This is a genomic window from Nesterenkonia sp. E16_10 (assembly GCF_017347085.1).
Classification (GTDB): domain Bacteria; phylum Actinomycetota; class Actinomycetes; order Actinomycetales; family Micrococcaceae; genus Nesterenkonia.
On record NZ_JADPSA010000048.1, the window covers coordinates 1 to 57,258 of the forward strand.

At 66.5% G+C, this 57,258-nt stretch carries 53 protein-coding genes (1 of these 53 only partly in view); 30 read left to right on the plus strand and 23 right to left on the minus strand.

Annotation, left to right across the window (positions count from 1 at the left end):
• Positions 1-508 precede the first annotated feature (508 nt).
• Complete coding sequence (locus I2487_RS14230) at positions 509-1,285, minus strand: TetR/AcrR family transcriptional regulator (RefSeq protein WP_207170460.1); 777 nt, start codon at positions 1,283-1,285, stop codon at positions 509-511.
• Between the two features lie 62 nt (positions 1,286-1,347).
• Between I2487_RS14230 and I2487_RS14235 the strand changes: the two genes are divergently transcribed.
• Both I2487_RS14235 and I2487_RS14240 read left to right on the plus strand, forming a co-directional pair.
• On the plus strand, positions 1,348-2,256 hold the full coding sequence (locus I2487_RS14235; protein ID WP_207170459.1) for an ABC transporter ATP-binding protein: 909 nt from the start codon (positions 1,348-1,350) through the stop codon (positions 2,254-2,256).
• On the plus strand, positions 2,253-3,116 hold the full coding sequence (locus tag I2487_RS14240) for an ABC transporter permease (RefSeq protein ID WP_345941447.1): 864 nt from the start codon (positions 2,253-2,255) through the stop codon (positions 3,114-3,116). The genes I2487_RS14235 and I2487_RS14240 overlap by 4 nt, the downstream gene beginning before the upstream one ends.
• Positions 3,117-3,420: 304 nt before the next feature.
• Here I2487_RS14240 and I2487_RS15900 read toward each other — a convergent pair whose 3' ends face one another.
• Together I2487_RS15900 and I2487_RS14250 are read right to left on the minus strand one after the other, a co-directional pair.
• Positions 3,421-3,849, minus strand: a complete 429-nt coding sequence (locus I2487_RS15900; protein WP_207170458.1) for a HEPN domain-containing protein — start codon at positions 3,847-3,849, stop codon at positions 3,421-3,423.
• Between the two features lie 95 nt (positions 3,850-3,944).
• Complete coding sequence (locus I2487_RS14250; RefSeq protein WP_207170457.1) at positions 3,945-4,895, minus strand: DUF262 domain-containing protein; 951 nt, start codon at positions 4,893-4,895, stop codon at positions 3,945-3,947.
• A gap of 150 nt (positions 4,896-5,045) precedes the next feature.
• Here I2487_RS14250 and I2487_RS14255 point away from each other — a divergent pair, with 150 nt between their 5' ends.
• The 7 genes from I2487_RS14255 (at position 5,046) to I2487_RS14285 (ending at position 11,196) form a co-directional block, all read left to right on the plus strand.
• Positions 5,046-5,309 (plus strand): transposase, encoded by a 264-nt coding sequence (locus I2487_RS14255; protein WP_207170456.1) that lies wholly within the window; start codon positions 5,046-5,048, stop codon positions 5,307-5,309.
• Positions 5,310-5,435: 126 nt separating this feature from the next.
• Positions 5,436-5,573, plus strand: coding sequence for an IS3 family transposase (locus I2487_RS15905; RefSeq protein WP_518523733.1), 138 nt, complete (start codon positions 5,436-5,438; stop codon positions 5,571-5,573).
• An 889-nt stretch (positions 5,574-6,462) separates the two neighbouring features.
• Positions 6,463-7,491, plus strand: coding sequence for a nucleotidyltransferase family protein (locus tag I2487_RS14270; RefSeq protein ID WP_207170454.1), 1,029 nt, complete (start codon positions 6,463-6,465; stop codon positions 7,489-7,491).
• Positions 7,492-7,619: 128 nt separating this feature from the next.
• The gene (locus I2487_RS15910) at positions 7,620-7,943 is read left to right on the plus strand and encodes a type II CBASS E2 protein (RefSeq protein ID WP_518523730.1); all 324 of its coding nucleotides are present in this window, start codon (positions 7,620-7,622) and stop codon (positions 7,941-7,943) included.
• Between the two features lie 853 nt (positions 7,944-8,796).
• Complete coding sequence (locus tag I2487_RS14275) at positions 8,797-9,531, plus strand: alpha/beta fold hydrolase (protein ID WP_345941448.1); 735 nt, start codon at positions 8,797-8,799, stop codon at positions 9,529-9,531.
• Between the two features lie 319 nt (positions 9,532-9,850).
• Positions 9,851-10,618 (plus strand): hypothetical protein, encoded by a 768-nt coding sequence (locus tag I2487_RS14280; protein ID WP_207170452.1) that lies wholly within the window; start codon positions 9,851-9,853, stop codon positions 10,616-10,618.
• Positions 10,615-11,196, plus strand: coding sequence for a sigma-70 family RNA polymerase sigma factor (locus tag I2487_RS14285; RefSeq protein WP_207170451.1), 582 nt, complete (start codon positions 10,615-10,617; stop codon positions 11,194-11,196). The genes I2487_RS14280 and I2487_RS14285 overlap by 4 nt, the downstream gene beginning before the upstream one ends.
• A 42-nt stretch (positions 11,197-11,238) precedes the next feature.
• On the opposite strand, the gene I2487_RS14290 is transcribed toward I2487_RS14285, so the two are convergent.
• Both I2487_RS14290 and I2487_RS14295 read right to left on the minus strand, forming a co-directional pair.
• Positions 11,239-12,558: a carboxylesterase family protein gene (locus I2487_RS14290; protein WP_207170450.1), complete on the minus strand. Its 1,320-nt coding sequence runs from the start codon at positions 12,556-12,558 to the stop codon at positions 11,239-11,241.
• A gap of 20 nt (positions 12,559-12,578) precedes the next feature.
• The gene (locus I2487_RS14295) at positions 12,579-12,926 is read right to left on the minus strand and encodes a hypothetical protein (RefSeq protein WP_207170449.1); all 348 of its coding nucleotides are present in this window, start codon (positions 12,924-12,926) and stop codon (positions 12,579-12,581) included.
• Between the two features lie 65 nt (positions 12,927-12,991).
• On the opposite strand from I2487_RS14295, the gene I2487_RS14300 reads away from it, so the two are divergent.
• A complete protein-coding gene (locus tag I2487_RS14300) occupies positions 12,992-13,990 on the plus strand; it encodes a CPBP family intramembrane glutamic endopeptidase (RefSeq protein ID WP_207170448.1) in 999 nt (332 codons plus the stop codon).
• Here I2487_RS14300 and I2487_RS14305 read toward each other — a convergent pair.
• The 4 genes from I2487_RS14305 to I2487_RS14320 form a co-directional block, all read right to left on the minus strand.
• Entirely contained in the window at positions 13,951-15,534 is a 1,584-nt protein-coding gene (locus I2487_RS14305) for a sulfatase-like hydrolase/transferase (protein WP_207170447.1), read from the minus strand. The genes I2487_RS14300 and I2487_RS14305 overlap by 40 nt on opposite strands.
• A gap of 260 nt (positions 15,535-15,794) precedes the next feature.
• Positions 15,795-17,903, minus strand: coding sequence for a phenylacetic acid degradation bifunctional protein PaaZ (gene paaZ, locus I2487_RS14310; protein ID WP_207170446.1), 2,109 nt, complete (start codon positions 17,901-17,903; stop codon positions 15,795-15,797).
• Between the two features lie 150 nt (positions 17,904-18,053).
• A complete protein-coding gene (locus I2487_RS14315) occupies positions 18,054-19,070 on the minus strand; it encodes an MDR family oxidoreductase (protein WP_207170445.1) in 1,017 nt (338 codons plus the stop codon).
• Positions 19,067-19,564 carry an Lrp/AsnC family transcriptional regulator gene (locus I2487_RS14320; RefSeq protein ID WP_207170444.1) on the minus strand — a complete coding sequence of 166 codons (498 nt, stop codon included), beginning with the start codon at positions 19,562-19,564 and terminating at the stop codon, positions 19,067-19,069. The genes I2487_RS14315 and I2487_RS14320 overlap by 4 nt, the downstream gene beginning before the upstream one ends.
• A 183-nt stretch (positions 19,565-19,747) precedes the next feature.
• Here I2487_RS14320 and pdhA point away from each other — a divergent pair, with 183 nt between their 5' ends.
• From pdhA to I2487_RS14340, 4 genes are all read left to right on the plus strand, one after another.
• Positions 19,748-20,932: a pyruvate dehydrogenase (acetyl-transferring) E1 component subunit alpha gene (gene pdhA / locus I2487_RS14325; RefSeq protein ID WP_207170443.1), complete on the plus strand. Its 1,185-nt coding sequence runs from the start codon at positions 19,748-19,750 to the stop codon at positions 20,930-20,932.
• A 3-nt stretch (positions 20,933-20,935) separates the two neighbouring features.
• Positions 20,936-22,015 (plus strand): alpha-ketoacid dehydrogenase subunit beta, encoded by a 1,080-nt coding sequence (locus tag I2487_RS14330; RefSeq protein ID WP_207170442.1) that lies wholly within the window; start codon positions 20,936-20,938, stop codon positions 22,013-22,015.
• 1 nt (position 22,016) lies between these two features.
• Positions 22,017-23,576: a dihydrolipoamide acetyltransferase family protein gene (locus tag I2487_RS14335; RefSeq protein ID WP_207170441.1), complete on the plus strand. Its 1,560-nt coding sequence runs from the start codon at positions 22,017-22,019 to the stop codon at positions 23,574-23,576.
• Positions 23,577-23,743: 167 nt separating this feature from the next.
• Positions 23,744-24,688, plus strand: coding sequence for an urea carboxylase-associated family protein (locus I2487_RS14340; RefSeq protein ID WP_207170440.1), 945 nt, complete (start codon positions 23,744-23,746; stop codon positions 24,686-24,688).
• A gap of 151 nt (positions 24,689-24,839) precedes the next feature.
• On the opposite strand, the gene glpK is transcribed toward I2487_RS14340, so the two are convergent.
• The 3 genes from glpK to I2487_RS14355 form a co-directional block, all read right to left on the minus strand.
• On the minus strand, positions 24,840-26,354 hold the full coding sequence (gene glpK, locus I2487_RS14345; RefSeq protein ID WP_207170439.1) for a glycerol kinase GlpK: 1,515 nt from the start codon (positions 26,352-26,354) through the stop codon (positions 24,840-24,842).
• 78 nt (positions 26,355-26,432) lie between these two features.
• Positions 26,433-27,179, minus strand: coding sequence for an MIP/aquaporin family protein (locus tag I2487_RS14350; RefSeq protein ID WP_207170438.1), 747 nt, complete (start codon positions 27,177-27,179; stop codon positions 26,433-26,435).
• Between the two features lie 130 nt (positions 27,180-27,309).
• Entirely contained in the window at positions 27,310-29,058 is a 1,749-nt protein-coding gene (locus I2487_RS14355) for a glycerol-3-phosphate dehydrogenase/oxidase (RefSeq protein WP_207170437.1), read from the minus strand.
• A 229-nt stretch (positions 29,059-29,287) separates the two neighbouring features.
• On the opposite strand from I2487_RS14355, the gene I2487_RS14360 reads away from it, so the two are divergent.
• Positions 29,288-30,205 (plus strand): sugar-binding transcriptional regulator, encoded by a 918-nt coding sequence (locus tag I2487_RS14360; RefSeq protein WP_207170461.1) that lies wholly within the window; start codon positions 29,288-29,290, stop codon positions 30,203-30,205.
• 24 nt (positions 30,206-30,229) lie between these two features.
• On the opposite strand, the gene I2487_RS14365 is transcribed toward I2487_RS14360, so the two are convergent.
• Genes I2487_RS14365 through I2487_RS14375 form a run of 3 tightly spaced genes read right to left on the minus strand, consistent with a single transcriptional unit; the run spans position 30,230 to position 33,145 of the window.
• A complete protein-coding gene (locus tag I2487_RS14365; protein ID WP_207170436.1) occupies positions 30,230-31,111 on the minus strand; it encodes a 3-hydroxyacyl-CoA dehydrogenase family protein in 882 nt (293 codons plus the stop codon).
• Positions 31,108-31,935: an enoyl-CoA hydratase/isomerase family protein gene (locus I2487_RS14370; RefSeq protein ID WP_207170435.1), complete on the minus strand. Its 828-nt coding sequence runs from the start codon at positions 31,933-31,935 to the stop codon at positions 31,108-31,110. Before I2487_RS14370 ends, I2487_RS14365 begins: the two co-directional genes overlap by 4 nt.
• 4 nt (positions 31,936-31,939) lie before the next feature.
• Positions 31,940-33,145 (minus strand): acetyl-CoA C-acyltransferase, encoded by a 1,206-nt coding sequence (locus I2487_RS14375; protein WP_207170434.1) that lies wholly within the window; start codon positions 33,143-33,145, stop codon positions 31,940-31,942.
• A 122-nt stretch (positions 33,146-33,267) separates the two neighbouring features.
• Here I2487_RS14375 and I2487_RS14380 point away from each other — a divergent pair, with 122 nt between their 5' ends.
• Entirely contained in the window at positions 33,268-33,906 is a 639-nt protein-coding gene (locus I2487_RS14380) for an HD domain-containing protein (RefSeq protein ID WP_207170433.1), read from the plus strand.
• A gap of 77 nt (positions 33,907-33,983) precedes the next feature.
• On the opposite strand, the gene I2487_RS14385 is transcribed toward I2487_RS14380, so the two are convergent.
• The 4 genes from I2487_RS14385 to I2487_RS14400 form a co-directional block, all read right to left on the minus strand.
• The gene (locus I2487_RS14385; RefSeq protein ID WP_207170432.1) at positions 33,984-34,775 is read right to left on the minus strand and encodes an ABC transporter ATP-binding protein; all 792 of its coding nucleotides are present in this window, start codon (positions 34,773-34,775) and stop codon (positions 33,984-33,986) included.
• Position 34,776: 1 nt separating this feature from the next.
• Entirely contained in the window at positions 34,777-35,727 is a 951-nt protein-coding gene (locus I2487_RS14390) for an ABC transporter permease (RefSeq protein WP_207170431.1), read from the minus strand.
• 199 nt (positions 35,728-35,926) lie between these two features.
• Positions 35,927-37,012 (minus strand): ABC transporter substrate-binding protein, encoded by a 1,086-nt coding sequence (locus tag I2487_RS14395; RefSeq protein ID WP_207170430.1) that lies wholly within the window; start codon positions 37,010-37,012, stop codon positions 35,927-35,929.
• 201 nt (positions 37,013-37,213) lie between these two features.
• On the minus strand, positions 37,214-38,578 hold the full coding sequence (locus I2487_RS14400; protein WP_207170429.1) for an MFS transporter: 1,365 nt from the start codon (positions 38,576-38,578) through the stop codon (positions 37,214-37,216).
• A 220-nt stretch (positions 38,579-38,798) separates the two neighbouring features.
• On the opposite strand from I2487_RS14400, the gene I2487_RS14405 reads away from it, so the two are divergent.
• The 10 genes from I2487_RS14405 (at position 38,799) to I2487_RS14450 (ending at position 49,952) form a co-directional block, all read left to right on the plus strand.
• Positions 38,799-39,839: an acyltransferase family protein gene (locus tag I2487_RS14405; RefSeq protein ID WP_207170428.1), complete on the plus strand. Its 1,041-nt coding sequence runs from the start codon at positions 38,799-38,801 to the stop codon at positions 39,837-39,839.
• Between the two features lie 22 nt (positions 39,840-39,861).
• Positions 39,862-42,675, plus strand: a complete 2,814-nt coding sequence (locus I2487_RS14410; protein ID WP_207173071.1) for a DNA polymerase III subunit gamma and tau — start codon at positions 39,862-39,864, stop codon at positions 42,673-42,675.
• Between the two features lie 48 nt (positions 42,676-42,723).
• Positions 42,724-43,320, plus strand: coding sequence for a recombination mediator RecR (gene recR / locus I2487_RS14415; RefSeq protein WP_207170421.1), 597 nt, complete (start codon positions 42,724-42,726; stop codon positions 43,318-43,320).
• Positions 43,321-43,668: 348 nt separating this feature from the next.
• Positions 43,669-44,538 (plus strand): transporter substrate-binding domain-containing protein, encoded by an 870-nt coding sequence (locus I2487_RS14420; protein ID WP_207170420.1) that lies wholly within the window; start codon positions 43,669-43,671, stop codon positions 44,536-44,538.
• 86 nt (positions 44,539-44,624) lie between these two features.
• Positions 44,625-45,479 carry an amino acid ABC transporter permease gene (locus I2487_RS14425; RefSeq protein ID WP_207170419.1) on the plus strand — a complete coding sequence of 285 codons (855 nt, stop codon included), beginning with the start codon at positions 44,625-44,627 and terminating at the stop codon, positions 45,477-45,479.
• Between the two features lie 41 nt (positions 45,480-45,520).
• Positions 45,521-46,198 (plus strand): amino acid ABC transporter permease, encoded by a 678-nt coding sequence (locus I2487_RS14430; protein ID WP_207170426.1) that lies wholly within the window; start codon positions 45,521-45,523, stop codon positions 46,196-46,198.
• Positions 46,182-47,018 carry an ectoine/hydroxyectoine ABC transporter ATP-binding protein EhuA gene (gene ehuA, locus I2487_RS14435; protein ID WP_218624184.1) on the plus strand — a complete coding sequence of 279 codons (837 nt, stop codon included), beginning with the start codon at positions 46,182-46,184 and terminating at the stop codon, positions 47,016-47,018. Before I2487_RS14430 ends, ehuA begins: the two co-directional genes overlap by 17 nt.
• Positions 47,019-47,080: 62 nt before the next feature.
• Positions 47,081-48,364 (plus strand): aspartate kinase, encoded by a 1,284-nt coding sequence (locus I2487_RS14440; RefSeq protein ID WP_207170418.1) that lies wholly within the window; start codon positions 47,081-47,083, stop codon positions 48,362-48,364.
• Between the two features lie 8 nt (positions 48,365-48,372).
• Complete coding sequence (locus I2487_RS14445) at positions 48,373-48,960, plus strand: GNAT family N-acetyltransferase (protein ID WP_207170417.1); 588 nt, start codon at positions 48,373-48,375, stop codon at positions 48,958-48,960.
• A gap of 128 nt (positions 48,961-49,088) precedes the next feature.
• Positions 49,089-49,952 (plus strand): 3-methyladenine DNA glycosylase, encoded by an 864-nt coding sequence (locus I2487_RS14450; RefSeq protein WP_207170416.1) that lies wholly within the window; start codon positions 49,089-49,091, stop codon positions 49,950-49,952.
• A gap of 68 nt (positions 49,953-50,020) precedes the next feature.
• Here I2487_RS14450 and I2487_RS14455 read toward each other — a convergent pair whose 3' ends face one another.
• The 3 genes from I2487_RS14455 to I2487_RS14465 all read right to left on the minus strand — a co-directional run bounded on the left by I2487_RS14455 (position 50,021) and on the right by I2487_RS14465 (position 52,097).
• Positions 50,021-50,770, minus strand: coding sequence for an NADPH-dependent F420 reductase (locus I2487_RS14455; protein ID WP_518523731.1), 750 nt, complete (start codon positions 50,768-50,770; stop codon positions 50,021-50,023).
• A 19-nt stretch (positions 50,771-50,789) separates the two neighbouring features.
• A complete protein-coding gene (locus tag I2487_RS14460; protein ID WP_207170414.1) occupies positions 50,790-51,569 on the minus strand; it encodes an SDR family oxidoreductase in 780 nt (259 codons plus the stop codon).
• Between the two features lie 75 nt (positions 51,570-51,644).
• Entirely contained in the window at positions 51,645-52,097 is a 453-nt protein-coding gene (locus I2487_RS14465; RefSeq protein ID WP_207170413.1) for a YchJ family protein, read from the minus strand.
• A gap of 368 nt (positions 52,098-52,465) precedes the next feature.
• Here I2487_RS14465 and purS point away from each other — a divergent pair, with 368 nt between their 5' ends.
• From purS to I2487_RS14485, 4 genes are all read left to right on the plus strand, one after another.
• Complete coding sequence (gene purS, locus I2487_RS14470) at positions 52,466-52,726, plus strand: phosphoribosylformylglycinamidine synthase subunit PurS (RefSeq protein ID WP_207170412.1); 261 nt, start codon at positions 52,466-52,468, stop codon at positions 52,724-52,726.
• Positions 52,723-53,502, plus strand: a complete 780-nt coding sequence (purQ, locus tag I2487_RS14475; RefSeq protein ID WP_207170411.1) for a phosphoribosylformylglycinamidine synthase subunit PurQ — start codon at positions 52,723-52,725, stop codon at positions 53,500-53,502. Before purS ends, purQ begins: the two co-directional genes overlap by 4 nt.
• 11 nt (positions 53,503-53,513) lie before the next feature.
• Positions 53,514-55,874, plus strand: coding sequence for a phosphoribosylformylglycinamidine synthase subunit PurL (gene purL / locus I2487_RS14480; RefSeq protein WP_207170410.1), 2,361 nt, complete (start codon positions 53,514-53,516; stop codon positions 55,872-55,874).
• Between the two features lie 92 nt (positions 55,875-55,966).
• The gene (locus I2487_RS14485) at positions 55,967-56,341 is read left to right on the plus strand and encodes a response regulator transcription factor (protein ID WP_207170409.1); all 375 of its coding nucleotides are present in this window, start codon (positions 55,967-55,969) and stop codon (positions 56,339-56,341) included.
• A 19-nt stretch (positions 56,342-56,360) separates the two neighbouring features.
• Here I2487_RS14485 and I2487_RS14490 read toward each other — a convergent pair whose 3' ends face one another.
• A protein-coding gene (locus tag I2487_RS14490) for an XrtP-associated glycosyltransferase (protein WP_207170408.1) crosses the window boundary here: on the minus strand, positions 56,361-57,258 show its end. The gene runs 956 nt beyond the window's last position; the window shows 898 of its 1,854 coding nt (coding positions 957-1,854); the start codon falls outside the window, past its right edge; it ends in the stop codon at positions 56,361-56,363.

Consider the following 57,258-nt stretch of genomic DNA (forward strand, 5'->3'; position numbering starts at 1 on the left):
GTCCAGAACACCTGGAGAAGATCCGGTCTCACAAAGATCGAGTAGCCCGTCATATCAACACCCATCTACTAAGTGTTGCAATCACCGCAAGAACCCAAGGATGCCGTAGCGGGCACCAATAGGAATGTCTCTCGTTCCTGGCGCTGAGATCGAGTGCTTGCACCAGGAATGCGTAAACCCCGCGGCCGGAGTGTGAGGGGACACTGTTTCCGGACGCGGGGTTTACTGAATCACTCGCACCTTCAATAGGTAGTCACAACACTAGAGAGCCTTCTTGGACAAGCAGTGTTCGTGGCCTGGGAGCTCCCTGAAGCTAGCAAGCGGGCGGCACTGGGCTGTGAGAAGGACCCTCAGCGGGCGCTCCCATACGGCTTGGGCTGTCCCGTTTTCCTAGGAGTTCGGATTTCCTGGGTTCCGTATGCCCTGAGCAGGAGGAGAACCCGTCCTCAGCGGTGGCGACCTGTGAACCCGCACAAGACGTGCCACCGAAGATAGACGGGGGCCGGGGTTAGGCTACGTCGCTGCCGTTGCGTTCCAATACCTCCAGGCCGGAAATGATGAGATCGAGGCCGAAGATGAAGTCGGCGTCAACTCCTTCTTCTTCGTCACGAGGATCCGGCGTGGGCGGGCGAACGTTCGGCACGTAATTGCCGGCCGCCAGAAGTGCGGCGACATTGGGGAACCGCGTCTCTGTGATCGCTTCGCCAAGCATCTCCAGGCCGTGGGCCGTCACAGCGAAGTCTGTTTCGTCCGCGAGTGACTGCTCCAATTCCACCATAGTCGCCACATGCTGGGAGACCACCAGAATGACGCCAACTTTGGTGTCGTCCTTCAGGTTCAGCCCCTCCAGTGCACCGAGCCCAATGTCTGCGCCGCGTACCGAGTTCGGCATGAGCACGGAGGTCTGCCCCCGAGGGATCCCCAGCACCCATGGGTGCGCCCGGTAAGCCGCTCGGATAAGCTCAGCCCACTGCCTCAACGCCTGCTTCCAATTCGCTGACAGTGTGATCTTGTCTGGAAGTTGAATCGCGGCGTCCTGCATTAGCCGGAGCAGTTCGTCTTTGCTCGAGAGATACCGGTAGAGCGACATGGTGGTGAAGCTGAGCGATTCAGCCACAGCCTGCATGGTGACCGCGCTCAGTCCCTTGGCATCAGCGATGTCCATTGCGGCGGCCACGATGCGCGCATGACTCAGCCCGCGATTCGGTCCACGTTGTGGCACCTCTTGCATGCCCCAAGCAATCGTAACCGCACGTGGTAATCCAGTATCCGTGATGTCAGCCATGATCCGAATTCTCTCACCAGGGGTCTGTGTAACTCATACACAGTGTGTGTAATACTCTGTGTATGAGTTACACAGACAGCCCGCTTCTCGAGATCTCAGGACTCTCAAAGAGCTATGGCAAGCATGATGTGCTGAAGAACCTCAACTTGACCCTCCCGCCCGGGATACACGCCCTACTCGGACCAAACGGGGCAGGCAAGACCACACTGATCAACGTCCTGTCCACGTTGATTCCCCATGACTCCGGAGAGATACGCGTACTGGGACTGGACACGCGACGTGACAAGAAGCGGATCCAGGGGCTGATCTCGTTGACCGGGCAGTACGCCGCCGTGGATGGACAGCTCTCTGGGATGGAAAACATGCTCATGATGGGCCGGCTTTTTGGGCTTTCCCGGCGGGATGCAGTGCGCCGCTCCCAGGCCCTTCTTGAAAGGTTCGATCTCACTGCTGCAATGAATAAGCGTGTATCGACCTACTCAGGGGGCATGCGGCGCAAACTTGACATCGCCGCCAGTCTGATTGCAGACCCGCTGCTGATCTTCCTGGACGAGCCCACCACCGGATTGGACACCCGAAGCCGTCAGGCGCTCTGGGACGAGATTCAGGCACTCGCGGCCCATGGCACCTCAATCTTCCTCACCACGCAGTACTTGGAGGAGGCCGATGTCCTCGCGGATCGAATCATGGTCCTTCATGACGGGCGAATCGTGGCCGAAGGCACCGCCTCCCAGTTAAAGGAACGCATCGGTGGTTCCACCATCCAGGTCCATGATCAGGCAGGTCGCGTCATCAAGGAAATCTCCACCTCCGGTGAGGCAACCGACGTCGCCCACCACATATCCGCCATCGCACAACACCAACCAGAGGTCGCGGTCACCGTCCGTCGCCCCACGCTCGATGAGGTCTTCCTGGAGCTCACCGGTGCCCCGGCATCCCAGGAGTCCGACACAGAAGGAGCCCAGACGTGAGCACCTCAACGCAAGAATCTCCTGAGGCGCGCTCAGTGCCGGGCGTAACCGCATCCAGAGCATCACAGCCCGCACGAGCCAGTTTTCTTACCAGCCTGGCCGTCTCCTCCCTACGCAGTCTGAAGCACTCCTTCCGCGACCTTGAGTCACTGCTCATGGCGATTCTGTTGCCATTGATGCTGATGTTGGTTTTCGTTTTCATACTCGGCGGGGCCATGGACGTCAGTGACGCTGCCAACGCGTCGGAGACGCGGAACGCTTATCTCTCATATGTGCTGCCCGCCATCGCACTGACCACGGCAGGCTTCGGAGCTTCCTACACCGCCGTGGTCGTCAGCAATGACATGACCACCGGGTTCATGAATCGGTTACGCACAATGCCCTTCCCCTCAATCACTGTGCTGCTGGGGCACACCGTTTCCTCGATGGCACGCAATTTGCTGGCCACAGCGGTGGTGGTTGCCTCGGCGTTCGCCCTGGGTTTCCGCACTGACTCCTCGGCCCTCGAACTAGTGGCCGCTGTCGGTCTGATCGCTTTATGGATCCTGGTGATCACGGTGGTTTTCGCCACACTCGGGATGGTGGCCGGGTCTGCTGAATCGGCGAGTGGGTACGGCTTCATTCTGTTGTTCTTGCCGTATGTATCCTCTGGATTCGCGCCTGTGGAATCCATGCCGGGGTGGCTCCAGGGGTTCGCCCAACATCAGCCGATGACTCCGATCATCGACGCATCACGTGCCTTGCTGAACGGTGATCCCGTTGGTAGCTCCTGGTGGATCGGGACCATATGGTGCGCTGGGTTCTTCGCCATCGCTATCTGGCTGATCGCGGTCATCTTCCCGCGCAGGGTTGCACGCTGACTCTCCTGCAACGCGAATAGCTTTGCATGGGGTCCCGCCCAGGGAAGCGACACGACCGGGATCCTGTCAGGGTGCAGACTATTGATCTCGTCATGCCATTGGGGTCTGCCGCATTAGTAGGTGACATCTTGACCCGAGCCTCCTGGTGTAAACGCAGTGCGTCGCTCTGGGGTGTACCCAGACGCCACAGCCGAGAGGATTGCTGGGCTCTTCGAGGACTTGTGGCGTGAAGTCACCGCGCATTCTAAAGCCCCACAATCACACTCAGGTTTAGACCCTGCAACACGCAAGCGTCCCCGTGGCCCTAGGCCACAGTCGACACCCGAGAGTAGAAGTCTCTGCTTGGGTCGAAACGTCTTACGAGCCAACCCCCAACCTCTTCGTCCGCTGCAGCCCAACGAAGGGCGTCATTGGGTCCAACAGAGCCCCCGTCTCCATGAGCTATCTTGTGCCTGGCGTTTACGAGAGCACCCAGATCACTCGACCTAATCCGAGGGCCGGAGTCATCCTGGAGAAAGTCTCTAAGCTCTAACCCCCACTCTGGGGAGAAGGTTTGGACGAAATCAATTAGCTGCTTAGCTCGCACGCCTTGTCCAGACCGGAGACCTGAAAGAAGCCGATTACGCACAAGGTCGAGGGCCACACGGTTAACGAATAGATCTGCCACGTCGTCCCTAACCGCTTCGACATATCCAGCAGCTCTCACCACTGTGTATCGAGACATCGCAACCACGAGCGCCCCCTCTTTCGGGGAACTGCCTCAGAGTGTCGCTGTTAATTCCGGCAGATCCTGTTTACGGCTGCGAACAGTAGCTGGCGGCCAGGTGCTCACGCTTTAGGCGCCGTCGCCGCTCGATCCAGGCGCAGCATGACGAAATCTCTATCCGCTGTGGAGCGTGTGGTTGCAGTGACAAATTCAGGATCTGAACCGAGTGCCCGGATCGATGCTTCAAGGTCGTTCGTCAGGTTGCCGGCAGCAATTGCCCGCATGACACCCACAAAGATTGCCTCTTTCCGAGCTGCATTTATCTGCGACGCACCGTGGCTACGAAGTATCGACGGACCAAGCGCTCGAAGCTCCTCGGCGGCTGTTTCAAAGGTCTCACTTGCCTCGAGCACGGTCGCGTCTGGTTGGCGAAAAGCGCTGGCGAACTTGTTGAGGAAGGACTTCAAAGGCCTAGCGTAATCGTCGGCTTGCATGAAAAGCGCAATGATTCGAAGGGTGAGTTCCTGGTCGTGAAGCCGAGCGCTGCGCTTACCGTACAGTTCACGCCAACCAGGGTTCGAGTTCATCCGTTCAAGAAGCCCAATGATAGGGCCAGCAGATAGAGCAACTCGTATCTCGTGAGCAGTCAGCTGCGTGCCACCCGAGTTGAGGCGCTCAAAGACCTGGTAGATCGCCTCGTTCATCTCGGGCGAGCCATCTGTCGCCACGATAGTGGCATTCAGGTACGAATCGTCCAGTCGGAACTGGAGCGCTTCCCCGAGTGTCTTGTAGGTATGACCCATAAATTGCTCGCTGACGTTCCTAAGAGCGAACTCCCTTTTTGCGTGCACGCCCTCATAGAACTTCTGTAGCGTCAGAAGGCGTTGCTGTCCGTCGAGGACCAATAAGCGATTGTGGCTCGTTTGCTTCACCAGGAAGATGCCGAGGATGGGGAACCCGAGAAGTAGGGACTCGATGAACCGATCCATTTGCGCCTTGGTCCACACAAATCCGCGCTGGAAACCGTCCGTGTCGATTCGGGAGACTTCTTTCCCGTAAGTGGGCACCAGCATGGACCCGCGATTGAACCGCCCTGGGTTTGATGGAGACTCTGGTCTGTCCCGGGTTCCAAGGAGCAGCCATTTCTTGGATTCTGTATGTCCTGAGCTCAGGAGGAACAGATGGGACGAAGAGGCTACCCGACTGAATTTCGACGCAGAGTGTTGGACCTGCTCAACACGGGCCGCAGCGTCGCGGGCATCGCGCACGACCTTCAGATCAGTGACCAGACGGTCTACGCCTGGCGCCGACAAGACCGGATCGACCGTGGAGAGATCACGGGTATGACCACCGCGGAGAAGGCCGAACTGCGCGTGGCGAAGAATCGAATCGCTGCATTGGAGATGCAGCTGGCCGTCGCAACGAAGGCGGTGGAGGTGTTTAAAGCCGAGACCGACGCAAACGGCGGCACTCGGCGGTCGAGCTGATCTCCGCTCAGGGGCTGCCAGTGCGTCTCGCGTGTCGAACCCTGGGGTTTCAGAGTCGGGCATTACGACCGGCGAGACAGGGCCCCTTCGGAACGAGCAATCCGACACCAGTGGCTCACCGGTGTCATCGCCCAGGTCTATGCGGCTTCTCACGGCCGCTACGGAGTGCGACGAGTCCACGCTGAGCTCACCATGGGGCGGGGTATCAGTGTCGGGCATCTACAAGTGGGCTTGTTGATGCGCCGGGCCGGTCTCGCCGGCTGACGGGTCGGCGTAAATGGAGACACATCCTGCCCGATCAGATTGCCACCAAACCCAGGACAGACCAGAGTCTCCAAGAATCCCAGGGCGGTTCAAAGAACTAAAGCCCTCCCCTTCAAAGCCGAAGCATCTCCTTGCTACGCATAAGGCTGGGACCCATACACAGACGGAGTTGGCTGAACTCTCTGACGTGTCACGTGCGACGGTCTATCGGGAGATTCAGCGGGCGCAACCGGAAGGTTAGCCCGCTGGCGTCTCGATAAAAGAGGAGCAATGTCGTCGCAATTGGTAGTTGCGCAACCTTAAATAGACAGATTGACACGCCGAGACACGCGGCGTTTCGAGAAACTTCTTCTTGGGAGCATCGAACTCCACAGCTGTGGAGGAACGCCCGGGAGGGGTGACGCTTCCGCGCCATTCCGGGGGGTTTCACGGTCCACAGGTCCTGTGGACAGCCGGTGGAGAACTACACCTATGCAACTACAACATCTAGTGGCTACTGATATCTCCGGACCCAACATGTAGTATTGACATATCGTTTCGGCGAGGTTAGACAGTTCCGGTCCGCACCCACTGCAATGGGTACGGACCGGGAACCCCCTGAGGGGCTATTGGCTGATTTGTCTCCAGCAACCGATAGCTTACCGAAGTTTCCAGCGGCCGCCTGGGTCGTGACTTCTTCCTCGGGCCAACCCCTGAGGAAGGAGAAGCCATGGCGACCATCCGTCGCACCCAGACGTCCCGTCGGGGACCTATCAAGGTCAAAATTGTGACCACCACGACCACTCGGCGCGTGCGCACCCGATGACATGCAGCTGGTCGGCACCTACTGGTGTCGACCAGCACACCACCACATGTTGCCGTCCAGGCCGCTATCGACCGGAGGTAGGAAATGGAAACCGTAAGTGAGTTTCTCGACGATGTTCGGGATCAGATCGAAGCAGACGACGCCGCGCTAAAAGAAGCACGAGAGCGGCTCGCGTTCGTACGCTCAAAAGCGGAGAGCTTCTACGGGGCCCTCCGCTCCTACCAGAGCGGATCACTTGCCGCACACACGATGAATGAGCCCGTCACCGACGGTGACGGCGGCTTGGTCCTCAACCGAAATTACTATCCAGGGCTCGGACCAGAAGGTAACAAAACCGAAGCCCCTGAAGAGATCGTCGATGAGCTCCTCGACCATTTAAGGCCGCTGGTTCGTGAGAAGTACCCCGAAGCGAAGATGCACACTTCTAAACGTGGTCCGAAGATCTATTTTCACGCACCGCTCGACGACGGGACAGACCCGACTGTGGACTTGGTGCTCGCTCTCACTCGCAAGGAGGGTGAGGGCATCTGGATCCCAAACCTGGAGGCAGATACCTGGGAGCCGTCGGACCCGGTGCAGCACATCGCCCTGTTCAACGGCGAGGCTCCCAGTTTTCGGTCGACGCGGCGAAAGATCATGCGGCTCGCGAAGGCGTGGAATAAGCAGTACCTGAGTCCAGGGGCATCCTCATTCGAGATGTGCGTCTGGGGGTATGAGTTCGTAGAACCAGGGATGGGCATCTCCAAAGGTTTGCATGCACTTTTTGAGAACGCGGCAGCCCGACTCGAAGCAGGGAAACCCACCCCCGACCCAGCCGGTGTCTCCGAGAACCTCAAGCTACTCATCGAGCCGACCAAGATGGCGGTTCGACTGCGAAAAGCTGCCAAGCACCTGCAAGATGCGCTGGATGCAACCGACGATGCTGGCGTCCGTGCTGGCGTGAGCGAAGTGTTCTGGAAGTACGTCAGCTCACCCGAGACATCGGAGCTCTCGACAATGGCGACCTCACTGAAAGCCCGCACACCCGTCGCTGCGACCGCTCTGGGAATTCCAGTCGCTGGAAGCACGGCCGGCGCGAGTGCCGCCCGTGCTTATGGAGACTCCAGCCAGTGAGTGCTGCAGGGTGGAACCCTCCCCCCTGGTTCGACATCCCGGCTCACAGAGTTGGTTTCCTCCGTGAGTTGCGAGATTTGGATGATGTGCGCACGGGGAAGCGTGCCGGTCACCGCAGTGGATTCGTCATGACAATTCCTTTGAGACCGAAAGGTGTTCCTGCGCGACGAGTGATCGTTCAGTTCTTGCCACGTTCGCCGAAGGTGCCTCGGGTCTACGTTGACGGTCCTACTGAGTCACCCCATCGCTATGCCGACGGATCCCTCTGCATGTGGCATCCCAGAGATCCCATCAATCAACGATGGACGCTCGCAGATGGGGCAGCTGATCTCGTTATAAGGATCGGGGTTCACCTCATCAAGGAACAGTGGTTTCGCCAAACCGGTGAATGGATCGGTCCAGAGGCGGGACACTTTCATCAACGCTCAGCGATTGAACCGGAGGGGCGATGACCACTCTGACTACCCCAACAGTAGTTGACACCCCCGACAGTTGGTTCGCCGGGGATGGGTTTGCGACGATCATCGCAGCGTTGGTCGGCGCCACCGTTGTCATGGTGGGCTACTTGATTCAGCAAAGATTCGTGCGCCGACACCATCGGGCGGAGATCTACAGCGAAGCGGTACGTGCTGTCGAGGACTATATGGAAGCACCGTTTCTCATTCAGCGTCTAGACGGCACCCTTGCGACCCAAAGGCAGCTGACCGATCAAATCAGCGGGATCCAATCACGGCTGGCCTACTACCAAGCCCAGCTGTCAATCTATGCCGCCCAAACAATCGCGGACTCCTACGCGTCGGCGGTGAAAGCAGCGCGCCGAGAGGCAGGTCCAGCAATGACCAAAGCGTGGCAAGCACCTCCCACTCGCAAGAGAAAAAGGGTCCCACTGAGCAAAAGGTACTCACGGCAGGAAACTGACCAAGCACTCGCCATTCTCACCGCCCGTATGCGGCGAGACGTATACAGGCCTCGCACGCGCCCCGCGAAACCTGCGCGAACAGCCGGGTAGGAGCTAACGCCCGTGTCTCAGAAAACTACTGGATAACGAGGCAGCGGGAACTCACCACAAGGTCCGCTGCACGAACGTCGACCCGGCTCTCCCCCGGAACCGCAGGTCTCACTTCTCCGCCTCCAGAACCACGACACTTGGCAGCCGGCCGTCGCAGGTGACGCTAATGGCGACCTGGCACGACTAGCCCTCGTAGGCCGATCCGTCGCGGGACGGTTCGACGCCGAACCCCGCCGTACACTGATTCGATGAGTCTTCATCACGTCCGAAGAGGCCATGGAAGCCCACTGCTGCTGGTGCACGGCCTCGGAGCGGGTCTGCAATCCTGGGATCCGATCATCGACGCGTTGGCCGCGCACCGGGAGGTCATCGCGGTAGACCTGCCCGGATTCGGCCAGACGACGCCACTGCCTGGCGAAGTATCGATTGCCACGCTCGCCGATTCAGTCTCAGAGTTCATCGACGAGCAGGGGCTGGAGGGCGTTGCCACTGCAGGACAGTCAATGGGTGGACGGATCGTGCTTGAGCTTGCCAGACGCGGGATCGGTGGTGACACCGTCGCGCTAGACCCCGGGGGGTTCTGGAACCAACGCGAGCTGACGGTCTTCGGCTCTACACTCCGTCCCTCGATCGGCCTGGTCCGTGCCCTGCGCGGCGCCCTTCCGGTGCTGTTGGGGAATCGCGTCACTCGTACCGCGCTGCTCGCGCAGTTCTCGGCCCACCCGTGGTCGCTGAACCAGCAGACCGTCCTGCCCGACCTGCTTGGGCTGGCCGACGCTCCAGCGACGGATGCGGCAATGGATGCACTCACGAAGGGTCCCACGCAGGAGGGCGCTCCACTCGGGACGGTCCCCGGCCTCGTCACCATCGGGTGGGGACGCCGCGACCTCGTCACCGTTCCGCGGCAGGCCCATCGGGCTGTTGCGGCGTTCCCCGACGCGACCCTGCACTGGTTCCCCCGGTGTGGACATTTCCCTCAGTGGGACGCCCCGCAGGAGGCAGCTGAACTCATCCTGTCCGGCACTCGCTGACGACCCCTGCTCGCTACGATCCCGAAGATCCTGCTGAAGAGCTCTTCGTCGTGGCGGTCATCCACGCTGGTACGGCAAGGTGCGCCCGTGCGAGGACCATCCAGGTCGGCGTCCGCCGCCTCGACTCGGTGCGTAGCATCACACAGATGCACCTCACCGCGACAGGACAGAGCGAGCAGGCCATCGCGGAGAAGTGGTTTCCCCACGAGAAGAACCCACCCGCCGCGCAGTGACGTCATCGCTTGGTCGTGGACGTTTCAGCCTTGACCGGACATGTAGAGGGTAAGGACACGTTCCCGAGCGATTAAGGACCACCGACATGTCTTGGTCACCACCGAACAGCGACCCGCCCGAAGACCAGGGGCCAGAAAGCTCCGACGCATCTCTCGACGCGCACCTGAGAAACTCAGCGCCGCCTGGGACACCAGTCACCGCTGCGCTGCAGGCGGAGCTGGAACAGCTCGCCGTGGCGAGTCGCGAGGACGCCAGGAGCCGCCGTCGTGCGAGCCGGTCTGGTCTCTCCCGCGGCGCCGCCATGGGCCTCGCTGCCCTGGCACTGCTCGGCACGGCCACTGCCGCCGTGGCCGTCGTTGAGCTGCGCAGCTACTGGTCGGATCTGGGGGTGGAGCCCCACGTGAACTACAGCTTCGAACTGCCCAGCGGCGCCGAATGTGAGGTCGAACTCCGCATGAAGACGCTGGGGCCAGCCGGGATGGAGAACATCGATGACTATTCCATGACCGCGGAACAGGACGCGTTCGTGCGTGAGATGTACTCAGATGTCCAAGACAGAGTCGATGCCATGGTGGAACGCGAGGGGTTCCTCGACCGGGCCCGAGCTCGTTCCGATGCCATGGGCCTCCCGGAGGGGAAGGAGGAGACCGACGATGTCGCGTACTTCTCCGCCGTAGATTCGGGGCTTTCTCTGCAGCTGCAGGACGAGTACGGCGCGGAGATGATGGAGGTCGGGGTAGGTGGCTACTCCTTCGGGCATTCCTGCCCCGGCGCTGACTTCGAGGGCAGCTGGATGGACGAACTCGGGGACATGGACACCTATGAGACCCAGGGAGAGGGGTCTGAAGGGTGACGCACTCTCACAGCTCTCCTCTCGAGACAGCGCTCACGGTCAACGCAGCAGACCTATTGCACTACTTCCAACGGCGCACGAACTCCGAGGCAGCCGCAGACCTCTTGGCAGAGACCATGCTCACCGCCTGGCAGCGCGAGAAGAACCACCCGGCTGAGGCCGAGGCCGGACGCAGGTGGCTCTTCGGCATCGCCGGCAATGTGCTGAAGAACGCCGACCGCAGCCGGCGCCGTCGGTACCGACTGGTCAACAAGCTCAAATCCATGCTGGGCACCGCCTCTGAGTCCCAGGCGGCCGATGACGGAGTCGACGTTCGTGATGCCGTCCAACGACTCGATCCTGAGCTTCGTGAACTGATCCGGTTGGTCCACTGGGAAGGATTCAGCATCGCCGACGCCGGTCAGATCCTCGATATCCCGGCCTCGACCGCGCGGGGAAGATACCAGCGAGCCAAGGCACAGCTGCGCGAGGTTCTGGAGAACACGGACTCATCACCCCGAGAACACTGCCCCGCGACGCTGCCCGAGGTTGATCGCCGATTCCTCCACGTGGAGGAGAAACCCGCTGAGAACAAGTGAGCCACACCCCGCATCGCCGCCGTCCCTCGCACAAAGGTCCCGCTAGGAAGCGGCGACGCCGGGTATCCGACCGGTCTCGGGCAGCTCGGCTCCGCGGGCGAACCCGGCCCAGAGCGCCCGGACGGACTTGCCTGCCTGCTCGAGGTCCTCCCAGGAGGCCCCTTCCAGGAGCTTCAGCCCCTTGGTGTTCGCCCGGGTCCCGAAGAGCAGCGCGAGATCGATCCCGTGCGCCGATCCGAAGAAGTTCCCGGGCGCGGCCCAGTCCACGATGAAATAGTGCCCCCGGCCGCCGGCTCGACGGTGCCGCCGGAGGAAGGTGCGGATGCCCGTGACGTAGATGAGCCTGGTCCCCAGCCGGCTCAGCAACGTCATCGCGGGTGAACCGATCACCGGAAGATCGCGGAGTCGCTGCACCGGCCGCGCCACCGGGATGAACAGCCGGGTCTCCTCGGCGGTGTGCGTGATCATGATGTCGATATGCGGTGCGACAGCCTTCCAGGTGTCCTCGATCTCGGATTCGGCGGGCAGCGGCGAGACGCCGTGCTGGGTCCCGAAGGGCATCAGTCCGCGCAGTCCGAACGGGGCGCCGGCGGCGCGCGCACTCTCCTGGACTCGCAGCACCTCTTGGATCGAGGCCTGCGCCGACACCTCAGGAGCCGCAGCGGACATGGCCTCCGTCATTTTGTGGCGACCCCGGGATATCCCCAGTGGCGGGCTCTGCAGGATGGCCCGGCGGAAGAGCCGGGGAGCGTCTGGGGTGGCCATCAGGTGCGCGATGGCGTCGCCGCCGGCCGATTGCCCGAAGAGCGTGACGGCCTCTGGATCACCGCCGAAGGACCGGATGTTGCGCTGCACCCATTCCAGGGCGCAGAGCTGGTCCAGCAGACCGAGGTTGGCGGACCGTCCCGCCCCGCCGAGATACCCGAAGGCTCCAAGCCGGTAGGTCACCGCGACGACGACGACGCGCTGCTCCTCCACGAGTGTGGTCGGGTCATAGATGGGCGCATCTCCGGCCCCCGAGATATAGGAACCTCCATGGATCCACACCATGACCGGCAGGAGCTCCCCCTGCCTCCGGTCCGCAGGGAGCGTGACGGTCAGATTCTGACAGTCCTCATCCTGGGGCAGTCCGCCGGTCTGGCTCCCGATGACGGACTCCAGCTCCCGGATGCGCCATTGCGGACACGCAGGCGCCGGGTCGAGCGCACGGTATGAATCAGACCAGTCATCCACGGGATGCGGCGGCTGAAAGCGCTGGGCCCTCGCATACGGAATGCCGGATGCCTTGACCACCGGACCGGCAGCACGGCCGATGATGGGCCCGCATGGAGGGGAGAATCGGTGCTCAGAGCTGGTGTCCACCTGCTCGAGGATACGGCCTCTCAGTCCATCACCGGTGACTGACCCTGGGGTGCACCGCTGCGCTGGACCTCGTCGGCACGGGCAACTCGCCGGTTATGCAGGAGGCCGCCGAGAAACCAGGGAAGCAGAGCAACGAAGGGGGCGAGGACTCCGATGAACCCCACCTCGTCGACCCAGTAGGTCACGGAACCCCCGGCGAGAGCAATACCGCCGATCTGCAGCCAGTAGGCCCACCGCGGACGCTGTTTCGCCGTCCAGAAGAGCGGTACCCGCTGATTCGGATACGCGGTCAGAGTGACCCGCATCGACCAGAAGATCAGCGCCATCCCGAGAGCCAGAAGAATCAGAGGAGGTGAGAACAGATCCATCGAACCAGTCAACAATAAACATCTAAGAGGAGTCAAAAACTCGCCTGTTCAGATACGGTTTACATATGCCACGAAACGATTCATCAGCTTCTGAAAATCGCCGCCTGGCGCCTGACGATCTGCGAAACATCCTCGTGTTCCTGGTGGTGACCTTCGGACTCGCCTGGCTGATCGCGCTGCCGCTGTGGACCGGTGAGGGGCTGGCGAGCCCGTGGTTCCTGGTGGTCTCCATCGGGATGATGCTCACCCCGACGATCGGCGCGCTGCTGGTGGTGTTCATCCTGGAGCGTCCCGCGCAGAAGGCGCGCGCACTGGGACTGTGGCCGATGACCCCGGTGAAGCGCTTCCTCGGCTACCTCGCGCTGGGGCTCGTCGTCCCGATCGTGCTGGTCCTCGCGGCGCTGCCCATAGGAGCTCTGCTCGGGGTCTACCCGGCGGACTTCGTGAACTTCTCAGGCTTCGAAGAGCAGCTCGAGGCACAGCTCGGCGCCGCCGGTGCTCCCGACCTGCCTTTCTCCCTCGGGACATTGGTGGCGCTGCAGCTGCTCACGATCCCACTGGGGGCGCTGCTGAACCTTGCACCGGCCATGGGGGAAGAGCTGGGCTGGCGGGGGTGGTTGCTGCCGAAGCTGATGCCGCTGGGAACAGTCCCCGCACTGCTGATCTCGGGGATCATCTGGGGGCTCTGGCACGCGCCGCTGGTGCTGCTGGGCTATAACTACGCCTCAGGCCCGGGCTGGCTGGGCCTGAGCATGATGACGGGGATGTGCATCATCGTCGGTGCGGTCTTCGGCTGGCTGCGGCTCCGCTCGGAGTCTGTGTGGCCGGCCGCGCTGGCCCACGGCAGCTTCAATGCCGCCGCCGGCTCCTACCTGCTCTTCAGCATGGCCGGGGAACACATCGACACCACCCAGGCCACGATCCTGGGGTGGACCGGCTGGATCCTGCCGCTCGCGCTGGTCGGCGTTCTGCTCCTCACCGGGTCGTTCTCACCGGTGCGGCAGCAGCCCGAGAGCCAGGCGCGTCAGTCGACGGAGGATCGCGAGCTCCACGCCTCGGAGTAGAACTCCGGAGAACGCGAGCGCAGCAGCTCGGAATAGCTCTCCGGCGGCAGCGACTGCGCAGAGTCTTCGGGGACCTCCGTGGAGAACGCGGAGACACCCAGCCCAGCCTCACGATCAGCCGGGGTCAGCCCGGCGGCCTCCAGGAGTGTCGGGTACATGCTGAGCTGGTCCACACCCGCGCGCAGCGTGGTGTCCTGATCCGCGCCCGGAATCCAGATCCGATTGAAGATGGCTCGGTCTCGGTGATCTTCGAGCTGCCTCTGCAGGGAATCCCCGGCGTTGACCGGCTTGAGGTGGTCACCCATGACCACCACGGCCGTGTCCTCAAGATAACCCTGCTGCTCCAGGTGTTCCACGAATCCCGCCACCTGGGCCATGGAGCAGGCGAATACCGAGGTGGCCTCCTCCTCGGTGTCCACCTCGCAGTAGTCGAACACGTGGACCGGTTCATGAGTGTCCAGGGTCAGCACCGAGAGGTTGAACGGCTCACCGGTGCGTAGAGACTCGGCATGCAGCGCATCAACCTCGTCCCGGGCGTGCTTCATCAGGCGTTCGTCGCTGAGCCCCCAGTCGCTGCGGAAGCTGCCCTCCGGCTCCCCTGCCGCGCGCCAATCGTCGAGTCCCAAGACCCGCGAGTAGCCGTGACTGCCCAGGAAGGTGTTCTTCTCGGCGAAGGAGGAGCTGGCTCCGCCGAGGAACACGTTCGTGTAGCCGTGGTCCTCCAAGAGATCACCCAGGCAGGTGGTCCCGTCCAGATAGGTACCCTCCCCCTCGCGGAGCTGCCCGAGGGTGCCGCTGCTCGCCGCCGCGGTGACGCCTGCCAGCGGTATCCCGCACTGAGTCGCGGTCAGACCCGACATGGTCCAGCCGCCACCCGCATACTGCTGAAGATTCTCCACGCTCTGCCAGCCCTGGGCCGCCTGGGTGACCTCCTTGAGCGGTGCGAAAGCGTCCTTCTCGAAGAGCTCCTCATCCTCCAGCGCGGCCTCCCCGGACTCGAGGTAGATCAGGACCAGGTTGCGCTTCTCATCGTCGCCGACGATGCGCGGGGACACGTAGTGATCGGCCAGGTCGTATTCGGAGTTTCCTGCATCGACATAGTCGGCGAGTCCCACCGCGGCGGCGAAGGAGGCGGTGCCGAGCACCACGATCGAAGCCGCCAGCGTCGAGGAGATCGCGCGCATCAGCCAGGGTGAGCGCCAGCCAGGACCATCACCCTGCCGCGGGCGGGGCCTGCGCGCTCGACGCCGCAGCGCCAGCGCGAGGCCCGTGGTGATCAGCAGCGGAAGGACACCGATCCCCAGGATGCAGACCCAGACGAGCGCGCCACCGCCGCCGTCGGTCTCCACCGAGACGAGGTTGAGCAGCATCTGCCCCACGGTGATCTCACCCCAGAAGAAGCGGATCAGGCCTGCCGCGATCAGCAGCGCCAGACCCACCCAGACCAGCAGAAAGACCAGTATCCGGCCAATGACGGCGCCCGCGCGGTGGGCGAGGTGCGGGGTCCGGACAGGCGGAACGTCGGCGTGAGATGCGGATGCCACCAGGTGTCCCTCCCCCGACGTCAGGCCCGATGACGGGCGATCAAAAACTTAGCCCCTTACATTACTCGCTGCCCGAGGGAGTGGATGGAGGCCGCGCGGAGTTGATGGAGGCCGCGCACAGCGCAGGGGCGAGTCCGGGGATCCGCCCCCGGTCCCGCCCCTGAGAGTCTGCACATCGGCAGAGGTAAGTCTGCGCGCCCGGGTTCTGCGCGTCCGGGTTCAGCGCGTCCGGATTCAGCCTGCCGCGCCCGGGGCGGGCATCACATCCACTCGGGCTTGTTCTGCTTCGCCACCCGGGTCAGCACGTCATAGGTCGCGACGATCTCGTCGTGCTGGTTGTGCAGCACCGTGTCCCAGCGGACCTCGCCGTAGTCATCCGTCTCGCGCGGGGTGATCTGCTTCGCGGTCAGCGTGACCCGGATCGAGTCGTCGTAGGTCACCGGGGTCTGGAAGGAGAGGTTCTCCAGGCCTGTGTTGGCCAGCACCGGACCCGGGGCCGGCTCCACGAAGAGCCCCGCTGCCCAGGCGACCAGCAGATATCCGTGGGCGACTCGGCGCGGGAAGAACGGGTTCGCCGTCGCCGCCTCCTCATTGGTGTGTGCGTAGAAGGTGTCCCCGGTGGACTCCGCGAAGGCGGTGATGTCCTCCAGTGCGACGGTGCGCAGTCCCGAGGTGAACTGATCTCCGATGCGCAGCTCGGCCAGGGACTTGCGGAACGGGTGGACTGCGGTGCCGTCGGCGACCGTCTCGGGCGTCGCCGTGACGGCCTTCGCCCCGCGGTGCCAGACTCCGGTGACTCCGGTGAGCAGGTCAGGAGAACCCTGGACGGCGGTGCGCTGCATATAGTGCTTGACCGCGCGGATGCCGCCGAGTTCCTCGCCGCCGCCGGCCCGGCCCGGCCCGCCGTGGACCAGGTGGGGCAGCGGGGAGCCGTGGCCGGTGGAGGTCTTGGCGTCGTCGCGGTCCAGGAAGAGCACCCGTCCGTGGTGGGAGGCGATGCCCCGGGTGAACTCGGCGGCGATCTCCGGGTCGTGGGTGCAGACGGTGGCGACCAGGGAGCCGCCGCCGAGGGCGGCGAGGTCCACGGCGTCGTCGATGTCGGCATAGCCCAGCACCGAGGTGACCGGCCCGAAGGCCTCCACCGAATGCACCGCAGGAGTGCGGGGCTCGGCGAAGGAGAGCACGGTGGCCGGGAAGAAGGCGCCTCGTCCGGCGTCGGCCGAGCCGGTGCCGGATTCGGGTCCGCCCACCCGAAGCGCGCCGCCGGCGCTGACCAGGGTGTCCACCGCACGGGCGACCTCCTCGCGCTGATCCTGTGAGGCCAGCGGGCCCATGGTGGTCTCGGCGTCGCGGGGATCTCCGAGCACCACCCGGGAGTCCAGCCGGGACCTCAGGGCCTCGACCACCGGATCCACCTGGGCCGAGGGCACGATGACGCGGCGGATCGCGGTGCACTTCTGACCGGTCTTCGCGGTCATCTCCAGGGTCACGGACTTGATGAAGGCGTCAAACTCGATCGTCTCCGGACCGGCGTCGGGGCCCAGGATCGCGGCGTTGAGCGAATCGGTCTCCGCGGTGAAGCGCACGCCCTGGTTCGCGACGTTGTCGTGGGAGCGCAGCAGCTGCGCGGTGTTCGCCGAGCCGGTAAAGGCCACGTGGTCGCGGTGATCCAGGTGGTCCAGCAGGTCCCGGGCGGAGCCGGAGATCAGCTGCAGCGCCCCGGCGGGGATCAGCCCGGAGTCGATCATCAGCCGCACGCAGGCCTGGGTGACATAGGCGGTCTGCGAGGCGGGCTTCACGATGGTGGGCACCCCGGCGATGAAGCTGGGCGCGAACTTCTCCAGCATTCCCCAGACCGGGAAGTTGAAGGCGTTGATCTGCACGGCGACCCCGGTGAGCCGGGTGTAGATGTGCTCGCCGAGGAACGAGCCGTCGCGGGAGAGCTGTTCCACCGCTCCGTCGACGATGACGTTGGCGTTGGGCAGCTCCTTGCGTCCCTTCGAGGAGAAGGCGCGCATGGTGCCGATGCCGCCGTCGACGTCGATCAGGTGGTCACGGCGGGTGGAGCCGGTGCGGTCGGAGAGCTCATAGAGCTCCTCGCGGTGCTCGTGGAGGTAGGCGGCGAGGTGCTTCAGGCGCAGCGCGCGCTGGTGGATGCTCAGCTGCCCGAGGCTCGCCTGGCCGGCCGAGCGAGCATGGGCGACGGCGGCACCGGTGTCCAGCCCCTCGGTGGAGACCAGGCAGACCGGCTCGGCGGTGGAGGCATCGAGGATCTCGTGGACCTTACTCGGGGACTCCGGGGTCCACCAGGAGTCCTGGATGTAGCTGGGCAGGAGACGGGGAGCCGCAGATGTGTCAGGGGCAGCCATGGGGTCCTCTCAACGACAGGTAGAACTGACCGAACGGTCGGTAATTAACCCCATCCTAGCCCGGGAGATCGGAATGGGACACCCCACACAACAGCGCCCGCATGGAAGCGCTTCTCCCAGCTCAGCCGCGCAGCGGTTACCGCCGCGGGCTCACCCCTGGAGCGCCACGACGGTCCGTCCGCGGACCTCACCGGCGAGGATCCGCTCGGCCTGGTCAAAGACTCCGTCCAGCGGGATCTCCTGGGTCATCTCGTCGAGCAGCCCCACGGGCAGGTCGCTGGCCAGCCGAGCCCAGGCCTGTTCGCGCAGCTCGGGCGTCGCGGTGACCGAGTTGATTCCGGCGAGGGTGACCCCGCGCAGAATGAAGGGCATCACCGTGGTGGGCAGGTCGACCCCCTGGGCCAGTCCGCAGCTGGCGACGGTGCCGCCGTCGTCGGTCTGGGAGAGGATGTTCGCCAGGGTCGCCGAGCCGGCGGAGTCGATCCCGCCCGCCCAGCGTCGTTTCTGCAGCGCAGACCCGGCCTCGGCGAAGTCCTTTCGGTCCAGCAGCTCGGCCGCCCCGAGGTGACGCAGATACTCGCCCTGCTCCTGGACCCGGCCGGTCACCGCGGTGACCCGGTATCCGAGCTGGTTCAGCACCGCGATCGCCACCGATCCGACGCCGCCGGCCGCTCCGCTGACGACGACCTCGCCGGCCTCGGGCCGCACTCCGCCGTGTTCCAGGGCGAGCACCGCGAGCATCGCGGTGAACCCAGCGGTGCCGATCGCCGCGGCCCGCTTCGCGCTCAGCGCTTCGGGCAGCTTGACCAGGTATTTCGCGGAGACCCGGGCGCGCTCGGCGAGCCCGCCGTGGGCGGCCTCACCGATCCCGCCGCCGGTGAGCACCACGACGTCGCCGGGGCTGAACCTCGGATCGGCGGAGCCGGTGACCTCCCCGACCAGGTCGATGCCCGGGATCAGCGGGGAGGTCCGAGCCACCCCGGGCTTTCCGGCCAGGGCGAGCCCGTCCTTGTAGTTGATCCCGGAGTAGTGGACCTCGATGTCCACCGGGGCGTCTCCGCCGGAGCTCTCTAGGAAGTCCTCCGGGAGGTCCTTCAGCGTGGCCTCGTGTTGCTGGATGCGCCCGCGCTCCAGGGTCTGTTCGATCAGGGCTGCTCGAAAGGTCATGAAGGTCTCCTTGGCATCGGGTGCTCATATTGGGTGTGATCGTCGAAGATCAGGGCGGTCTGGGAGGACTGCACGCAGGACAGTGACTGGATCCGCTCGAAGACCACCCGGCGCAGCTCCTCCACGGTGCGGGTGCGCACCAGCAGTACGGCGTCGTACTGACCGCCGACCAGCGCCAGGTGTCGCACCGCAGGCTCATCGGCGAGCGCCCCACGCAGCACCTCCCAGTCGTCCTGCTTCAGGGTCAGGAAGACGTAGGCGGCGGTGGACATTCCGGCGGCGCGGGGGTCGATCACCGCGGTGTAGCCCTGCAGGACTCCGGCGGCGCGCAGCCGGGAGATCCGCTCATAGGCATTGGCCCGAGACAGGTGCAGGCCGAGGGCCAGGGCGCTCACCGACTGCCGGGCGTCCTGGCTCAGCGCATGCAGGATCCGGTGGTCCACGGAGTCCAGCGAGATCTCGCCTCGCGCCGTCTCGTCTCGGTCATCGCCCATAGTTCTGGACGATACCAGCCGTGGCGCACCTCACACGCGCAGTTCGTCCAGCCTGCGTCGATCCCCGGAGGGGCCCGTCTCGGATCTGCCTGCGCGGTGGCCCCGTGCCGGCAGGCTGGGACACACTCATATCAGGAATGTGATGCACGACACCTGCGCCAGAGACTTTTAGGAGGCCTCGCGATGACCAGCGAGACACGGGAGGGGACCCCGATCCAGGGCTCCCATATCAAGGAGACCAGCAGCAGCTTCGGGATCACACCCGAGCAGTACATGCTCCCGGCCGCCCAGCAGATCCGGATGCTGGGACCCGACGGGCAGCTGATCCCGCAGGAGGCGCAGGGCACCAGCCCCGGGCATGAGTACCCGATCCCCGAGGACGACGCGCTGCTGGCCGCCTATGAGGCGCTGGTGGTGGGACGTCGGGTCAATGACCAGAACTACGCGCTGGTCCGCCAGGGCCGGCTCGCGGTCTACCCCTCCTCGCACGGCCAGGAGGCCTGCCAGGTCGGTGCCGCCCTTGCACTGGGCACCGGCGACTGGATGTTCCCCACCTACCGCGACACCGTCGCCACGATCACCCGAGGGGTGGACCCGCTGGAGGTCATGGTCTCCTTCCGGGGTGACTGGCACTGCGGGTACGACCCGCTGGACTACAAGATCTCGGCCATGTCCACACCGCTGACCACCCAGCTGCTCCACGCGGTGGGCGTCGCCCACGCGGCGAAGCTGCGCGGCGAGGACACCGTGGTGCTGGCGATGTGCGGCGACGGCGCCACCAGTGAGGGCGACTTCCACGAGGCGCTGAACTTCGCGGCGGTCTTCGAGGTGCCGGTGGTCTTCTTCGTGCAGAACAACGGCTACGCCATCTCGGTGCCGCTCTCGGCACAGACCGCCGCCCCGTCGCTGGCGCACAAGGCGATCGGCTACGGCATGGCCGGGGAGCAGGTGGACGGCAACGACATGGTGGCCGTGCTGGCCACGCTGCGCCGCGCCGTAGATCTGGCCCGCGAAAATTCCATGCCGCTGCTGCTGGAGGCCATCACCTACCGGATGCAGGCGCACACCAACGCCGACGACGACTCCCGCTACCGCGAGACCGCCGAGGTCGAGCAGTGGAAGCAGCGCGACCCGCTGCTGCGCATGCGCACCTTCCTCACCGAGCGCGGGGTCCTCGACGCCGAGGCCGAGACCCGGATCAGCGGCAAGGCCGAGGAGGTCGCCGCGGCGCTGCGCCTGGCCATGACCACCGAGCCCGAGATGGACCCGCTGGAGATCTTCGACCACGTCTATGCCGCCCCGACCGCCCAGCTGCGCGAACAGCGCGCCAAGCTGGCCGATGAGCTCGAGCGAAGCCAGGAGGGCTGACCCATGGCCACTGCCACCACCACCGCACCCGCCACCAGCGCCACCGGCGCCACCACCAAGCCCACCACCTTCGCGGCGGCGCTGAACACCGCGATGTCCGACGCGATGGAGAACGACCGCTCGGTCTGCGTCTTCGGCGAGGACGTCGGCACCCTCGGCGGCGTCTTCCGGATCACCGACGGGCTGACCCAGCGCTTCGGCGCGAACCGCTGCTTCGACACCCCGCTGGCCGAGTCCGGCATCGCCGGCATGGCCATGGGCATGGCGATCAACGGGATGCGCCCGGTGATCGAGATGCAGTTCGACGCCTTCGCCTACCCGGCGCTGGAGCAGATCTTCAGCCACATCGCCAAGACCGCCAACCGCTCCCGCGGCCGGGTCCGGCTGCCGATGGTCATCCGAATCCCCTACGGCGGCGGAGTCGGCGGCGTGGAGCACCACTGCGACTCCTCCGAGGCCTACTACGCACACACCCCGGGGTTGAAGATCTACACCCCGGCCACGGTCAGCGACGCCTACCTGATGCTGCGCGAGGCCATCGACTCCCCGGACCCGGTGGTCTTCTTCGAGCCGAAGAAGCTCTACTGGACCAAGGAGGCCGTGGACCTCAGCGACCTGCGCACCCGGTATGAGTCTGCGGCGCAGGACGAGTCCGCGCCGGCGGCCGGGGTCGGCGCGGAGGGCCGGGCCGTCGTCGTGCGTGAGGGCACCGACGTCTCGCTGATCAGCTACGGCCCCAGCGTGTCCACCGCACTGAAGGCCGCTGAGGCTGCCGCCGAGGACGGGATCTCCGCGGAGGTCCTGGACCTGCGCAGCATCGTGCCCTTCGACGACGCCGCACTGGAGGCCACGGTGACCAAGACCGGCCGCGCCGTGGTGATCGCCGAGGCGCAGGGCTTCGTCTCGGTGGCCGCCGAGATCGTGGCTCGGATCCAGGAGCGCAGCTTCCACTCGCTGTCCTCCCCGGTCAAGCGGGTCACCGGGTTCGACATTCCGTATCCATCGCCGAAGCTCGAGGAGCACCACCTGCCCAGCGTGGACCGGATCCTGGACGCGCTCGACGAGCTGCAGTGGGAGGACTGAGATGACCACCTTCAACCTGCCCGACCTGGGCGAGGGACTGACCGAGGCCACGCTGTTGAGCTGGCTGGTGGCCGAGGGCGAGACGATCGTGGTGGATCAGCCGATCGCCGAGGTCGAGACCGCCAAGTCCGCCATCGAGGTGCCCACCCCCTACGCCGGGGTGGTCACCAAGCTCCACGGCGCCGTGGGCGAGACGCTGATCGTGGATGAGCCGCTGATCACCGTGGGCGCCGAGTCCGAGGCCGCTGGATCCGGCGGCTCGGACGCCGCCGGCCACACCGGCGCCGAGGCCAACGGCACCTCCGAGGCCGGGGCGCTGAGCTACCGCGAGGAGGAGCGCGCCGGCACGGCGCCCGCCACCGGATCGGTGGCCGACCCCGACACCGCTGCTGAGTCCTCCGAGGAGGGGTCCGGCAATGTCCTGATCGGCTATGGCACCTCCACCGCCAAGCGCAGCGGACGACGACGCCGGCGCAGCGGGGCTTCCCGCCCGGTCGCCGTGGGCGCAGCTGCGCCCGGCGGGGCTGTCGCCTCGAGTCCAGCCACTACAGTCTCAGCTTCGAGGGCCCCTCGGGTCTCCTCGCCGCTGGTGCGCCGGCTTGCCCGCGAGCATGGGCTCACCCTGGGTGAGCTCACCGGATCCGGCCCGGAGGGGATGATCCTGCGCGCCGATGTGCTCGCCGCCGTCGGCGCTGCCAGCCAGACCGCCGGTGTCACGGCCTCGAGCCAGGACGCTGTGCCTGGAGCTGCGCCTGCCGATGCACCGGCTTCGGCACCTACTGGTGCGCCTGCTGCCGCGTCGGGCTCCAGCACCACCGGTGCCGCGGCCCCGGCTCCCGGCGGCCTCGAGGTCCGTGAGCGCGTCCCCATGTCAGGGATGCGCAAGGCGGTGGCCACCACGCTGACCCGTTCGCGCCGGGAGATCCCGGAGGCCACGGTCTGGCAGGACGTGGACATGACCGAGATCCTCGCGCTGCGCTCCCGGCTCAAGGAACAGGCGACCAGGGACGGCAGCGCCGCGCCCTCGCTGCTGGCGCTGCTCAGCCGGTTCGTGCTGGCGGGGCTCGCCCGCTACCCCGACCTGGCCACCCGGCTCGAGGACACGGCGACCGGCACCCAGGAGATCGTGCACTACGACGGCGTGAATCTCGGCTTCGCCGCCCAGACTCCGGCCGGCCTGGTGGTTCCGGTGATCCGGCACGCCGAACGGCTCTCCGCCCGGGCGCTGCACGGGGAGATCTCCCGGCTGGTCGCCGAGGCCCGCGAGGGCAAGATCTCCGGCAAGGAGCTCACCGGGGGCACCTTCACGGTGAACAACTACGGGGTCTTCGGCTCCGACGGGGCCACCCCGATCATCAACCACCCAGAGGTCGGAATCCTCGGCATCGGGCGGATCCTGGACCGCGCCTGGGCGGTGGACGGAGAGCTTGCCGTGCGCAAGGTCGCCACGCTGACCATCGCCTTCGATCACCGGGTGTGCGACGGCGGCACCGCCGGCGGGTTCCTGAACTTCGTGGCCACCTGTCTCCAGGACCCGGCTTCCGCATTGGCGGACCTCTGAGGGGAGCGATCCGCAGGCCGAGGCGACATAGCCCCAGGGATTCGGAGCGTCAGAGCTTCAACAGGCTGCACCATTGAGGGATGAGCAGGACAGGCCGGGACCGACAGAATGCTGTCGGTCCCGGCCGTTTCTCTAGACTGGGCTGGTTCCCCCACGAAGGAGACAGCATGAGCGCAGAGATCCGCACCGGAGCCGACGGCGCCCCAGGTAGAGCTGCCCGGTCACCCCAGTCATCACGCACCTCCCGCACCTACGATCAGCCCGCGGCGTATCAGTCGGCGCCCGGCGGTCCGCTGGACCCGGATCGCAGCTTCTACGACGCGGTGGCCGCCGCCGAGCGCACCCTGACCCAGGAGTTCGAGATCCCGGTCCGCTCCGGCCACGCCTGGGAGGTCAAGGCCGGATCGATCGTGCGGATCAACGCCGTGGAGGGCCCTCAGGTCGGTGACCTGAATCTGTGGAACCTGCACAATCCCCGGGAACGATTCTGGGCCGCCCGCACCCGGCAGCTGCAGCGGGCCTCGATGACCACCTACGACCGTTTCTGGTCCACCCTGCCGCAGCTGCGTCCGATGGCCACCGTGATCGGGGACTCGCTGGCCGATCATCCCGACGCCGAGGTGATCCACGACCTGCTGGGGACCCGCTGCGATCCCTACGTGAATCGGATGCTGGCCGACGAGGACTTCGACTACCACTGCCATTCGAACCTCACACGGGCGATCATGGGGCATGGACTCACCGAGTCCGATGTCCACGACGTGCTCAACGTCTTCCAGTTCGCAGGCCTGAATGAGAACCGTGAATACTTCATGGACGGCTGCCCCACGCAGCCGGGAGACTACTTCGAATTCTTCGCCGAGACCGATCTGCTCTGCGCACTCTCCACCTGCCCCGGCGGGGACCTCTCGGTGCACATGTGGGGGCCCGAGGCCGCGAGCACCGAGGAGCAGCTCGAGCACTGCCACCCGCTGGGTGTGCAGGTCTTCTCGCTCGCGCCCAAGGTCCTCGAGGCCTGGCGACCCCCGGAGCCGGCAAAGTACCGCGGCAGGCGGGGACGCCACGGGCTGACGGCGGCGCCGCACCCCGGTCGCTCACCGCAGCGCATCTGAGATCACCGCAGCATCTCTGAGACCACCGCAGCGCATCTGAGATCACACCGCGCTGCCCCGGCCTCAACGCAGACGGGCCCGCGCCGATCCGCAAGGATCAGCACGGGCCCGTCTGCGGCTGCCGTGGAGTGCGGCTGCGTGGCCTGGACTCCTACTTGACGTCCTCGTCCACCCAGTCGAAGGTCCGGGTCACGGCCTTCTTCCAGAGGCGCAGCTGGCGGTCCCGCTCAGCCGCGTCCATCTCAGGCAGCCAGCGCTTGTCCTCGGACCAGTTCGTGGCCAGCTCATCGGTGTCGCGCCAGAAGCCCACGGCAAGACCGGCCGCGTAGGCGGCACCCAGGGCGGTGGTCTCGGTGACCTTCGGGCGGACCACCGGGATCCCCAGGATGTCGGCCTGGAACTGCATCAGCGCATCGTTGGCGACCATGCCGCCGTCGACCCGCAGGTCCTCCATGTCGACTCCGGCGTCGGCGTTGGCGGCATCGAGCACCTCGCGGGTCTGGAAGGCCGTGGCCTCCAGCGCGGCGCGAGCGATATGGCCCTTGTTCACGAAGCGGGTGAGCCCCACGATGACGCCGCGGGCCTCGCCCCGCCAATAGGGAGCGAACAGCCCGGAGAAGGCGGGCACCACGTACACCCCGCCGTTGTCCTCCACCGACTTGGCAAGGGTCTCCACCTCAGGAGCGGACTTGATGAAGCCGAGGTTGTCGCGCAGCCACTGGATCAGCGATCCGGTCACCGCGATGGAGCCTTCCAGCGCGTAGACGGGCTTGGCGTCTCCCAGCTTGTAGCAGACGGTGGTCAGAAGCCCGTTCTGCGACCGGACGATCTCCTCACCGGTGTTGACGATCAGGAAGTTGCCGGTGCCGTAGGTGTTCTTCGCCCCGCCCTTCTCGAACGCCGCCTGCCCGAAGGTCGCGGCCTGCTGGTCTCCGAGGATGCCGGCCACGGGCGTCTCGCGCAGCAGCTGCGCGGTGTGCACCTTGCCATAGACCTCCGAGGAGGACTTGATCTCGGGGAGCATCGAGCGCGGCACGCCGAAGGCTGCAAGGATCTCGTCGTCCCAGGACAGGGTCTCGAGGTCCATGAACATGGTGCGGGAGGCGTTGGTGACGTCGGTGATGTGCACGCCGCCCTCGGTGCCGCCGGTCAGATGCCAGGTCACCCAGGAGTCGGTGTTGCCGAAGAGCAGGTCTCCGGCCTCGGCCTTGGCGCGTGCGCCCTCCACGTTGTCCAGGATCCACTTGACCTTGGTGCCCGAGAAATAGGTCGCCAGCGGCAGGCCGACCTTCTTCTTGAAGCGCTCCACTCCCCCGTCGGCGGCGAGCTCGTCCACGATCGGCTGGGTGCGAGTGTCCTGCCAGACGATCGCGTTGTAGACCGGCTCTCCGGTGTGCTTGTCCCAGACCACCGTGGTCTCCCGCTGGTTGGTGATGCCGACCGCGGCGATGTCGTGACGAGTCAGGTTCGACTTCGAGAGAGCATTGCCGATGACCTCCCTGGTGTTGGTCCAGATCTCCATCGGGTCGTGCTCGACCCAACCGGCCTTGGAGAAGATCTGTTCGTGCTCCTTCTGGCCCGAGGACACGATGTTTCCGCTGTGATCGAAGACGATGGCGCGGGTGGACGTGGTTCCCTGGTCGATCGCGATGATGTATTTCGACATGCTGTTCTCCTCTTTGAGTGTTCTGTCGGGTGCTTTTCCTCAGCGGTCAGCAGCCATGCTGCCCGCGATGCTTCTGCGTTATCCGGTGACGGCGGGGAGCGTGATCAGCATGGCCAGCAGGCCACCCAGTGCACCGCCGATCAGAGGTCCGACCACCGGGACCCAGGCGTAGGACCAGTCGCTTCCACCCTTGCCCTTGATCGGCAGCAGTGCGTGCACGATCCTGGGCCCGAGGTCACGGGCAGGGTTGATGGCGTAGCCGGTGGGCCCACCGAGGGAGGCGCCGATGCCGACGACCAGCAGCGCGACCGCCAGCGGTCCGAGCCCCGAGGGGGTTCCGGCGAAGGCGATGATGACGAAGACCAGGACGAAGGTGCCGATGATCTCGGTGAGCAGGTTCCATGGGGCGGACCTGATCGCGGGTCCGGTGGAGAAGACCCCGAGCTTGGTCGCGGCATCGGGCTCGGCGTCGAAATGCTGCTTATAGGCGAGATAGCACAGCACGGCGCCGAGCATGGCGCCCAGCATCTGCGCCGCGAAGTAGAGCAGCACATTGACCAGCGTCTTCTCGATGTCGGGGCCCAGGGTTGCAGTGTCTGCATTGACCAGCAGGCCCACGGTGACCGCGGGGTTCAGGTGCGCCCCGGAGAGCGCGGCGACATAGACGCCGGCGAAGACGCCGAGCCCCCAGCCGAAGTTGACCATCAGGAATCCGCCGCTGTTGCCCTTGGTCCCTCTCAGTGCGACGTTGGCGACGACGCCACCGCCGAGCAGCAACAGCAGCATGGTGCCGAAGGTCTCAGCGACAAATGCTTCCAGAGACATCTTTGGCTCCTTTCGTTATTCATTTCTTTGGGGACCTCAGCCGGGTGCTTCGGCTCCTCCTACCCCAGCAGCTACTGCGGGGAGTTCTTAGGGCTGCGCGGCACCCCCGGTGCCGCGCAGCCACGGTGGGCTAGGCCACCAGATCCTTGAGCTCGACCTTGTGCCACTCACGCAGCACTCGCTCGGCATGCTCGACCTCCGTGCTCACGGTCGCCTCGTCCCAGCCCAGCAGCGGGGCGAGCATCTGCCCCAGCTCACGGAGCAGCTCCGAGGTGACCTTCCCGCGGAAGGCCAGCGAGGTGCGGCGGATCAGGACGTCGATCAGGTGGCCGATCTGCTCGTGCTGCACCATGTAGGCGAGCTCTCGCTGGCTCAGCTCCGAGGTGGAGTCCAGAGCCTGGTCGGCGCCTGCACGCAGGTGCTCGATGACCTCTGCCGCGCGGGTCCCGTAGCGGACCAGCAGACCCTCGACACGCTCGGCGGAGAGTCCGTCCCCGGAGTGGGCCATGACCCAGGCCTTCTCGGCGGACGCGGTCTTGGGGAAGTCTGCTCCGCCGCCGATGGCCAGCCCGGCGGTGCTGACGGTGCGGCGCCTGCCCAGGATCTCGAGCACGTCGTTGGTCATGTGCTCCGAGAGCGCCCGGAAGGTGGTCCACTTCCCGCCGACCAGGCTCAGCATGGTCACGGGGCGGTCTGCCGTGTGGACGGCGCGGTGCTCGATCCGGTAGTCCCGAGAGACGAAGCCCGGCTGGGTCTCGTCGTGGCGCGGCAGCGGCCGAACCCCGGAGAAGCTGTAGACCACGTGCCCGGGCTCCACCGTGATTCGGGGGAAGACCTGCCCGATCAGGTCGATGAAGTAATCGACCTCTTCGGGGGTGCAGACGGCCTGCTCGTTGACGTCCACGTCGATGTCGGTGGTGCCCACCAGGACTCGATCCTCGATCGGGTAGATCAGCACGATCCGACCATCGGTGTTCTCGAAGAACATCTCGCGGCCCGCGCAGGCGGCCAGCAGCTCCGGGTGGTCGAGCACGATGTGGGAGCCCTTGGTCCCACCCATGAAGGCGCTGGGCTCACCGAGAGACTCGTTGGTCCCGTCGACCCAGGCTCCGGTGGCATTGACGACCACGTCGGCGGTGAACGGGAACTCCTCGCCGGTGAGCTCGTCGCGGAGCGTCACCGACTCACCGTCACGACTCACTGCGCTGACGTAGTTCGTGGCGCGGGCCTCAGGACTGGCGTTGAGTCCGTCCCGGAGCACGTCCAGCGTCATCCGCTCGGGATTGTGCACCGAGGCGTCGAAGTAGGTGGCCGTGTAGCGCACATCGGGTCGCAGGTCCGGCAGCTGCGCCAGGGAGGCCCGGCGTCCGGCGAAGCTGTGCCGCGGCACGGCCCCTCCGTCGCGGGAGAACCAGTCATACATGGTCAGGCCCGCCTTGATCAGGAACGCTCCGCGCTCACGCGGCTGGCCGGACTGCCGGTGGGTGAGGAACCGCATCGGTGCTGCGAGGATTCCGGAGAAGGTGCTGTAGATCGGGATGGTGGTCTGCAGCGGCTTCACGTAGTGCGGCGCGGTCTTCAGCAGCCCGTTGCGTTCCACCACGGACTCCCGGACCAGCCTGAACTCGCCGTTCTCCAGGTAGCGGATGCCGCCGTGGATCATGTGCGAGGAGGCCCCTGAGGCTCCTTGGCAATAGTCGCCGCGCTCCACGAGGGCGACATCGACACCCTGCAGAGCCAGGTCGCGGAACGTTCCCACGCCGTTGATGCCACCGCCGATGATCAGCACCGAGGCCCGCGGCGTCTCGCGCAGCTGCCTCACCTCGGCCCGCTCGGCGGGGGTCCGGGTCTCACCGTTGGTCATTGCTGTGTCGGACATCACATTCTCCTCGGGGCATCGCTGTGCGCATCGGGTTACTCGGTGCGTATAGGTCCACTCTTGAAAGTTTCGGACAGATAGTCAATGCTGATGCACAGACGTGCAGACTCAGCCGGGAGGAATGGCCATGAACGCTTCGCCGAAGGACGGAAGACCCAGTTCCGGTGCACATTCATCCACCCGTGAGTCCGCAAGGTCTCGCAGCGGCGATGCCCTGCGCGCGGCACAGATGTACTACCTCCAGGATCTGACGATGAACGCGATCGCCAGGGAGCTGCGGACCTCACGCTCCACGATCTCGCGGCTGCTCTCGCTGGCCCGGGACACCGGACTCGTCGAGATCCAGGTCAACAATCCGGCGCACCGGGCGCCCTCGCTGGAGAACGAGATACGTCGGCGCTTCGGCGTGGAGGCCCACGTCGTGCCGGTCTCCGGCACCTTGGACGACTCCGAGGCCCTGGACCGGGTGGCGATCCAGGCGGCGCGCACCATCGGCCCACTGGTCGACTCCAACGCGATCATCGGGGTCGCCTGGGGATCCACGCTCAGCGCGGTCAGCCAGCACCTGACCCGCAAGAGCACCCATGACAGCACCATCGTGCAGCTCAACGGCGCCGGCAACACCCAGACCACCGGAATCGCCTACGCCAGCGAGATCCTGCGGCGGTTCGGCTACGCCTACGGCGCCCGCGTCGAGCAGTTCCCGGTGCCGGCCTTCTTCGACCATGCCGAGACCAAGACCGCCATGTGGGCCGAGCGCAGCGTGCTGCGGATCCTGGAGCTCCAGCGACGCATGACCATGGCCATCTTCGGCGTCGGATCGACCAACTCGGGGATCCCCAGCCACGTCTACGCCGGCGGGTACCTCGACGATGCTGATCTGCGGATGCTCCACGAGAAGAGCGTGGTCGGTGACGTGGCGACCATGTTCTTCCGCGCCGACGGCAGCCACCGCGACCTGCAGATCAACCAGCGCAGCACCGGGCCGAACCTGGACCTGCTGCGCCAGGTTCCACGCCGGATCTGCGTCGTCTCGGGTGAGACCAAGATCAGCGGGCTGCGCGGCGCGCTGGCCGCCGGACTGCCCACCGATCTCATCCTGGACGAGGCCTCAGCCCATCTGCTGGTCGAGGGCTCCTCGGACTGAAGGCGCATCCGCCCCAGGGCCGGCTCAGGCCTCGGGGTAGTCGTAGAAGCCCTTGCCGGACTTCTTCCCCAGTTCGCCGCGGGCGACCATCTCGCGCATCAGCTGCGGCGGGGCGAAGCGCTCCCCCAGCTGGGACTCCAGGTACTCCGCGATCCCCAGCCGCACGTCCAGGCCGACGATGTCGGTCAGCGCCAGCGGCCCGATCGGGAACTTATAGCCGAGCACCATGGCGTTGTCGATGTCGGCCGGGGCCGCCACGCCTTCTTCGACCATCCGGATGGCCTCGAGCCCGATGGCCACACCCAATCGCGAGGAGGCGAAGCCGGGCGCATCCTTGACCACCACCGGCGTCTTACCCAGGGCCTCGACCCAGAGCGGGGCCAGCGCGGCGAGCTCCTCGCCGGTGCGCTCGGCGAGCACCACCTCCACCAGCTTCGAGGCGGGCACCGGATTGAAGAAGTGCAGTCCGGCGAACCGCTCGGGCCGCTGCAGGTGCCCGGCGAGCGTGCTGATGGACAGCGAGGAGGTGTTCGTGGCCAGCCAGGCCTCGGGTGCGAGCTGGGACTCCGCCCGGCGCAGCGACTCGACCTTCAGGTCCAGGTCCTCGGGCACGGCTTCGATCACCAGCCCGCAGCGCGCGAACGCGGTGACCTCGGCGGTGGCGGTGAGCCGGTCGGTCCAGGTGGCCAGCTCGCCGTCGATCTTTCCGCGGCTCAGCGAGGCCTCAAGGTCCTTGGTGATCCGGGCCGCGGCGGTCTGCGCCGCTTGCGCCGAGACATCGACGACGACGACCTCTTCGGCTCCGGCGACCAGGAAGGCGTGGGCGATCCCGGCGCCCATCCGGCCGCCGCCGAGCACGCCCACGACGGCGGGGAGGGACTGGGCTGCTGCGCTGGGGGTGTTCATCGGTTCTCTCCTGAGGTGGGTTCTGGCTTCGCGGCGGCCTTGGCCTCGCGGCGGTCCAGGAAGGCCTGCATCCGCTCGAACTTGGCCTCGGACTCGAACAGGATCGCCTGGGCGAGGTTGTCGATCTGCGGGTGGGCCTCGCGCGGCATGGAGAAGACCTGCTTGCTGATCCGGACCGCCAGCGGGTCCTGCTTGGCGATCCGATCCGCGAGCGCATGGGCGGCGTCGAGCAGTCCGTCCGCGGGGTGGATCGCGTTGAGCAGGCCGTGGGTCAGGGACTCTTGGGCATCGAGGATTCGCCCGGCGAGCAGGATCTCCTTGGCGATGCCCTCCCCGGCGAGCTCACGCAGCCGCCAGAGCGCTCCGGCGGCCGGGATGATGCCCAGTCCGGTCTCGGGCTGCCCGATCTTCACCTCGGGGGTGCCGAGCCGGAAGTCAGCGGCCCAGGCGAGTTCTGCCCCGCCGCCGAGGGCATAGCCGTCCAGGGCGGCGATCACCGGCATGGGCAGCTTGGCCAGGCGTTCGAAGGCGGTGGAGTTGACGCCGCGCAGCGCGTCTGCGCGGCGTCGCTCTCGGAGCTGGCCGATGTCGGCGCCGGAGGCGAAGATGCCCTTGCCGCCGGATTCGGTGCCCGAGAGGATCAGCAGCTTGGGATGGTGCTCCAGGTGGGCGCAGACCGCGTGCAGCTCGGTGATCATCGTGGCGTCGATGGCGTTGCGCACCTCGGGCCGGTTCAACTGGGCGTGCAGCCGGTCGGAGGTCTCGGTGATCTGCAGCGTGGTGAAGTTTGCGGCGTCGAGCAGGACTGGATCGGGGGCGCTCATGGGCTCAAACCCTTTCCAGCAGCAGCGCGGAGCCTTGGCCGACGCCCACGCACATGGTGGCCAGTCCGCGGGACACGCCTTCGTCCTCCATTCGGCGGGCCAGGGTCAGCACGATCCGGCAGCCGGAGGAGCCCAGCGGGTGGCCCAGGGCGATCGCTCCGCCGTCGGCGTTGACGATCTCAGGGTCCAGACCGAGCCGGCGCATGCTGGCCAGGGACTGGGTGGCGAAGGCCTCGTTGAGCTCCACCGCGCCGAGGTCCTCGATGCTCCAGCCGGCGCGTGCCAGCGCCTTGTTCGTGGCGGGCACCGGGCCCATGCCCATGATCTCCGGGGCCAGACCGGCGCTGGCCCCGCCGGCGATGCGGGCCCGCGGGGTGAGCCCATACTTCTCCACCGCCGCCTCGGAGGCGACGATCACCGCGGAGGCGCCGTCGTTGAGCGAGGAGGCATTGCCCGCGGTGACCACCGAGCCTCCGGCGACGACGGGGCGCAGCCCGGCCAGGGACTCGGCGGTGACGCCGCGGCGCGGGCCCTCGTCGGTGTCCACCACGGTGATCGCACCCTTGCGACCGTGGACCTGGACCGGGGTGATCTCCCGGGCCAGGCGGCCGGCGTCGATGGCGGCGAGAGCGCGGCGCTGAGACTCGGCGGCGAAGGCGTCGGCGTCCTCCCGGGTGACGTTCTCGACCCGGGCCACCTCCTCGGCGGTCTCGGGCATGGAGAAGGTGCGCTTCTCGATGGCTTGGAACTCAGGATTCGTGAACCGCCAGCCGATGGAGGTGTCGACCACCTCCCCCGGCTTGCCGAAGGCGGTGGTGGGCTTGGCCATCACCCAGGGGGCGCGCGACATGGACTCGACTCCCCCGGCGACCACGATGTCCGCGGCGCCGGCGGCGATCATGTGCTGGGCCTGGGAGATCGCGCTCATCCCTGAGGCGCACAGCCGGTTCACCGTGATGCCTGGGACGGTGTCCGGGAAGCCGGCCAGCAGCCAGGCCATCCGGGCGACGTTGCGGTTCTCCTCCCCTGCGCCGTTGGCGTTGCCGAGGATCACCTCGTCGACCTGAGCCGGGTCGATGCCGGATTCCTCGATCACCTGGCGCACCACCAGGGCGGCGAGGTCATCGGGTCGGACCGAGGACAGGGCGCCGCCGTAGCGGCCGACGGGAGTGCGGGTGCCGGAGACGAGATATACAGGGCTGGTCGCCACGTCGTGCGCCTTTCACAGGAATAACTGACCGATCGTTCACCTGTACTCTTCCATGTGTGCACTGTGCGGTCAATCACAGCGAGGTCCCCCGATCGGACCGTGGCCTGGTCCACACTGGGCCCATGAGCGAAATGATTGCAGGCATCACCATTCCCGACTCCCCGATGGCGCGCGAGGCGACCGAGCTGGTCCGCGAGGTGGCCGCCCCGCTGATCTTCCACCACTCCCGCAGGGTCTTCCTCTTCGGCGCGCTGCGCGGCGCGGAGCTGGGCCTCGCGGCGGACCTGGAGCTGCTCTACGTCGGCGCGATGTTCCACGATCTCGGGCTCACCGAGACCTACCGGCGCACCGACCAGCGCTTCGAGATCGACGCCGCCGATGAGGCCCGCCGGTTCCTGCTGGCCCACGGGATTCCCGCCGCGGAGGCGGCGAAGGTGTGGAACGGCATCGCGCTGCACACCACCCCGGAGATCCCGCTGCACATGGACCCGGAGGTCGCGCTGGTGACCCGCGGGGTGGAGCTCGACGTGTTGGGCCTGGACTATGACGCGATCACCGAGGCGCAGCGGGCCGCCGTCCTCGCGGCTCACCCGCGGCCGGACTTCAAGAACCAGATCCTCGCGGCGTTCACCGAGGGACTCAAGGACCGCCCGGAGACCACCTTCGGCAATGTCAAGGCCGATGTGCTCGCGCACTTCCTGCCCGGCTTCGAGCGCGGAGACTTCGTCGAGGTCATCCGCAGCTCACCCTGGCCCGAGTAGCCGGCGACTTCGGGCCAGGGCGCGATGCGACGGGCCTGCGTGGACAGGATTGCTGCGGCGGGACTACTGCGGCGGAATTACTGCAGCAGCGTCTTGTCGTCCACCACGGCACCCTTGAGCTTGCCGAACTCGGCGAGCAGGTCCTGCGGGGTCATCTTCGCCTTCTGCTCGGCGCCGACGTCGAGGATGATCCGGCCCTCGTGCATCATGATCAGCCGGTTGCCGACCTCAAGCGCCTGGACCATGTTGTGCGTGACCATCAGCGTGGTCAGTCCCTTGTCCTCGACCACGCTGCGGGTCAGCCGGGTCACCAGCTCGGCTCGCTGCGGGTCCAGGGCCGCGGTGTGCTCGTCGAGCAGCAGCACCCGAGGGTCCGAGTAGGTGGCCATGAGCAGGCTCAGCGCCTGGCGCTGACCCCCCGAGAGCAGCCCGACCTTGGTCTTCAGCCGCCCCTCCAGGCCCAGCTCCAGCTGTTTCAGCGCCTCGGCAAAGCGCTCCCGCTTGGCCTTGGTGACCCCGCGGGAGAGCCCGCGCGGACGACCCCGACGGTCGGCCAGGGAGAGGTTCTCCTCGATGCTGAGGTTCGGCGCGGTGCCGGCCATCGGGTCCTGGAAGACCCGGCCGACCTTGGCCGCCCGCTGGTGCTCCTTGAGCCTGCTGACGTCGGTGCCGTCGAGGGAGACCACGCCGGTGTCCTGGTGGATCCGGCCGGCCACGGTGTTGAGCAGCGTGGATTTGCCCGCGCCGTTGGAGCCGATGACGGTGACGAAGTCCCCCTCCTTCAGCTCCAGATTCACCTCCACCAAAGCGCGGCGCTCGTTGACGGTGTGCGGGAAGAACGTCTTGGAGACTGAGTCGATGTTCAACATGTCAGGCTCCCTTCTCGGAGGAGGTCTTGGACAGATGGGCATCCGAGGTGGTCAGCGGTGCAGCGGCTTCAGCCAGCGGGGAGCTGCTCCTGCGGCGCAGACTGAGCTTCGAGAAGCCCTTCCACTGCGGCAGCAGCAGCGCCGCGACCACCAGCACGGCAGACATCAGCTTCATGTCGTTCGGGTTGAGCCCCACGTTGAGCGCCAGCTGGATCGCCAGGCGGTAGACCACCGCTCCCAGGATCACCGCGAGGGTCGCTTGGATGACGGTGCGGCTGCCGAAGATGGCCTGGCCCACGATCACCGAGGCCAGCCCCACCAGGATCAGGCCGATGCCCATGCCGATGTCGGCGAAGCCCTGGTGCTGGGCGACGACGGCGCCGGCGATGCCGACCAGTCCGTTGGAGAGCATCAGCCCGATGATCTTCTGCCGATCGGTGCTGACCGCGAAGGAGCTGATCATCTGTTCGTTGTCGCCGGTGGCACGCAGCGCCAGCCCGTTGTCGGTCTGCAGGTACCAGTCCATGATCAGCTTGAAGATCAGCGCGACCGCGGCCAGCACGGCCACCGAGGTCCAGCCCACGCCGGTGAAGCCGCGCATCATGGAGATCACGGTGTCCTGGCCCAGCAGGGGCACGTTCGCCCCGTCCATGATCCGCAGGTTGATCGAGTAGAGCCCGATCATGGTCAGGATGCCGGCCAGCAGCCCGTTGATGTTGCCCTTGGTGTGCAGCAGGCCGGTGATCATCCCGGCGAGGCTGCCGACCACGAAGGCGGCGGCGGTGGCCAGGAAGGGGTCCACCTCGTTGGTGATCAGGATCGCCGCCGTCGCGGCACCGGAGGTGAAGGACCCGTCCACGGTCAGGTCGGGGAAGTTCAGGATCCTGAAGGTCAGGTACACGCCCAGGGCCATGATCGCGTAGATCAGCCCGAGCTCGAATGCTGTGATCATGTGTCCTCATTTGTCGTCGCGACCGGATCATCGGTCGTCGGCGGGTCCACGTCCACTCAGGCGGCGGGCGCCGGTGCAGCCTGGTGCGGCTGTCCCGGCGCCCGGCCTGGTGGTCATCTGGCGGTGATAGCCGCATGAAGCGGCCGTGGTGGCCGCCTGGTGCGGCCCTCAGTGATCGAGCGGAGTCACCCGGTGCGGGTCACTCCTCCTCTTCGGCGTCCTCTTCAGCGTCCTCGTCACCCTCAGCCTCATCGGCCTCAGCGGGGTCCTCGGCCTCGACGTCCTCGCCGACGACGGTGTCAGCCCTGTCGAGCAGCTCCTGGTCGAGCTCGACGCCCATGGCCTCAGCGGCCTCGGGGTTGACGATCAGCTCCAGGGTCTCCTGGGTCTCGACCGCCATGGACGCAGGGTCCTCGTCGTCCTGCAGGATGCGCAGCGCCATCTCCCCGGCCTGGCGGCCGAGGTCGCCGTAGTTGATGCCGTAGGTGGCCACCGATCCGCGGATCACGGAGTCACCCTCGGAGGCGATCACCGGGATCGAGTTCTGCTGGCCGTACTGCAGCACGGACTCCAGGGCCGAGACGACGGCGTTGTCGGTCGGGACCCAGATCGCGTCGACGTCGAGGGACTCCACGCCCTGCTGGACCTCGGAGGAGTTCGAGATGGTCGCCTCCTGGATCTCCAGGCCCAGCTCGTCGGCGGCCTCCTGGGCGAGCTCCACCTGCACGGCGGAGTTGGTCTCACCGGAGGAGTAGACGATGCCCACGGTCTCGGCGTCGGGGGCGATCTCCTGGAGCAGCTCGAACTGCTCCATCACCGGGTTCAGGTCCGAGGCTCCGGTGATGTTGCCGCCGGGCTCCTCCCAGGAGTCCACCAGACCGGCTTCCTCGGGGTCGGTGACCGCGGAGAACACGATCGGCTTGTCGGTGACTGCCTGTGCCGCGGCCTGTGCGGTGGGGGTGGCGATGGCATGGACCAGGTCCAGGTCCGAGGTCGCGAAGGTGCCAGCGATGTTGCTGGCCGTGGCCTGCTCGCCCTGGGCGTTCTGCTCGTCCCACTCCACCTCGACCCCGGCGTCCTCGAAGGCTGCCTTGAACCCGTCGCGGGCCTCGTCCAGTGACGGGTGGGAGACGATCTGGGTGATGCCGATCGAGTAGCTGCCGCCTTCTTCGCCGGCCTCGCCCTCGGTGTCTTCACCCTCGGTGTCGCCGCCGCAGGCGGTGAGCATCAGGGCAGTGGCGGCGAGAGCCGCCGAGAGCCTCATGGTTGTGCTGCGTGATCGCATAGCTGCTCCTCATCTTGGTGCGTCACCCACCGGTGGGGTTCACCGGTGTGGTGCTGTGCGTGATTCTTCTGGTGCGGGTGGTGCTTCTGGTGCGTGATTCTTCTGGTGCGGGTGGTGCGATGCCTCGGGCGCTGCAGGGCGTCCCTCGATTCCGCAGCGTGGAACAGAGATTATCCTGCTCCCGGCCCACGCGTCTGCAGGTCAGCGAGCCCCGGTGGTCACCGAGAGTTCTTCGCGCTCACTGTCGTCGTTGAGATTGATGCCCTGGAGCTTCTTCGGCACCATCGAGACGGCGATGAAGGAGATGATCGCCAGAATCGCGATGTAGAGCCCGATCAGCCAGGACTGCCCGGTGGTGTTCAGGATTGTCTGGGCGATGGTGGCCGCGAAGGCGCCGCCGATGATCGAGCCCAGCGCATAGCCGATGGACACCCCGGAGAAGCGGATGTTGACCGGGAACATCTCGGCGTAGAGCGCCGACTGCGGACCATAGGAGGGCCCGAGCCCGATGGTGAGGATGAAGATCGCCAGTGCGAACAGCGGCAGCGAGGCGGTGTCGAGCAGGAACCACATCGGGATCGCCCAGACGATGATGATGCCGTAGCCGATCTGGAACGTCTTGACCCGTCCGATGCGGTCTGAGATGTACCCGCCGAAGAGCGTGAAGATGAACCAGCCCACGCCGCCGATCAGCGAGGCGATCAAGGTGTCGTTGCGGTCCATGCCCAGCGTGTTCACGCCATAGGCGGCGAAGAAGGCGATCACCAGATAGCCCGCGGCGTTGTTCGCCGCGAAGATCAGCGCAGCGAGGAAGGTGTACTTCTTGTGCGTGGTCACCAGCTCCTTGAGCGGTGCCGAGGATTCCTTCTTGCGGGCCTTCATCTCGACGAAGACCGGGGACTCGTCGACCTTAAGTCGGATCAGGAAGCCCACGATGATCAGCACGAAGGAGAAGAGGAACGGGACCCGCCAGCCCCATTCGAGGAACTGTTCCTCGGTGGTCATGGCATTGAGCGCGAACATGAAGCCGGTGGCGAGCAGCATGCCCAGCGGGACGCCGATCTGCGGGTAGGCGCCGAAGAGGCCGCGCTTGTGCCGGGGAGCGTGTTCGACGGCGAGCAGTGCCGCGCCGCCCCATTCACCGCCGGCCGAGAGGCCCTGCAGCACGCGCAGCACGATGAGCAGGACCGGGGCCATGACGCCCCAGCTCGCGTAGGTGGGCAGCAGGCCGATCAGCACGGTGGCTCCACCCATGCCCATCAGCGTGATCACCAGGACCACCTTGCGGCCGTAGCGATCGCCGACCATGCCGGCCAGGATCGCGCCGAGCGGGCGGAAGAGGAAGGAGATGCCGACCGAGGCCCAGGCCACGATCTGCGCCAGGGCGGCGTTGTCCTCGCCCAGCGGCTCGAAGTACAGCACCGCCAGCACGAAGCCGGCCGCCTGCGCGTAGATGAAGAAGTCGTACCACTCGATGGTGGTGCCGACGAGGGTTCCCGCAAGGACCTTTTTCTCTTCGCGGGTCAGGTCGTGCCCCTCGCTGCTGAGATAGGTGGTCTGGCTCATATCTGCTCCCAAGGCTGGACACGTCGAGGTGACGTGCGAGTGATTCGTGCCGCCTGTCCTGTGACCCAGGTCACGGGCATGGGAGTCAATGTATCAGAATTAATGACCGAACGGTTGGTCAGTCAGGTGATCAGTGAGAACGCTGTCCGTTACAGTGAATCCAGCTCCGCTTCACGGCGATCTGCACCCAGTCCCTCCCGAGAGAACGACCCTCAGGCCCATGCCCCAGCCCCGCCCCGACTCCCCGCCCCGCATGCGATGGATGGATCTGCTGCGCGGCGTCGCGGTGCTGCTGGTCGTGGTGCTCCACGGCTCCGACATCCCGCGGGCCAACGGGATCGCGGTGGATCAGTGGATCCGACTCAACCTCTATCTCGAGCCGTTCCGGATGCCGCTGCTGATGTTCCTCTCCGGGACGCTGCTGCCGCGCTCGCTCGCGAAATCGACCGTCATCTACCTCTGGGGGAAGTTCGCCAGCATCGTCTGGCCGCTGATGGTCTGGCTCGTCGGATTCGGCGTGCTGATCTATCACGGCGGGCCCGGTGAACTGCGGTACTGGCTGGGCGGGGACTACCTCTGGTTCCTGATGGCGCTGACCCTCTGCTATCTCGCCGGAATGCTGCTCAAGCCGCTGCTGCCCCGGCCACGGCTGCTGAGCGCGCTCGGCGTCGTCGTGTTCCTGGTCATGGTGATCACCCGGCACTTCACCCAGATCGACGATGCGCTAGTCACCCGGACCCTCTACTACGGGGCCTTCTTCTTCCTCGGCGCAGCCTGCGTGTGGATCCTGCAGCGCTGGGCCAGGGCCCCCTGGCCGCTGATCGCGGCACTGGCAGTGCTGATGGCGCTGCTGGCGGACCACGGGCTGGAGAGCCGTGAGTTCCGCGCGGGCAGCCTGTACGCCGTGCCCACCGCGGTGATCGGCATCGCGGTGATCCTCTGGGTGGCTCCCCGGATACCCGCAGGCCGGTTCAACAGCTTCCTGCAGTGGGTCGGGCGCAGCTCGATCGTGGTCTATGTCTGCCACTTCCCAATCATCATCCTGATCCACCGTGGACTCAGCGAGATCGGCGTGGACCCGGTGCTCCACGTCGCGGCCTGCACCGTGGGCGGTCTGCTGCTGAGCGTGTTCGTGGTCTGGCTGCGTCCCTGGACCAGGTGGCTCTACGTCGTCCCGGGCAATCGCCGCGTGGCCGCCCGGCTCGCCGCCCGTGACCGGTCCGACACAGACCAGGGCACCGACCGCATGCGCATGTCCTAGCAAGCAGATAAGGTTTCAGACTGTGAGCACCGCCCTGTACCGCCGTTATCGTCCCGACTCCTTTGCCGAGGTGATCGGACAGGAGCACGTCACAGCACCCCTGATGACGGCCCTGGGCAAGGACGCGGTCTCCCACGCCTACCTCTTCTCCGGCCCGCGCGGCTGCGGCAAGACCACCTCCGCCCGGATCCTGGCCCGCTGCCTGAACTGCGCGCAGGGACCGACCGGGACCCCGTGCGGGGCCTGCGACTCCTGCGTGGACCTCGCCACGGGCGGATCCGGCTCGCTGGATGTGATCGAGATCGACGCCGCCAGCCATGGCGGCGTCGATGATGCCCGTGATCTGCGGGAGCGCGCGACCTTCGCCCCGGTGCGCGACCGCTACAAGATCTTCATCATCGATGAGGCCCATATGGTCACCGCCGCGGGCTTCAACGCGCTGCTGAAAATCGTGGAAGAGCCTCCGGAGCACATCAAGTTCATCTTCGCGACCACCGAGCCGGACAAGGTCATCGGGACCATCCGCTCGCGCACCCACCACTATCCGTTCCGACTGGTCCCGCCCGAGCCGCTGATGGACTATCTGCACCGGCTCTGCGAGCAGGAGGGCGTCGCCGTCGCTCCGGGCGTGCTGCCCCTGGTGATCCGCGCCGGCGGCGGCTCGGTCCGCGACACCCTCTCGGTGCTGGATCAGCTGATCGCCGGCTCCGCCGAGCGCACCCTGGACTATGACCGGGCGACGGCGCTGCTCGGCTTCACCCACGCCACCATGCTCGACGACGTCGTGGGGGCCGTGGCGGCGCTCGACGGCGCCACCGCCTTCTCCGTGGTGGATCGAGTCGTGCAGTCCGGGCAGGATCCACGGCGCTTCGTCGAGGACCTGCTGGAGCGGCTGCGTGATCTGATCGTGGTGAAATCGGTCCCGGAGAACCCCGGAGCGATCCTGCGCGGGGTCCCGGAGGACCAGATCCGCTCGATGCAGACCCAGGCCGGCCAGCTCGGCTCCGCAGAGCTCTCCCGCGCGGCCGACATCTCCGCCCAGGCGCTGACCGACATGGTCGGCGCCACCTCTCCGAAGCTGCACCTCGAGCTGCTGATGGCGCGGCTGCTGCTGCCCCACGCCGAGCAGGGTCATGCCTCGGTGGCCGCCCGGCTCGAACGTGTGGAGCGTCGGCTCGACTTCGCCGCCGGAGCCGGCGTGACGCCCAGCGCCGAGACCGAGGGCGCAGGAGCCGATCCGGGCGCCGCGAGCCAGGGGGCGAGCCAGAGCCCGGACCACGGCCCGGGCGCGAGGTCGACCGCGGCGAGCCCGGTGCCCGAGGGGCGCGCTGAGCAGCAGCCCGAGCAGCGCACCGAGCAGCAGATTCCGGCCGACCCGAAGTGGGCCGCCCCGGCACAGAGCGCGACGGCCTCCGAACCGGGTCCCTCAGCTCCGGAGCCCGAGCCGAAGTCGAGCGCGCCCGAGCCTGCGGCGCCGCCGGAGGAACGGCAGTCAGAAGCGGCGAAGCCAGAGGAGCGGCAGCCAGCACCCGCGCGGGACGCCTCCGGTTCACCGGCAGCGGCAGCCGCACAGGCGGCACCCGCCGCATCCACCACACAGGCGGCACCCGCCGCATCCGCAGCTGGCGGATCCACGGACGAGATGATGCGCCGGGCCTGGCCCGACATCGTGGATTCTTTGAAGTCCCAGTCTCGGATGCTCTGGATGCTGGTCAAGGGCAATGTGAGCGTGGACAGCTTCGACGGTCAGGCGCTGAGTCTGAACTTCGCCAACGAGGGAGCGCGGACCACGTTCGCGAACCGCAACGGCGAGCAGGCGATGAACGCCGCCATCGAGCATGTTCTGGGCATGAAGGTCCGGTTCAAGCTGGCCACCGGCGGCACAGGCTCATCGGGTGGTGGTGGCAGCCCAAAAGCTGACCGCCGGCTGAGCCCGGCGGCCGCTCCAGCGGAGACGCAGACCGGGGACGGAACCCCGGCCTGGGTCCAGGAAGAGCCGCCCGAGCCCTACGACCCGGGATTCACCGAGGCGCCACCCGAGCATCCCGCCCACCAGCCCTCTGAACACCCCGCCGAATCCCACGCCGCCGCCGACCTGGACACCTCAGCAGGGTCACGCGACCCCGATGCCACCGATCTCGACCCCACGGACCCCGACGCCACCGATGCGCAACAGTCGGCGGCGGCGGAATCCCGCTCATCTGCGCCCTCTGCGGTCTCCCCCGAGGCGGCAGCGCACCTGCGCGACGCCGGGACAGGCCCCGACACCGGGCCAGGCCCCGCCGGGCCGGACCCCGACGCCGGGGACAGCTATAAGCCGCTGGCCGAGAAGACCCCGGTGCCAGCCTTCGCGCGCCGCGCCGGAACTGCCCCGCGCTGGAGCGCCCCCGCCGAGGGTGCCTCACCCCAGGGCGGCCCTGCGGACACTGCCGCGTCGCGCGGTAACCCGCAGGGGCGCGACCAGCAGCCCGGCGCGACCCAGCAGAGCCCGGCCGAGGGTGCCGCCGCTCCGGCCGGTGGTGCCGCACCGAGCCGTGCCGCGGAGATCCGGCGTCGCCTGGCCCAGCGCGGCGGAAGCGGCTCCCAGCCGGCTCCCCTCTCCGAGCTTCCGGCCGACCACCCCTCACAGCCAGCTCCCCCGCCGGACCCGGGATGGGACTCCGGCCCGCCGAGCGACTACGACCAGAGCGCGCCACCGCCCTGGGCTCAGGCCGAGGCCGAGGACGTGGCCAGCGAGGACGACGTCCCGCTGGAACACTCCGGCGTCTTCGGCCGCAAGGCCTTCGAGAAGCACCTCGGAGCCACCTTGCTGGAGGAGCGCCGGCTCAACGAGTGAGCGCCGTTAGACTGGATCTCCACCCCTGAAGGAAGGCTCGTCCACACCGTGTATGAAGGCGCAGTCCAAGACCTGATCGATGAACTCGGGCGACTCCCCGGCATCGGCCCCAAGTCGGCGCAGCGCGTGGCCTTCCACATCCTCGAGGCCGACGGCGAGGACATGAAGCGCCTCGCTGACGCGATCACCACGGTCAAGGAGAAGGTCAAGTTCTGCGCGATCTGCTTCAACGTCTCCGAGGAGAACACCTGCCGGATCTGCCAGGACACCCGCCGGGATCCCAGCCTGCTGTGCGTGGTGGAGGAGTCCAAGGACGTCATGGCGATCGAACGCACCCGCTCCTTCCGCGGGAGGTACCACGTGCTCGGCGGCTCGATCAATCCGATCGCCGGGGTCGGCCCCGACCAGCTGCACATCCGTGAGCTGCTGAGCCGACTCTCGGACGACACCATCACCGAGGTCATCGTGGCCACCGATCCGAACCTTGAAGGTGAGGCCACGGCGACCTACCTCTACCGGATGCTCGGCTCCATCGGCATCAAGCTCACCCGACTGGCCTCGGGGCTCCCCGTCGGCGGGGACCTGGAGTACGCCGATGACGTCACCCTCGGGCGGGCCTTCGAGGGCCGTACGGTCATGTCCTGACCTGCTCACGGCACGCGCACCCAGATAGTTATGCAAGTGTGATCAGGTAATACTCAGGTTTCTCCCCACTCGTATTTCCATCAGTTTTCGTTCGGGCTGTTGTCCTAGTCACGTCTGGGAAGCGAGGCCTCCGGGTGGATCACCACCACAGATTCTTCCGGCTATTCCACCATCCTCTGATGGCCGTCGAGAGTTGTCCTCCCCCGAGAAATCAGTTTCCAAATCCTATTTATCGGTCTAGCGTGTTGCTACAGGCGGGCCTGTGCTGATTTCAGCACGGTGCCGGACTGACTCGCACCAGACGCACACCAGAGGATGAGGTAAGCACTGATGAGGAACAAGACTTCCATGGCAGTCCGCGCAGGCGCCGTGAGCGCCGCCGCACTGCTGGCACTGACCGCCTGTGGGGGCGGCGACGATGATGCCGAGAACGGCGAGGCCGAGGCGGCGGATGGGGAAACGCTGACCATCTCCCTCTTCGGTGAAGAGCCCTACTCCTGGATCGACGAAGAGACCGGTGAGCCGACGGGCGCCACTATCGCCGTCGCTGAAGAGATCTTCGGTGAGCGCATGGGCTACGAGGTCGAGATCGAGGAAGAGCCGAACTGGGACAGCCTGATCCCAGGTCTGGGCGCCGGTCACTGGGACGTGGTCTCTGCCGGCATGTCGATCAACTCCGACCGCTGCGCCGAGGCGGCCTTCGGGGAGCCGGAGCTGGTCTACACGACGGCATTCCTGCTGGAGGAAGGCAACCCCGCTGGGGTCGAGAACTTCGAGGACCTTGCGGACGCCGACCTCGACGTGGTCGCCCTCAGCGGTGCGGTGGAGTCAGGCTGGATGGATGAGGTCGGGGTCGAGCACTCCACGGTGGACAGCGCCGCAGACGGCGTCGACTTCGTCGAAGGCGGCCGCGCAGACGTCTTCGCGCTCACCGCGATCTCACTCGAAGCGATGGCAGGTGACATCGAAGGCCTGGAGGTCACCGACTCCTTCGCCCATGAACTTTCGGTGGGAGCCCACGCGTTCCGCCTGGACGACCAAGACCTGATAGACGATTTCAACGAGCACCTCGGAGAGCTGAAGGATTCCGGAGAATATCTGGACCTGGTCAGCGAGTTCGGATTCACCGAAGATGAGATGCCACCAAGTGAATTGACGGCCGAGGAACTCTGTGAAGAGGACCCCACAGAACTGACCGAGCAGTACCTCGAGGACTGATCCCCTAAGTCGTTCATTGGTTGCGGTCGGCGCCTTCGGGAGCCGGCCGCAAGCTCTGTCATCACTCGCTGACTGAGGGGAAACCTATGGAGTTCTTCGAAGACTGGCCGCAGTACTTTGAAGTCGCGATCAACTGGTCCGATCGACTGCTGGCTGGGCTCTGGACCACCATCCAGCTGACCCTGTTCGGAGGGATTCTGGCGTTCCTGATCGCTGTTGCGCTGGGACTGCTGGCCGGCAGCCCGAACGGCTGGCTGAGAATCCCTGCCCGTGTGCTCATTGAGTTCTTCAGGGGCATCTCGCTCGTGGTGCTGCTCTTCTGGCTCATGTTCGTCTTGCCGCAGATCTGGATGCGGAACCCCGACCTGCCTTTCAGAGACCTGGTCTACAACACCTTTCTCTTGGGCGTGATCGCACTGGGGCTCAACTACGGAGCCTATGGCGCTGAGGCGGTGCGCGCCTCACTCACCACGGTCGCCAGCGGACAGTGGGAAGCGACGACTGCGCTCTCCATGTCCTGGCCGCACAAGATGCGCCGCGTCATCTTTCCCCAGGCCTGGGCGCTGATGCTGCCATCCTTGTCCAACCTATGGGTGCACCTGCTCAAGGGCAGCGCGATTGCTTACATCATGCCCTTCGTGAGCGACTTGACCGCCGAGCTCAACCAGCTTCGGCGGCCGACGGACATCTGGTTCTCGCACGCTTTCATCGGGCTGGTGGTCTATTTCATCCTCGCGCTGGTCCTGACTCTGTTCATGCAGACGTTGGAGGCCAGGGCCAAACACAAGCTGGGCCGCGGTCCGTCGATCCGGGAGATCCTCTCCCCCGCACCGAAGGCGATCGTCCCCGATGCGCCGGTCGCCGCATCCGTCACTGAACCCAAGAGCGACGCCGGTGCAGATGTGCCACCGCGCAGCCCGTCGGAAGGAGGTGCCCGATGATGATGTCCGGAATCCAAGCCGCCGAGATCGACGACCCGACGATGATCGACGAGGAAGAGGTCCGCGAGAGCCCCTTCTGGGACTGGGACTTTGCCTTCGATGCATTCCCCGACATCTTCATGGCCTTCGTCGAGGTCACGCTTCTGGTCACCATCATCGGCACACTCGTCGCAGCCGTGCTGGGGCTGATCATCGCTATTCTCATCATGCTTCTGCCCAGGCCCCTTGCGTGGTGTGTCCGCTGGCTCGCGAACTTCATCCGCATGACTCCGATCGTGGTCCAGCTGATCTTCGTGTTCTGGGCGTTCGTCTGGATGGACGCGCTCACCATCGGGATCATCGTCTTCGGGGTCCACTACGCCACCTATATGTCCGAGGTCTACCGTGCTGGCATCGAATCAGTGCCCAAGGGGCAGTGGGAGGCCACCACGGCGCTGTCCATGTCCGCGGCCCGCACCTGGCGCAAGATCGTGATTCCGCAGGCACTGCGCTCCACGGTGCCTTCGCTGGGCAACTACGCCATTTCGATGTTCAAGGACACCCCGTTCCTGCTGGTCATCGGGGTGGCCGAGATGGTCACCGTCGCCGGTGAACGCGGGGCCCCGGTTTTCCGCACCACCGAGGTGTACACCATCGCTGGACTGCTGTTTCTCGTAGCCAGCTACCCCACTGCTGTTCTCATCCACCGATTGGAGAAGCGCCTTGCCTACGCCCAATGACGCTGTCGGTATCCGGCCCGCTGAGGCGGCGTCGTCCACATCACCCGAGGTCCCGGTCATCGAGTTCGTCGATGTCGAGAAGCGCTTCGGGGACAACATCGTGCTCAAAGACCTGAACTTCTCCGTGCGCCGCGGCGAGCGGGTGACCCTGATCGGCCCCTCCGGTTCGGGCAAGACCACGATCCTGCGCCTGGTGATGACCCTGGAGGAGCTCACCGGCGGCTACATCTTCGTCGACGGCGAGCCGCTGACCCACCGGGAGAAGGACGGCAGGCGCGTCGCCGTCTCGCCCAAGGAGCAGAAGAAGCTGCGCACCCGGATCGGGATGGTGTTCCAGCAGTTCAACCTGTTCCCGAACATGACCGTGCTGGAGAACATCATCGAGGCCCCGATCCATGTGCTGGGCCAGTCCAAGGCCGAGGCCACCGCGAAGGCGCACTCGCTGCTGGAGCAGGTGGGTCTGCCGGACAAGGCCGATCAGCATCCGCTGAGCCTCTCGGGTGGTCAGCAGCAGCGGGTCGCCATCGCTCGCGCCCTCGCCATGGATCCGGAGATCCTGCTGCTCGATGAGGTCACCTCGGCGCTGGACCCGGAGGTCGTCGGGGACGTGCTCAACATCCTGCGCAAGGTCGCAGACACCACCAACGTGACCATGCTGATCGTGACCCACGAGATGAGCTTCGCCCGAGACGTCTCCCACAAGGTGATGATGTTCGACGGCGGCCGCGTGATCGAGGAGGGCGCGCCGGAGAAGATCTTCTCGGACCCCAGCCAGGAGCGCACCAAGCAGTTCCTCAGCGCCGTGCTGCGCGACGCCTGACCCGCTCTAGAATTGACCTGAGTTCCCCCCGTATCCAAACCCCAGGAGTGAGACAACCTGTCATGAGCCTGATCGTTCAGAAGTACGGCGGATCATCCGTTGCAGACGCCGAGAGCATCAAACGAGTGGCGAGGCGGATCGTCGAGACCAAGCGCGCCGGGCACCAGGTCGTGGTGGTCGTGTCCGCGATGGGTGACACCACCGATGACCTGCTCGACCTCGCAGGCCAGATCACCGCCGCGCCGCCCTCCCGCGAGATGGACATCCTGCTCTCCTCCGGTGAGCGCATGTCCATGGCGCTGCTGGCCATGGCGATCCATGAGCTGGGCGAGTCCGCCCAGTCCTTCACCGGTTCCCAGGCCGGCATGATCACCGACGCCATCCACGGCAAGGCCCGCATCATCGAGGTCTCCCCGCTGCGCGTGCAGGAGTCCCTCGACGCCGGCCACGTCGGCATCGTCGCAGGGTTCCAGGGCATGAGCCGGGAATCCCGAGACATCACCACGATGGGCCGCGGCGGCTCCGACACCACCGCCGTCGCCCTGGCCGCGGCGCTGCACGCCGACGCCTGTGAGATCTACACCGACGTCGACGGGGTCTTCACCGCGGACCCACGCGTGGTCAAGACCGCCCGCAAGATCGACGAGATCTCCAGCGACGAGATGCTGGAGATGGCGGCCGCCGGCACCAAGGTGCTGCACCTGCGCTCGGTGGAGTACGCCCGCCGGTTCGGCGTGAAGCTGCACGTGCGCTCCTCGTTCAGCCAGCTCGAAGGCACCTGGGTCATCCCCGACCCGAAAGACACCGTCAAGATTCAGGAAGGCGAACCCTTGGAACAGCCGATCATCTCCGGCGTCTCCCACGACGCATCCGAAGGAAAACTCACCATCACCGGCGTCCCCGACGTCCCGGGCAAGGCGGCGGAGATCTTCAATCTGATCGCCGAGGGTGCGATCAACATCGACATGATCGTCCAGGACGTATCGATGGCGACCAAGACCACCAACATCTCCTTCACGCTCCCCGGTGAGGACGGCGAACGCGCCCAGGAGATGCTCACCGCACACCAGGCCACCATCGGCTTCGAGTCCATGGACTTCGTGCCGCAGGTCGGCAAGGTCTCGCTCATCGGCGGCGGGATGCGCAACCACCCCGGCGTCTCGGCACGGTTCTTCACCGCCCTGCGCGATGCCGGCATCAACATCGGGCTGATCTCGACCTCCGAGATCCGGGTCTCGGTGATCACCGACGTCGAGCTGCTGGACCGCGCGGTCGCCGCGATCCACACCGCCTTCGGTCTGGACTCCGACGAGGAAGCCACGGTCTACGCCGGGACCGGCCGCTAGGCCCAGCCATGGGCTCCGAGGTGCGCCCCGCCGTCGGGCGCTTCGAGGACTTCTATGAGGTCGTCGGGGTGAAGAAGCCCGGCGGCCAGGGGTGCTGGTGCATGTCCTACCGCGACTCCCGGGTCGCGAATCCGGATCGGCCGGCCTTCATGGAGGAGCTCTGCCGCACCGAGCCCGGCCCGGGGGTGATCGCGTTCGTCGATGACACCCCGGCCGGCTGGTGCTCGGTGGCGCCGCGCAGCAGCTACCGACGGCTGATGAACTCCCGGACCATCCCCTTCCTCGATGACCGGGACCCCTGGTCGGTGGTCTGCTTCGTGGTGCGTCCTGGATTCCGACGGCGAGGGCTGATGCATGATCTGCTCACCGGCGCCGTGGCGCACGCCGCCGCGCACGGGGCGAGCGTGCTCGAGGGCTATCCGATGGAGCTCGAGGAGGGCAGAAGAGTGGATGTGATCAGCGGCTACGTCGGCACCACGGAGCTCTTCGCGGCCCATGGCTTCGAGGTCGCCGGACCGACCACCGCGCACAGCGGACATCGGCCGCGCTGGATCATGCGCCGGGAGCTGGAGGGGCCGACGGCCCGGTCTCACTAGGCGACTCAAGCACACAGGCGGCAGGTGTACCCTTTACGGGTTCCCCGCCGCCTGCGCACTTGGTACGAGTGATATACCCGATGGTAACCGAAACACCAGCTTCTTTTGAGGCAACACACGGCTTGACGGTGATTCCTGAACCCGAGCACCGTGAGCGCGCCAGCACGCACCAGGCTGCAGTGGACCGGCTCACCGAGGACTTCCTGGCACGCCGCCATGCCGGCGCGAAGCACCCGGTGGAGGACTTCCTCTTCACCTACTACTCCCACTCCCCCGGCAAGCTCTCGCGCTGGCACCCCGGCGTGGGATTCCTGCTCGAGGGCGCCCAGGACAGCGAGCGGGCCGGCTGGAAGCACTACCGCAGCACCCCTTCGGGAGTGACCCTCGACGTCGAGGGCTTCCGGGCGGACCGTGCCTCGATGATCGGATTCGCCCGGCGCCTGTTGAGCACGACGGCGGCGACACCGGCGCAGCTGGGCTGCTTCGGTCTGCATGAGTGGGCCATGGTCTACAGATCGGTGGAACACGGCCAGCGCCATGACGAGGTTCCGCTGCGCCTCGGTGCCGCGGGCACCGACGAGGTCGTGGAGGCGGCGAACATTCGCTGCACCCATTTCGATGCCTACCGCTTCTACACGCCCTCGGCGCGACCGCTCAATGTGCTGGAGCCAACCCGGGAATCGCAGACCCGGATGGAGCAGCCGGGCTGCCTGCATGCCAATATGGACCTCTATAAGTGGGCCTATAAGCTCATCCCCGCGGTCAGCAGCGACCTGCTGCTGGAGTGCTTCGACCTCGCCTCACGAATTCGCCGACTCGATATGCGCGCCTCACCCTATGACCTGAGCGACTGGGGCTACGAGCCGGTTCCCATCGAGACCCCTGCCGGCCGGGCGGCCTACGCCCGGGCACAGAAGGGCTTCGCCGAGGAGTCACAGGCGCTGCGAGCGAAGCTGCTCGCGGTGTTGGACCAGCTCGAGGCGCCCCTCTGACGTCGGAGGGCCCAGGTCTGATCAGGCGGATGCAAGAGCGCCTGATCAGACCGTGACCAAGGACCTGCTCAGGCGTTGGAGAGCACCCGGCCGCATTCGCTGAGCAGGTCCTGCATCCGCACGGCGTCGTGCCGGCCGTTGAAGATCTCGGTGCCGTTCTCGAACGCCCGGCCGGCCGCGAGCGGTCCGGCGTCCACCGCGTCGTAGCCGAGGGAGTCCACGAAGTCCTGGACCAGCGCCTTCGCGGCGGCATCATCTCCGGCGACCGCGAGCGCCCGGCGCTGCGGATCTCCGGCGGGGTAGGAATCGATCTCCAGGTCCCCATAGCCGATGTGGTTCAGCGTCTTCACGACTCGGGCGGCGCCGAGGAACTCCGCGATGACCTCGCTGGTGCTGGTCCCGGTCTCGAACTCGTCCATGAAGCCGTCCACCGGCGCCCAGTAGTTCATGGTGTCGATGACGACCTGATCTCGCAGCACCGAGGTATCGATGCTGCGGTACTTGTGCAACGGCACGGCCAGCACGATGATGTCTGCGCCGCGCAGCTGCTCACGATCCACGGCGACGGCGCCGGGGACGATCACCTCGGTGAGCAGCGCGATGTCCGCGGCCGGCTTGGCCGTCGCGATCTTCACGGTATGACCGGCGCGCACGGCCTGGCGAGCCACGGCGGTGCCGACCCGGCCTGCACCGAGCACTCCGATGGTCAGTGGCGTCTGCGTCATAGTGATCCCGTCCCTCGGCCCACGATCGGCCGATTCTTCAAAAACTGAAAGATTTCGCCTCGCATAACGTGAGGGCGCAGAGATTTGTTCCACCGACTGCTCGACGAATCCGTCACAGGGCAGCCGAGGTCGAAGGCCCCGCGCCCCGCTGCGCGAGCCACCGCTGCGCCGTCGTCCCGGTGATCACCGTGGGTGAGGGTGTGATCAGCGCCCCGCTGCCCAGCGGGGTTCTTCCCAGCGGGATCCGCACCACCCGGCGGGCGAGATGATCCTGTTCGTTGATCTCCCGGGCCAGCCGCGCGAGATCCACCAGTTCCGGACCGCAGACCTCCGTGACGCCGACGGGCTGCAGGGTCAGGGCCTGTTCCACCAGCTGTTCCGCAGCCTCCTGCACCGCAAGGGGACGTGAGAGCAGTCCGGGAACGAACGCCGTGCCCGCGATCCGGGTCTGGGTCAGGAGCTGTGCGGCAAGCTCGAACCATTGGGTGGTGCGCAGGATGCTCAGCGGAAGTCCGCTGGCCCGGTAGACGCTCTCTTGGGCGGCCTTGCCCCGGTAGTACCCGAGCCAGCGATTGACCCCTGGGACGGTGGCATTGACGATCGAGAGGCAGACCACGCGAGTCTGCGTGCCCTCGAGAGCAGCCACCACGTTCGCCGCGGCGGATCCGAAGAACCCGACCGCGGTCCGTGCGGAGATCGTCTGGTGATTCAGGCAGTCCACCACGACGTCGACACCCTCGAGCGCGCGGCGCAGCGCCTCCAGGTCTTCGACGTGCACGCCGTGGCGCCGGCTGATGCCCACTGGCACCGCTCCGCGGCTGGGCAGGCCTTGCATCACCAGGGAGCCGGCCAGCCCCGAAGCTCCCAGTACTGCTACTCGAGTCATGGTCATGCCCCGGTCCTCTGCCCACTGGATCCCTTGACGTTTCGCCTACTGTAGACGCCTATCCCGAGGATCGTCTGGGATTCAGCCCACGTCGCCATCCACGTAGAGCCACTGGCCCGACTCGCGACGGAACCGGCTGAGCTCATGCAGCCTGCCCCTGTTCCCAGAATCTCCGTCCTCCCGGTAGGCGGCCACGAATTCCACCGTCCCGACGTCGTGGAACGGACCGCCCGCCGTCGTGCCCAGGATGCTCAACCTGGTCCATTGAGGGCCCGGCGCGCAGAGGTCGCTGCGTACGGGGCGGGTCTCGGCGGCCCAGGTCCGATGCAGGAATCCGCCGAAGCGTTCCGGATCGCTGTTGAGCAGAGCGTTCGCGGTGTAGCGGGAACGCATCAGCGCCTCGGCGGTGGGAGCGGGTGCCCCGAGGTGGAGGCGTTCGCAGCACTGGGGGTAGCGCTCGCCGGATCCGCAGGGGCAGCGCGGCGCGGCATCGGGCTGGGCGGCATCAGGCTGGGATCGCGGTGTCTGCGTCATCTCACCAGCATCTCACCCGGCTTCCCCGGGCTGTTCCGGCTCCCCGGCCCTTCCTGGGGCGAAGACGGGTGCTGGGAGAGCGAATTCCTCGAAGATTGCACCCGTTTGCGCCCCACCGACCGGAGTCGCGCCCGCACACCCCCGGAGTCGCGCCCGCAAACCCCCGCGCCCACAGGCGCCTGCCCCCGCGAGCGCCTGCCCCCGCGAGCGCCCGCACCCGCGGGCACCCGGTAGACTGATCCGGCAAGCTCGCGGAGCGTGCCGCCGTCGTCCTCAGCCGTGCTGATCCGGACCGGCGCGGCGCGTGAGACGGCACCTGAAAGCGGTCCCGCGGGCTCATCCACCCGCACCATCGCACAGGAGAACCTATGCCGCGCATCATCGTCGAGGTCATGCCCAAGCCAGAGATTCTTGATCCGCAGGGCAAGGCCATCGCCTCCGCGCTGCCGCACCTGGGATTCACCGACTTCTCCGGCGTCCGCCAGGGCAAGCGCTTCGAGCTCACCATCGACGGTGAAATCACCGAGCAGATCCTGGCCAGTGCCCGCACCGCCGCGGCCGAGATGCTCTCGAACCCGGTGATCGAAGACGTGATCAGCGTGCGCGTGGATGACGAGGACGCTGCATGAGCACGGAGACTCCTCTGATCGGGGACTTCCACGCCTCCCCGGCCGCGAACCCGCTGGGCGGGGCCAGGATCGGCGTCGTCACCTTCCCCGGCACGCTCGACGATCGCGATGCCGCCCGCGCCATCCGCCTCGGCGGCGGCACCGCCGTGCCGCTCTGGCACGCCGATGAGTCGCTGCAGAACGTGGACGCCATCGTGCTTCCCGGCGGCTTCTCCTACGGGGACTACCTGCGCGCCGGCGCCATCGCCCGGTTCGCGCCGATGATGAACAAGATCATCGCCGCCGCCACCGCCAGCTCAGGCACCCGGCTTCCGGTGCTGGGCATCTGCAACGGCTTCCAGATGCTCACCGAGTCCCACCTGCTGCCCGGCTCCATGGTGAAGAACGATCACCTGAAGTTCCTCTGCCGGGACCAGGTGCTGCGCGTGGAGAACACCTCCACCCCGTGGACCTCGCAGTTCACCGACGACGAGCTGATCGCCGTGCCGCTGAAGAACCAGGACGGCCAATACCTCGCCGACCCGGCCACCCTTGAGGCGCTCGAGGCCGAGGGTCGCGTGGTCTTCCGCTACGTAGGAGAGAACCCGAACGGCTCACGCAACGGCATCGCCGGCGTGACCAACGAGACGCACAACGTGGTGGGCCTGATGCCGCACCCCGAGCACGCCGTGGAAGCCGGCTACGGTCCCGATGACGCCACCGGGATGCGCAGCGGCACCGACGGACTGACCATCTTCACCTCCGTGATCGCATCTCTTGCCGGAGGTGCCCAGTGAGCGAGCCGACCGTGACTGATAAAGAATTCAACATCGACACCGTGGAGCACGCCTCCACCACCCCTGACACCGACCTGCCCTGGGCGGCGCTCGGCCTGAAGTCCGATGAGTACGACCGGATCGTGAAGATCCTGGGACGGCGCCCGACGGCGGCCGAGCTGGCCATGTACTCGGTGATGTGGTCCGAGCACTGCTCGTACAAGTCCTCCAAGGTCCACCTGCGTCAGTTCGGCGAGAAGGTCACCGAGGAGATGAAGAAGGACCTGATGGTCGGCATCGGCGAGAACGCCGGCGTGACCAACCTCGGCGACGGCTGGGCCGTCACCTTCAAGATCGAGTCGCACAACCACCCCAGCTTCGTGGAGCCCTATCAGGGCGCCGCCACCGGCGTCGGCGGGATCGTGCGCGACATCATCTCCATGGGCGCCCGCCCGGTCGCGGTGATGGACCCGCTGCGCTTGGGCGACATCGACCACCCCGATACCAAGCGGGTGCTGCCCGGCGTGGTCTCCGGGATCGGCGGCTACGGCAACTCCCTGGGCCTGCCGAACATCGGCGGGGAGGTCGTCTTCGACTCCGTCTACCAGGACAACCCGCTGGTCAACGCGCTGGCCGTGGGCGTGATGCGCCATGAGGACATCCGCCTGGCCAACGCCTCGGGCGTGGGCAACAGGGTGGTGCTCTTCGGCGCACGCACCGGCGGCGACGGGATCGGCGGCGCCTCGGTGCTCGCCTCGGAGTCCTTCGACGACTCCAAGCCCTCCAAGCGTCCCGCCGTGCAGGTTGGGGACCCCTTCGCCGAGAAGGTGCTCATCGAGTGCTGCCTCGAGCTCTTCCACGCCGAGCTGGTGGAGGGCATCCAGGACCTGGGCGCCGCTGGGATCTCCTGCGCCACCTCCGAGCTGGCCTCCAACGGCGAGGGCGGGATGCACGTGGAGCTCACCAACGTGCTGCTGCGCGACCCCACGCTGACCCCGGGCGAGATCCTGATGTCGGAGTCCCAGGAACGCATGATGGCCGTGGTCACCCCGGCCAACGCCGCGGAGTTCGAGCGCGTCATGGCCAAATGGGAGGTCGAATACTCCTGGCTGGGCGAGGTCACCGACACCGGCCGGCTGATCATCGAATGGGACGGTGAGACCATCGTCGACGTGGACCCGCGCACCGTGGCCCACGACGGTCCGGTCTACGAGCGGCCCTATCACCGCCCGGAGTGGCAGGACGCGCTGCAGGCCGACACCTTCCGCTCCTCGGCGGCCGGCGCGAACCTTCCCGAGACCGCGCAGGAGCTCGGCGGCGCGGTCGTGGACCTGATGACCAGCCCGAACATGGCGGACGTCTCCTGGATCACCGACCAGTTCGATCGCTTCGTGGGCGGCAACACCGCGCTCTCGCAGCCCGATGACTCCGGCGTGATCCGGGTGGACGAGGAGACCGGTCTCGGCGTCGGGCTCTCCACCGACGCCAACGCCCGCTATGCCTACCTGGACCCCTACGCCGGGGCGCAGCTGGCGCTGGCCGAGTCCTACCGGAACGTGGCCACCTCGGGCGCGGTCCCGATGGCGGTCTCGGACTGCCTGAACTTCGGCTCCCCCGAGGACCCGGAGGTCATGTGGCAGTTCGCCGAGGCCGTCCGCGGCCTCGCCGACGGCTGCCAGGAGCTCGGCGTCCCGGTCACCGGCGGCAACGTCTCGCTGTACAACCAGACCGCGGGCCGGGCCATCCACCCCACCCCGGTGGTGGGCGTGCTCGGCAAGTTCGACGACGTCGGCCGCCGCACCCCCTCGGGCTTCGAGCGCTGGGCCGACGGCCAGGCGATCTACCTGCTGGGCACCACCGCTGATGAGCTCGACGGTTCCGAGTTCGCCCGCGGCCGGGACCACCTGGGCGGACTGCCGCCGAAGGTGGATCTGGGTGCCGAGAAGATGCTCGGCGAGATCCTGATCAACGCCTCCCGCGACGGCATGATCGACGCCGCCCACGACCTCTCCGAGGGCGGGCTCGCCGCCGGACTTGCCGAGATGGCGCTGCGCTTCGGGGTCGGCGCGCGGGTGGCGGTGGACGGCATCTGCGAGCGCGACGGCGTGGATCCCTTCACCGCGCTCTTCAGCGAGTCCCAGGCCCGCGCCCTGGTCGCGCTGCCGCGGTCGGAGGAGCTGCGCTTCACCGATATGACCTCGGCACGGGGCTTCCCCGCGCTGCGCATCGGTGTGGTGGACGCCAGCTCCGGCGATCTCGAGGTGGCCGGTCCCTATGCGGGCGGCAGCTTCACGCTGGGCCTGGATGAGCTGCGCGAGGCCTGGAGCGCGGTCATCCCCTCGCGCTTCGCCAGCCTGGGCGAGGCCACCGAGGCGGTACGACAGGAGAAGTAATTCCCGCAGACGCTGGGACGATCCGTCATGCACCCGTGTGACCTGGGGTTTTCTCGCTTAGGATGGGGTGTAGCCACGAGGAGAGGAACACCATGCAGGACACCCCGCGCGCACTGATCATCGAAGACGACGACGATATCCGTCGCCTGCTGGAGATGGTGCTGACCCAGGCCGGTTTCACGGTGGATGCCGTGCCCAACGGCGAGGAGGGCGTCGCCCGGGCCGAGGCCGAGACGTATGCGCTGCTCAGTGTGGACGTCGGACTCCCCGACATCGACGGGCTCGAGGTGGTCCGCCGGGTGCGCCCGAACTTCGAGGGCCGCATCGTCATGGTCAGCGCCCGCTCCGGGGTGGCGGACCAGTCCTCCGGGGAGGCCGCCGGCGCCGATCTCTACATCACGAAGCCCTTCCGGCCCCGCGAGCTGAAGCAGAAGTTCCTCGATCTGGTCGGCTCGCAGGTTCGCTGAGCTTCTCTTCCCGGTCCGCTCAGGCCGTGATGAAGCGTTCGCGGATCACCTCCACGGTCTGCTCGCCGATGGAGGCGATCAGCGGGAGCTCCCGGCGCAGCGCCTGGTAGTCCTCTGCCTCCAGGTGCACTCCGAGGTCCCGGGCGGTCTGAGCCAGGCGCTGTGCTCCGAGCATCTCCGAGGAGACCCGGATGCTGGCCAGGGCATCGGCCGTGGCGGTGTGGTCCTCCGCGGCCACTGCAAGGCGCAGATTCGCGAAGCGACGCGGCCAGATCAGCCCGAAGGTGCTCACCAGCTCACGTGCATAGTCCTGCACGCCGTCGAGCTCCTCGGCCAGGCTGGTGATGATATCGGCCTCAAGAAGGCGCAGCTGCAGCAGCTCCTTGCCCGGCCCCGCCGTGGGAACCCCGGTCAGACCATCGGCGTTCCGCGCGGTCTTCGCCCAGGAGTTGCGCCCGGTGGCCATCCGGGTCATGGCACGCGGGTAGTAGAGGTAGGTCAGGTAGACATAGAAGAGGTATCCGGCACCGAAGAACATCCCGCTGAGCAGGCTGATGTCTTCACGGCAGACGTACTTATAGAGCAGCCCCCAGAGGAAATACGGCAGGATGATGAACACCGCCGCCAGCAGAACCACCCATTCCACGGGTTCCCCGGAGGCGAAGCCGATCCGTCCTTCGATGAGGGCCAGGGCCAGCAGCAGCGGTCCGAGCAGCAGGTTGATCATCAGCAGCCAGGGCTGACCCATGAAGTAGTGGATCTCCGCCCATCCGGCCCGTCGAAGATTCCCGCTGCGTCGCAGCACCGGGAGTATCTCGGCGCACTCCAGGTTTCCCTGTGCCCAGCGGGTGCGCTGGGTCAGCAGCCGCCGCGTATAGGGCAGCGCCTCCTGGGAGACATGGGCCTCGGGGACGTAA

Excerpts from the sequence above, each read along its gene's own strand:
- I2487_RS14230 (WP_207170460.1), bottom strand. The coding sequence starts at position 1,285 with ATGGCTGACATCACGGATACTGGATTACCACGTGCGGTTACGATTGCT.
- I2487_RS14235 (WP_207170459.1), top strand. The coding sequence starts at position 1,348 with ATGAGTTACACAGACAGCCCGCTTCTCGAGATCTCAGGACTCTCAAAG.
- I2487_RS14250 (WP_207170457.1), bottom strand. The coding sequence starts at position 4,895 with ATGCTGGTGCCCACTTACGGGAAAGAAGTCTCCCGAATCGACACGGAC.
- I2487_RS14270 (WP_207170454.1), top strand. The coding sequence starts at position 6,463 with ATGGAAACCGTAAGTGAGTTTCTCGACGATGTTCGGGATCAGATCGAA.
- I2487_RS15910 (WP_518523730.1), top strand. The coding sequence starts at position 7,620 with ATGACAATTCCTTTGAGACCGAAAGGTGTTCCTGCGCGACGAGTGATC.
- I2487_RS14280 (WP_207170452.1), top strand. The coding sequence starts at position 9,851 with ATGTCTTGGTCACCACCGAACAGCGACCCGCCCGAAGACCAGGGGCCA.
- I2487_RS14295 (WP_207170449.1), bottom strand. The coding sequence starts at position 12,926 with ATGGATCTGTTCTCACCTCCTCTGATTCTTCTGGCTCTCGGGATGGCG.
- I2487_RS14300 (WP_207170448.1), top strand. The coding sequence starts at position 12,992 with ATGCCACGAAACGATTCATCAGCTTCTGAAAATCGCCGCCTGGCGCCT.
- paaZ (WP_207170446.1), bottom strand. The coding sequence starts at position 17,903 with ATGGCTGCCCCTGACACATCTGCGGCTCCCCGTCTCCTGCCCAGCTAC.
- I2487_RS14315 (WP_207170445.1), bottom strand. The coding sequence starts at position 19,070 with ATGACCTTTCGAGCAGCCCTGATCGAACAGACCCTGGAGCGCGGGCGC.
- I2487_RS14320 (WP_207170444.1), bottom strand. The coding sequence starts at position 19,564 with ATGGGCGATGACCGAGACGAGACGGCGCGAGGCGAGATCTCGCTGGAC.
- pdhA (WP_207170443.1), top strand. The coding sequence starts at position 19,748 with ATGACCAGCGAGACACGGGAGGGGACCCCGATCCAGGGCTCCCATATC.
- I2487_RS14330 (WP_207170442.1), top strand. The coding sequence starts at position 20,936 with ATGGCCACTGCCACCACCACCGCACCCGCCACCAGCGCCACCGGCGCC.
- I2487_RS14335 (WP_207170441.1), top strand. The coding sequence starts at position 22,017 with ATGACCACCTTCAACCTGCCCGACCTGGGCGAGGGACTGACCGAGGCC.
- I2487_RS14340 (WP_207170440.1), top strand. The coding sequence starts at position 23,744 with ATGAGCGCAGAGATCCGCACCGGAGCCGACGGCGCCCCAGGTAGAGCT.
- glpK (WP_207170439.1), bottom strand. The coding sequence starts at position 26,354 with ATGTCGAAATACATCATCGCGATCGACCAGGGAACCACGTCCACCCGC.
- I2487_RS14350 (WP_207170438.1), bottom strand. The coding sequence starts at position 27,179 with ATGTCTCTGGAAGCATTTGTCGCTGAGACCTTCGGCACCATGCTGCTG.
- I2487_RS14355 (WP_207170437.1), bottom strand. The coding sequence starts at position 29,058 with ATGTCCGACACAGCAATGACCAACGGTGAGACCCGGACCCCCGCCGAG.
- I2487_RS14360 (WP_207170461.1), top strand. The coding sequence starts at position 29,288 with ATGTACTACCTCCAGGATCTGACGATGAACGCGATCGCCAGGGAGCTG.
- I2487_RS14365 (WP_207170436.1), bottom strand. The coding sequence starts at position 31,111 with ATGAACACCCCCAGCGCAGCAGCCCAGTCCCTCCCCGCCGTCGTGGGC.
- I2487_RS14370 (WP_207170435.1), bottom strand. The coding sequence starts at position 31,935 with ATGAGCGCCCCCGATCCAGTCCTGCTCGACGCCGCAAACTTCACCACG.
- I2487_RS14380 (WP_207170433.1), top strand. The coding sequence starts at position 33,268 with ATGAGCGAAATGATTGCAGGCATCACCATTCCCGACTCCCCGATGGCG.
- I2487_RS14385 (WP_207170432.1), bottom strand. The coding sequence starts at position 34,775 with ATGTTGAACATCGACTCAGTCTCCAAGACGTTCTTCCCGCACACCGTC.
- I2487_RS14390 (WP_207170431.1), bottom strand. The coding sequence starts at position 35,727 with ATGATCACAGCATTCGAGCTCGGGCTGATCTACGCGATCATGGCCCTG.
- I2487_RS14395 (WP_207170430.1), bottom strand. The coding sequence starts at position 37,012 with ATGCGATCACGCAGCACAACCATGAGGCTCTCGGCGGCTCTCGCCGCC.
- I2487_RS14400 (WP_207170429.1), bottom strand. The coding sequence starts at position 38,578 with ATGAGCCAGACCACCTATCTCAGCAGCGAGGGGCACGACCTGACCCGC.
- I2487_RS14405 (WP_207170428.1), top strand. The coding sequence starts at position 38,799 with ATGCCCCAGCCCCGCCCCGACTCCCCGCCCCGCATGCGATGGATGGAT.
- I2487_RS14420 (WP_207170420.1), top strand. The coding sequence starts at position 43,669 with ATGGCAGTCCGCGCAGGCGCCGTGAGCGCCGCCGCACTGCTGGCACTG.
- I2487_RS14425 (WP_207170419.1), top strand. The coding sequence starts at position 44,625 with ATGGAGTTCTTCGAAGACTGGCCGCAGTACTTTGAAGTCGCGATCAAC.
- I2487_RS14430 (WP_207170426.1), top strand. The coding sequence starts at position 45,521 with ATGATCGACGAGGAAGAGGTCCGCGAGAGCCCCTTCTGGGACTGGGAC.
- I2487_RS14440 (WP_207170418.1), top strand. The coding sequence starts at position 47,081 with ATGAGCCTGATCGTTCAGAAGTACGGCGGATCATCCGTTGCAGACGCC.
- I2487_RS14445 (WP_207170417.1), top strand. The coding sequence starts at position 48,373 with ATGGGCTCCGAGGTGCGCCCCGCCGTCGGGCGCTTCGAGGACTTCTAT.
- I2487_RS14460 (WP_207170414.1), bottom strand. The coding sequence starts at position 51,569 with ATGACCATGACTCGAGTAGCAGTACTGGGAGCTTCGGGGCTGGCCGGC.
- I2487_RS14465 (WP_207170413.1), bottom strand. The coding sequence starts at position 52,097 with ATGACGCAGACACCGCGATCCCAGCCTGATGCCGCCCAGCCCGATGCC.
- purS (WP_207170412.1), top strand. The coding sequence starts at position 52,466 with ATGCCGCGCATCATCGTCGAGGTCATGCCCAAGCCAGAGATTCTTGAT.
- purQ (WP_207170411.1), top strand. The coding sequence starts at position 52,723 with ATGAGCACGGAGACTCCTCTGATCGGGGACTTCCACGCCTCCCCGGCC.
- I2487_RS14485 (WP_207170409.1), top strand. The coding sequence starts at position 55,967 with ATGCAGGACACCCCGCGCGCACTGATCATCGAAGACGACGACGATATC.